General features: G+C 40.9%; 35 protein-coding genes, 3 pseudogenes and 1 other annotated feature. Of the genes and pseudogenes, 24 read left to right on the plus strand and 14 right to left on the minus strand.

What is annotated here, in order from left to right; translation table 11 throughout:
* Positions 1 to 27 precede the first annotated feature (27 nt).
* Positions 28 to 1209: a MalY/PatB family protein gene (locus tag FC85_RS07470; RefSeq protein ID WP_057864911.1), complete on the minus strand. Its 1182-nt coding sequence runs from the start codon at positions 1207 to 1209 to the stop codon at positions 28 to 30.
* 1 nt (position 1210) lies between these two features.
* A complete protein-coding gene (locus tag FC85_RS07475; RefSeq protein ID WP_057864912.1) occupies positions 1211 to 2077 on the minus strand; it encodes a DUF3737 family protein in 867 nt (288 codons plus the stop codon).
* Between the two features lie 200 nt (positions 2078 to 2277).
* Here FC85_RS07475 and FC85_RS07480 point away from each other — a divergent pair, with 200 nt between their 5' ends.
* Together FC85_RS07480 and FC85_RS07485 are read left to right on the plus strand one after the other, a co-directional pair.
* Complete coding sequence (locus tag FC85_RS07480) at positions 2278 to 2511, plus strand: hypothetical protein (RefSeq protein ID WP_083485033.1); 234 nt, start codon at positions 2278 to 2280, stop codon at positions 2509 to 2511.
* Positions 2512 to 2968: 457 nt separating this feature from the next.
* Positions 2969 to 3940: an alcohol dehydrogenase catalytic domain-containing protein gene (locus tag FC85_RS07485; protein WP_057864914.1), complete on the plus strand. Its 972-nt coding sequence runs from the start codon at positions 2969 to 2971 to the stop codon at positions 3938 to 3940.
* A gap of 175 nt (positions 3941 to 4115) precedes the next feature.
* Here the strand turns inward: FC85_RS07485 and FC85_RS07490 are convergent, their stop codons facing one another.
* Positions 4116 to 4376: a hypothetical protein gene (locus FC85_RS07490; RefSeq protein ID WP_057864915.1), complete on the minus strand. Its 261-nt coding sequence runs from the start codon at positions 4374 to 4376 to the stop codon at positions 4116 to 4118.
* A gap of 268 nt (positions 4377 to 4644) precedes the next feature.
* Between FC85_RS07490 and FC85_RS07495 the strand changes: the two genes are divergently transcribed.
* The 6 genes and pseudogenes from FC85_RS07495 (at position 4645) to phnW (ending at position 10017) form a co-directional block, all read left to right on the plus strand.
* Positions 4645 to 5670, plus strand: coding sequence for a phosphate/phosphite/phosphonate ABC transporter substrate-binding protein (locus FC85_RS07495; RefSeq protein ID WP_057864916.1), 1026 nt, complete (start codon positions 4645 to 4647; stop codon positions 5668 to 5670).
* 21 nt (positions 5671 to 5691) lie between these two features.
* Positions 5692 to 6444: pseudogene (phnC, locus tag FC85_RS07500) on the plus strand (phosphonate ABC transporter ATP-binding protein).
* A 2-nt stretch (positions 6445 to 6446) separates the two neighbouring features.
* Positions 6447 to 7241: a phosphate/phosphonate ABC transporter permease gene (locus FC85_RS07505; protein WP_147008600.1), complete on the plus strand. Its 795-nt coding sequence runs from the start codon at positions 6447 to 6449 to the stop codon at positions 7239 to 7241.
* Complete coding sequence (locus FC85_RS07510; protein ID WP_057864917.1) at positions 7238 to 8101, plus strand: PhnE/PtxC family ABC transporter permease; 864 nt, start codon at positions 7238 to 7240, stop codon at positions 8099 to 8101. Before FC85_RS07505 ends, FC85_RS07510 begins: the two co-directional genes overlap by 4 nt.
* 11 nt (positions 8102 to 8112) lie before the next feature.
* Positions 8113 to 8859, plus strand: a pseudogene (phnX, locus tag FC85_RS16125) (phosphonoacetaldehyde hydrolase); the annotation flags it as partial.
* Positions 8860 to 8877: 18 nt separating this feature from the next.
* Positions 8878 to 10017, plus strand: a complete 1140-nt coding sequence (gene phnW, locus FC85_RS16130; protein WP_057864943.1) for a 2-aminoethylphosphonate--pyruvate transaminase — start codon at positions 8878 to 8880, stop codon at positions 10015 to 10017.
* A gap of 275 nt (positions 10018 to 10292) precedes the next feature.
* Here the strand turns inward: phnW and FC85_RS07520 are convergent, their stop codons facing one another.
* The 3 genes from FC85_RS07520 to FC85_RS07530 all read right to left on the minus strand — a co-directional run bounded on the left by FC85_RS07520 (position 10293) and on the right by FC85_RS07530 (position 13459).
* Positions 10293 to 11477 carry a D-alanyl-D-alanine carboxypeptidase family protein gene (locus FC85_RS07520; protein WP_057864918.1) on the minus strand — a complete coding sequence of 395 codons (1185 nt, stop codon included), beginning with the start codon at positions 11475 to 11477 and terminating at the stop codon, positions 10293 to 10295.
* 140 nt (positions 11478 to 11617) lie between these two features.
* Complete coding sequence (locus tag FC85_RS07525; protein ID WP_057864919.1) at positions 11618 to 12304, minus strand: GntR family transcriptional regulator; 687 nt, start codon at positions 12302 to 12304, stop codon at positions 11618 to 11620.
* 135 nt (positions 12305 to 12439) lie between these two features.
* The gene (locus tag FC85_RS07530) at positions 12440 to 13459 is read right to left on the minus strand and encodes a sugar kinase (protein WP_057864920.1); all 1020 of its coding nucleotides are present in this window, start codon (positions 13457 to 13459) and stop codon (positions 12440 to 12442) included.
* A gap of 221 nt (positions 13460 to 13680) precedes the next feature.
* Here FC85_RS07530 and FC85_RS07535 point away from each other — a divergent pair, with 221 nt between their 5' ends.
* Complete coding sequence (locus tag FC85_RS07535; RefSeq protein WP_057864921.1) at positions 13681 to 16116, plus strand: MucBP domain-containing protein; 2436 nt, start codon at positions 13681 to 13683, stop codon at positions 16114 to 16116.
* Positions 16117 to 16361: 245 nt separating this feature from the next.
* On the opposite strand, the gene FC85_RS07540 is transcribed toward FC85_RS07535, so the two are convergent.
* The 4 genes from FC85_RS07540 to FC85_RS07555 form a co-directional block, all read right to left on the minus strand.
* Positions 16362 to 17072 (minus strand): DUF975 family protein, encoded by a 711-nt coding sequence (locus FC85_RS07540; RefSeq protein ID WP_057864922.1) that lies wholly within the window; start codon positions 17070 to 17072, stop codon positions 16362 to 16364.
* 100 nt (positions 17073 to 17172) lie between these two features.
* Positions 17173 to 17544 (minus strand): hypothetical protein, encoded by a 372-nt coding sequence (locus FC85_RS07545; RefSeq protein ID WP_057864923.1) that lies wholly within the window; start codon positions 17542 to 17544, stop codon positions 17173 to 17175.
* Positions 17545 to 17672: 128 nt separating this feature from the next.
* Positions 17673 to 18350 (minus strand): type 1 glutamine amidotransferase, encoded by a 678-nt coding sequence (locus FC85_RS07550; protein ID WP_057864924.1) that lies wholly within the window; start codon positions 18348 to 18350, stop codon positions 17673 to 17675.
* Positions 18351 to 18374: 24 nt separating this feature from the next.
* Positions 18375 to 18854: a DUF1836 domain-containing protein gene (locus tag FC85_RS07555; protein ID WP_057864925.1), complete on the minus strand. Its 480-nt coding sequence runs from the start codon at positions 18852 to 18854 to the stop codon at positions 18375 to 18377.
* Between the two features lie 137 nt (positions 18855 to 18991).
* Here FC85_RS07555 and trhA point away from each other — a divergent pair, with 137 nt between their 5' ends.
* The 7 genes from trhA (at position 18992) to FC85_RS07590 (ending at position 27557) form a co-directional block, all read left to right on the plus strand.
* On the plus strand, positions 18992 to 19642 hold the full coding sequence (gene trhA, locus FC85_RS07560) for a PAQR family membrane homeostasis protein TrhA (RefSeq protein WP_057864926.1): 651 nt from the start codon (positions 18992 to 18994) through the stop codon (positions 19640 to 19642).
* Between the two features lie 526 nt (positions 19643 to 20168).
* Positions 20169 to 21449 carry a histidinol dehydrogenase gene (gene hisD / locus FC85_RS07565; RefSeq protein WP_057864927.1) on the plus strand — a complete coding sequence of 427 codons (1281 nt, stop codon included), beginning with the start codon at positions 20169 to 20171 and terminating at the stop codon, positions 21447 to 21449.
* Between the two features lie 24 nt (positions 21450 to 21473).
* Entirely contained in the window at positions 21474 to 23000 is a 1527-nt protein-coding gene (yjeM, locus tag FC85_RS07570) for a glutamate/gamma-aminobutyrate family transporter YjeM (RefSeq protein ID WP_057864928.1), read from the plus strand.
* A gap of 303 nt (positions 23001 to 23303) precedes the next feature.
* Positions 23304 to 23741 (plus strand): hypothetical protein, encoded by a 438-nt coding sequence (locus FC85_RS07575; RefSeq protein WP_057864929.1) that lies wholly within the window; start codon positions 23304 to 23306, stop codon positions 23739 to 23741.
* A gap of 551 nt (positions 23742 to 24292) precedes the next feature.
* Entirely contained in the window at positions 24293 to 24802 is a 510-nt protein-coding gene (locus tag FC85_RS07580) for a hypothetical protein (protein WP_186825109.1), read from the plus strand.
* Between the two features lie 699 nt (positions 24803 to 25501).
* A complete protein-coding gene (locus FC85_RS07585; protein ID WP_057864930.1) occupies positions 25502 to 26689 on the plus strand; it encodes an MFS transporter in 1188 nt (395 codons plus the stop codon).
* A 121-nt stretch (positions 26690 to 26810) separates the two neighbouring features.
* Positions 26811 to 27557 (plus strand): DUF975 family protein, encoded by a 747-nt coding sequence (locus tag FC85_RS07590; RefSeq protein WP_057864931.1) that lies wholly within the window; start codon positions 26811 to 26813, stop codon positions 27555 to 27557.
* 472 nt (positions 27558 to 28029) lie between these two features.
* Here the strand turns inward: FC85_RS07590 and spxB are convergent.
* Positions 28030 to 29773, minus strand: a pseudogene (gene spxB / locus FC85_RS07595) (pyruvate oxidase).
* Between the two features lie 172 nt (positions 29774 to 29945).
* Between spxB and FC85_RS07600 the strand changes: the two are divergent.
* Positions 29946 to 30371 (plus strand): flavodoxin family protein, encoded by a 426-nt coding sequence (locus tag FC85_RS07600; protein ID WP_057864945.1) that lies wholly within the window; start codon positions 29946 to 29948, stop codon positions 30369 to 30371.
* Between the two features lie 476 nt (positions 30372 to 30847).
* Here the strand turns inward: FC85_RS07600 and FC85_RS07605 are convergent, their stop codons facing one another.
* The gene (locus FC85_RS07605; RefSeq protein WP_057864932.1) at positions 30848 to 31978 is read right to left on the minus strand and encodes a trans-sulfuration enzyme family protein; all 1131 of its coding nucleotides are present in this window, start codon (positions 31976 to 31978) and stop codon (positions 30848 to 30850) included.
* A gap of 687 nt (positions 31979 to 32665) precedes the next feature.
* Between FC85_RS07605 and FC85_RS07610 the strand changes: the two genes are divergently transcribed.
* The 4 genes from FC85_RS07610 to FC85_RS07625 all read left to right on the plus strand — a co-directional run bounded on the left by FC85_RS07610 (position 32666) and on the right by FC85_RS07625 (position 36739).
* Positions 32666 to 33835, plus strand: coding sequence for an iron-containing alcohol dehydrogenase (locus tag FC85_RS07610; RefSeq protein WP_057864933.1), 1170 nt, complete (start codon positions 32666 to 32668; stop codon positions 33833 to 33835).
* Between the two features lie 350 nt (positions 33836 to 34185).
* Positions 34186 to 34686 carry a hypothetical protein gene (locus tag FC85_RS07615; protein ID WP_057864934.1) on the plus strand — a complete coding sequence of 167 codons (501 nt, stop codon included), beginning with the start codon at positions 34186 to 34188 and terminating at the stop codon, positions 34684 to 34686.
* 199 nt (positions 34687 to 34885) lie between these two features.
* Positions 34886 to 35866 (plus strand): dTDP-glucose 4,6-dehydratase, encoded by a 981-nt coding sequence (rfbB, locus tag FC85_RS07620; protein ID WP_057864935.1) that lies wholly within the window; start codon positions 34886 to 34888, stop codon positions 35864 to 35866.
* Between the two features lie 9 nt (positions 35867 to 35875).
* On the plus strand, positions 35876 to 36739 hold the full coding sequence (locus FC85_RS07625) for an NAD(P)-dependent oxidoreductase (protein ID WP_057864936.1): 864 nt from the start codon (positions 35876 to 35878) through the stop codon (positions 36737 to 36739).
* Between the two features lie 323 nt (positions 36740 to 37062).
* On the opposite strand, the gene FC85_RS07630 is transcribed toward FC85_RS07625, so the two are convergent.
* Entirely contained in the window at positions 37063 to 37257 is a 195-nt protein-coding gene (locus tag FC85_RS07630) for a hypothetical protein (protein ID WP_057864937.1), read from the minus strand.
* Positions 37258 to 37433: 176 nt separating this feature from the next.
* Between FC85_RS07630 and FC85_RS07635 the strand changes: the two genes are divergently transcribed.
* Positions 37434 to 37865: a MerR family transcriptional regulator gene (locus FC85_RS07635; RefSeq protein ID WP_057864938.1), complete on the plus strand. Its 432-nt coding sequence runs from the start codon at positions 37434 to 37436 to the stop codon at positions 37863 to 37865.
* 228 nt (positions 37866 to 38093) lie between these two features.
* On the opposite strand, the gene FC85_RS07640 is transcribed toward FC85_RS07635, so the two are convergent.
* On the minus strand, positions 38094 to 38303 hold the full coding sequence (locus FC85_RS07640; RefSeq protein WP_057864939.1) for a hypothetical protein: 210 nt from the start codon (positions 38301 to 38303) through the stop codon (positions 38094 to 38096).
* Between the two features lie 245 nt (positions 38304 to 38548).
* On the opposite strand from FC85_RS07640, the gene FC85_RS07645 reads away from it, so the two are divergent.
* Together FC85_RS07645 and tyrS are read left to right on the plus strand one after the other, a co-directional pair.
* The gene (locus FC85_RS07645; RefSeq protein ID WP_057864940.1) at positions 38549 to 39202 is read left to right on the plus strand and encodes a zinc metalloprotease; all 654 of its coding nucleotides are present in this window, start codon (positions 38549 to 38551) and stop codon (positions 39200 to 39202) included.
* 61 nt (positions 39203 to 39263) lie between these two features.
* Positions 39264 to 39465: a binding site (T-box leader), on the plus strand.
* A 137-nt stretch (positions 39466 to 39602) separates the two neighbouring features.
* The gene (gene tyrS, locus FC85_RS07650) at positions 39603 to 40859 is read left to right on the plus strand and encodes a tyrosine--tRNA ligase (protein WP_057864941.1); all 1257 of its coding nucleotides are present in this window, start codon (positions 39603 to 39605) and stop codon (positions 40857 to 40859) included.
* Positions 40860 to 41144 lie beyond the last annotated feature (285 nt).

The following is a 41144-nucleotide window of genomic DNA, read 5'->3' on the forward strand; positions in this document are numbered from 1 at the left end:
ATTTAACCGCTTGCTGGCCCACTCTGTTTATCTGTTTTGTTTTGCACTGGTAAATGCTTCAATGCCCTGTTTTAATCGATTTAACCCGTCTATAAGCATGGTTTCCGGGCACGCGATATTAATTCTAAGAAATTGATTACCATTACCACCGTAAACAGTTCCGGCGGAAACATACAAACCAGTCCGGTCGCGAATAAACCTTTCTAATTGATCAGAATGGGTTGTGAGTTCGCTGCAGTCAATCCAAACCAGGTAAGTTGCATTAGATGTGACGACATGAATTTGAGGGATATTTTGATTACAGAATTCGGTTAAGATTTGCCGATTTTTAATCAGTTGTTGTTTTAATTCGGCTAACCATTTGTGACCCTTGGTATAAGCAGCGATTGATCCTGGCAGGGCTAATAGATTTGGCTCAGCCAATTCATCGGTATTAAGACCGCGAGATACAATATTTCTTAACCCCTCATTTGGGACAATCACTGTTGCAGCGTGAAGGGCCGCGACGTTAAACGTTTTGCTGGGTGAGACAGCGGCAATTGTCTGTTGAATGAGATTGTCCGGTAACGAAAAAATGGGGGTGTAGGCTGGCTTACCACAAACCAGATCACCATGAATTTCATCGCTGAATAAGGTGACATGATGTTTCATGCAAAGCTGACTAATTCGAAGCAATTCATCCTTAGACCAGACTTTGCCAACCGGATTATGAGGATTGCACAGGATCATCATCGTGCTCAATGGGTCAGCTAATTTTTTCTCCAAGTCATCCCAATCGACAGAATAGGAGTGAGCTTGTTGATCGTATACCAAGTCACTGGACAAAACATGACGGCCATTGTTTAAAATTGAATTGTAAAAGATGTTGTAGACTGGTGCTTGAACCACAACGTTATCACCCACGTTGCTGACGCGGCGAACCGTTGAAGAAATTGATGGGACAACGCCGGTGCAGAAAATCATCCAGTCTGGATCAGGTCGGGTTTGATGTTCGGATTCGTACCAATTAGCGACCGCGTTGAAATAGTCCGTGTGAGGTTCCTCATAACCGAAAATTCCGAATTGAACCTTTTTCTGCATTGCGGTGATAATTTCCGGAGCCGCCTTAAAATCCATATCCGCTACCCACATTGGCAGTTCATTTGGTTTGACGTCCCATTTAACCGAATCGGTATCCCGACGGGGGATAATCGATTTGAAATCATACATGTTAAGCACTCTTTTCCTTGGTTGTTTTAGTGTCAGTGATAATCGTCGTTTTGGCTGGATCAACTTTGGTTGAATCCATGATCAGTTGACCGATTGATTTAGCGTGGATCTTACCGCTGATTGGATTTTTGACGCTGGTGATCTTTGAATCGATTTCCGCGTCAATGTTTTGGCAATATTCAAATGCCAAGTCGGTTTCCAACAGCCGGCAATGACGCATGGTCAAATGATCGATGTAACACAAGCCCTGATCACTTTCGATAGTACAGTTAATTAAAGTGAGATTTTTCGTGTTCCAAGCAAGATATTCACCATTAATGACCGAATCGTAAATCGTCACATTTTCACAATTCCAAAAGGCATCCTTGGTGACAAATGTTGAATGATGCACCTCAACATTTTTGGCACCATCAAACGCATAGTTGCCGATCAAGTCCAAATGGTCAATATAAATATCATGACTGTTCATACCAAAGTAGCTGCCATTTGCCTGAACGTGATCAATTTTAATGTGGTCACAGTTCCAAAGTGTTTCACCGGCATTTGAAAAATGATCATTGGTTAGCGTTAAATGTGAGCTGCGGCGGAAAGTTTTACTAGCTTGAACGGAACAATCCGTCATTTGAAGATCATCAGTGTACCAGATACCGGCATGGGCAATCTTTTCAAAAATGGTGTGATTGACAGTCACGTGTTTACTATACCAAAGCGGATATTTCCATTTAAAAATCGAATGCTCGAGATCGATATTTCGGCTTTCCTTTAATGGTGATTCACCCTTGCCAAAAGTGGTACCCGTAATTTTTGCGTCAGCTTCGGCGAAAAGGGGCCGTTCGCCTTCAAAGTATTGATCTTGGTATTTTTTCATATATTTCGCCTTTCTGATTTTAATGCTTGCCTTCTAAGATCAAGAATAATCGAGAATCAATCTGATTAATCTTATATTATCCATGGTAAACCAACTTTTGTGGATTGCGAGTGAAAAATTAGAAAAGGGTAGGGATAAAAGCCCTTTCATTTTAGCCAGTGAACCATTGCACTGCTATAATGAATGTGGAGGTGAAAAACATGACAACAATTTATGTGGATCCTTCCAAAAAGAAGGAACAAGTTGTTCAGTTGTCGGATGGTAGCCAGGGCTTGATGTATGCCAAGAAGCAAAAGGGTGGCACCGCGTACGAGTTTAAATTTACCGCGCATTTGCATCCCAGTTTCTTAATTACTCATGTACCGGTTGATGGCGATGTTGAAAACGTCGATACAATTGATGGTAAGCAGTCGTTTAAGATTGCCCTTCGTTGATGATTTTATATATTTTTGGATCTTGTGATTGATCTAAGCGTATATAAGCTTGTGAGCAGGAAGGGCAGTTAGTAGGTTAATTCATTTCTACAGGGAAGGCTGAGGCGATCAGAGCGCTTCAGCCTTTTTTGTTGACGATTTTAATTATTTTATGTTTCGTGATCCGGGAGGACTAATTAAAGCTTCCCTGCTTTTAATTGACCTTTGGTTGACATGTATTTAAGAATCAAAAATAGAATTTTGCTGGGCATGATTTTATGGAAAGGATATTTAAATGGGCTTCATTGTGTTTTAATTTAGAATACTGTCAGTTATTGGACGTATTTATTCACAAAAAATAATTTAACCAACATTTTGATTTCTTGATTTCGAGACCTTATTACCAAGCACGAATAGATTTTGGCTTATAATAAGGTCGAAGGGAACTTATAGATTGATTAGAATTGGAGGTAAGGTTATGAAAGCTGCATATATCAATAAAACCGGTGACAGCAAAGAAATTATCGTAGGTGATTTACCGACTCCGAGCATGAATCGTGATGAGGTATTAGTCAAAGTTGAAGCAGTCTCGGTTAACCACGTGGATACTTTTGTTCGCGCCGGTTCGTATAAGACTAAGAAAACCTTCCCGTTTGTGATTGGTCGGGATGCGGTTGGAACGGTTGTCGAAGTTGGGTCGGCGGTGACTAACTTTTCCAAGGGTGTTTCAGTCTGGACCAACAGTATGGGCTATGATGGTCGGCAAGGGGTCACCAGTGAATACGCTGTTATCCCTGCTGATCGACTTTATCATTTACCTGCCGGGGTTGATCCCATTCAAGCAGTTGCTTCGGTTCACTCTTCGGCAACGGCCGCAATCTTAATTAATGATATTTTTGAAGCTCAGCCTGAAAAAACCATTCTAATTGAAGGTGCCGCCGGTCACGTCGGGAAAAAATTGGTTCAAATCGCTCACACGATGAATTTGAGAGTGATCACAACGTCAAATGAAAGAGATTTCGGAACTCTTGATGCATTGGGGAGCGATTATCAGTTAGATTACAAGAAATCGCTGCATAAACAATTGGAAAAGCATGCTATCGATGGGGTTGATTATGCCGTTGATACATCCGGACGGGTTGAACTTGAAGATAATTTGGATGCCTTGAATCAAGGTGGGATTGTCGGGGTGATCACAGCTCCCAAGGATAATAAATTTACACTTTCAGTTCGTCAATTCTATACGCAGGCCAAGCGAATTGAAGGCTTTGTTATCAGCCATGCGACAACAGAGCAACTGTTAAATGCCGCTAAATTATTAAATCAACGGATGGCGGATGGCTTTCTACTTGAAGATCCAGTGCTGACTAAAAAGATTGATGATGCCGCATGGGCACATCGTCAATTGGAAAAGAATGTTGTGAAAGAACGAGTCGTTTTAACCATGTAACAAATGCCACGAGATATTTCTGATCCTTAATATTTGGACAGGTTTCTTATGTGTTCGTAAGTTTTTTTCTCCTAACCATCAAATTTGTCAAAAACCACTTAATCAAAATTCCTACAAACAGGGATTCTGATTAAGTGGTTTTTATTTTTGAGATTAATTGATTGGACTTCACAGACTATCCTAAGGTCAAATGATAAAAGATCTTAATCTTGGCTGCCTGTTCCTTGAAGTTTCTAACCCGTCGAACCGGTTTAATGGGTTGGCGACTTCTTTTTTCTTCCTCACAATCGTGAAGGGTCAGCAGCATTTTTGCTTCGCCATCACCGTTGTTTGCTCGTCGTTCCAGTTCAGTACGAGCGCTTTTGGCGAATAAAGCGCTGGCCCAGTTAGTCGGTGTGAGCCGTTGATATAAATAGTAATTAGTTTCGTTTTGCATAATAATGTTAATTCCCCCGTTATGTTTGATACGCAAATTGTTATTCGTAAATAATCATACCTAAGATTATTATCATTTGTCCCGCCAGTCAAGGCCTTTATGGAACTGATTGTTATTTTGAGGTGGACAATCATCTGCTAAATTGGTTATCATCAGCATTACTTTTACAGTTTTAGTACATCATATTTACCTTAGATTTACAGGATATTTACACCCGTTTCATACAATTGAGTTGTTCAAAAATAATGGGAATATGGGAGTTAATGACATGAATTTACTTAAGAAAGCGGCTTTATTCACCACTTTACTCGGAGTTACTGTGGCTCTTGGGGCTTGTTCAAGTGCCGGGGCGACTGGCAAGTCCGGCCAATCTGGCAAATTAACGGTTGTCTTTTTACCTGGCGATTCTGTTAAAGAAGAGGGGGCCGCTCGGGCAGCATTGAGTAAAGAAGTTGCCAAGGCGACGGGCAAGAAGGTTCAAGTTCAAACAACGACGGATTATAACGTCGCGATTCAGGCAATTTCATCTGGAAAAGCCCAGATTGCTTTAATGGGTCCTGACAGTTATATTCAAGCACATCAACAAAGTAAAAATGTGCAACCGATTGTGACTTACACAGGTAAATCCGGCACGTTAAAAGATGCCTATTACCACAGTTACATTATGGTGCCAAAGGATAAAGCTAGCCAATACAAAGTTAACGGCAAATATAGTTTAAAAAATATCAAGGGTAAGAAGATGTCATTTGTCAGCAATACGTCAACTTCAGGGTATGCGATTCCGGCAGGTGCAATCGCTAAAACTTTCAACATTAAAAATAAAGATGACTTGGCTCAAAGTGGTAAATTTTTCTCTAAAGTTTTGTTTGGGGGGTCTCATCAAGGGTCCACTGTTAACTTGCTAAAGGGAGATGCTGACGTTGCAGCGTTTGATGATATGGATTTAACCCAATATGGGAAATTTCTAAATGATTCAAACAAAGTTGGCGCCATTTTCCAGATTAATAAGAATGCGCCAGCACCATTTAATCAGGTTCGTGGGAAAGAAAGTTTGGCAATCGCAGCCTATAAAGTTCAAAACGAACCAATCGCGGTTAACAATAAGTATGTTAGCAAAAAAGAAATTAAAGAAATTGTGAAGGATTTGACATCTAAGCGGGTTACCAATGACCGGACATTCTTTGCGCCGGCTAATGCTAAGAAACGTGGCTTATTACCTAAGGATGGCAACACCCAATTTAAAGCAGTCAGCGATAGTTGGTATCAACCAACTCATCAAATTTTAGGTGAATAATCTATCAGAAAGGAAGATTGCATGTTAACGATTAAGGATTTATCGAAAAGCTATGACGGCCAAAAGCAATCGCTGCATGATGTTTCGTTCAGTGCCAAACCGGGTGAAGTGACAGTCGTTATTGGACCATCGGGTGCTGGAAAGACGACGCTCTTGCGGAGTATTAATCAGTTAATTCGTGATAATGATGGTGAAATCTGATTTGAGGATGATAATGTCCGCGCCCTTAATAAATATGAGTTGAAATTATTGCGTACCCAAATTGGCATGATCTTTCAAAATTACAATTTGATTGAACCTCTAACAGCACTTGAAAATGTCCTTCATGGCCGTTTGGCTGCTAAATCAACCATTGCCGGGATGTTTTCTTTATACACGAAGGCGGAAAAACAGGAAGCATTTGACCTGTTAAACGAAGTTGGGTTAGCTGAATTCGCTTATAAACGGTGCCGGGATCTTAGCGGCGGCCAAAAGCAGCGGGTTGGGATCGCCAGAGCGTTGATGCAGCATCCTAAGATGATTCTTTGTGATGAACCAATTGCTTCGCTGGATCCGAGATCAACGACAATGGTAATGGACATCCTTCAGCGTTTGGCGAAAAAGAAGCATTTAATCGTGTTGATTAATTTACATCAGGTCGATATTGCCAAAACGTATGCTGATCATGTGGTGGGCATTAATTCTGGTCGATTGGTTTTTGACGGTAAGCCTGATCAGCTGGATGCAATGACGGTTAATGAAATCTATCGGTCAGTTGCGGTTCAGGAGGCCTAGCTATGGAAATGAAGGTCAGTAATAAAACTTTTGCAGCAAAACGGTTAAAGATAACGGGAATCATTGTTTTACTAGCGCTCATTTATCTGGTCTGTTCGCTGATACTGAATTTTCAAACCAGTTCCTTTTTATCAGTCCAAACCGGGCTCATTTGGCTGGCGAAGAATTTTATTCCTAATTCACAGTCAATTCAGTATTGGCAAGATATCGCTTATCAACTGTTTCGAACTTTTTTGGTAGCTGTTTCATCCACCACGGTTGCTGCGGGTGGCGCCTTATTTCTGGCGATTTTAGGGGCAAAAAATACTGCCTTGAATAGAAATGCGAGCTGGATTATTCGTGGCTTTGCGTCATTACTAAGAAACATTCCAATTGTTGGCTGGGCGATGATCTTACTGTTTTCCTTTAAGCAAAATGATTTTACAGGATTTCTAGCATTGTTCTTCTTGTCACTTGGATTTTTGACCCGCGCATTTATGGAAACTATTGAGGACTTTGGTTCAGAAAAAATTCAAGCGTTGCAAGCAACCGGTGCCAATTATTTACAAGTTGTTTTTCAAGCCGTTTTGCCTGAAGTTGCAACGGCATTGATTTCATGGATTCTGTATATGATTGAAAATAATATTCGGGATGCGACGCTGGTTGGGTTATTAACAGGGACCGGCATTGGTTTCTTATTTGATCTGTACTTTAAAAGTCTAAGGTATGGGGCAGCGGGCTTGGTTGTCACGGCAATTATTATTTTGGTTGTCGCCATTGAGCTTGTTTCAAATTACATTGAGAGGTGCATTCAATGATTAACAAACCGGAACGACAATTAACAATAAATCCAGTGGTAGCCTCCGAGCTTCCAAACCCATCAGTTCACCGAATTCATGATTCAAGGCGAACCTTAATGCGGACGATTTTACTAGTCCTTGTTGGTGTGACTGCACTAACGATGCCATCATTAATTCCCCATGGGCTAAACTTGTGGGCGGCTTTTGGCAACTTTGCTGAAAATTTAAAAATTATGTTCGTGACTCCCAGAACCGGCAACGATACCTGGCAAGTACTGTGGGTTGCGTTGGCACAAAGCATCTCATTGGCGTTTTTAACAACGGTAATTGGTTCAATTGTTGCCTTTTTCTTCGCCTTAATGGGATCTCATAAATTATCGCCAAGCTGGTTGGTCTACACTGTTCAAAGTGTGATGGCGTTTATCCGCGCCATTCCCACGATTCTCTGGGTTCTGATTTACAGTGTGGCATTGGGACTAGGCGCTAACGCTGCGGTGATTGGATTAACATTTCACAGTGTGGCTTATCTGACCAAAGTATATGCTGACAGCATCGATGATTTATCCGGTGACAGCTTATCGTCTCTATCAGCCATCGGGGTTGGTTTCTGGCCAATCGTGACTCAGGCGGTAATCCCGGAAACAATGCCTAATTTGCTGAGTTGGACGTTTATCCGTTTTGAAATCAATTTCACTAATGCGGTGGCAGTTGGTGCAGCCGCCGGTGCCGGTGGGATTGGCTATCAATTATATATGGCCAGTGGTTTTTACTTTGATTTTCATGAAGTTGGTTTAATTGTTTACATGCTGCTATTGTTTGCAGTCATTTTGGAAATTATCTCGTATATGCTTCGGAATAAAGTTATTAAACAACATTAGGAGGACACTAAATGATAAAAGCAGTTGTTTTTGATTGGGCAGGTACCACGATTGATTATGGGAGTCGCGCACCATTAGTTGCATTCCAACGGGCCTTTCATAATTTTGGAATTGAGATTAGTGAGTCAACGATTCGCGCCGATATTGGGTTGGATAAATTATCGCACGTTAAAAAGATGATGAAATTAAAACCGTTACAGGATCAATGGCTGGCTCGATATCCCGATGTTTCAATTGAGGAAGCCATTCAAAAGATTTACCAGGAATTTCAAATTGAAATTCGCGCTGTCCTTCAGGATACGGCGAAGCTGAAGCCGGGGATGACTGAGTTACTTCGGTATTTAGATCATAATCGAATTGCGGTTGCCACGACAACCGGATATAACCAGGAAATGTTGAATGAGGTCTCACCGTTAGCAGCTGCTCAAGGTTACGTTCCCAAGTTTAATATTACATCGGAGCAAACCAATTACGTGGGTCGTCCTAATCCGGATATGTTGCTGTTGGCCATGAAAAAGCTTGGAATCGAGGACCCGAGTCAAGTCATCAAAGTTGGTGATACGGTTAATGATATTTTGGAAGGTCGCAATGCTGGGGTCACTTCAGTGGGAGTCATCGAGGGGAGTAACTTGATCGGTCTTTCAAAGGAAGATTATTTAAAACTCGATTATGACGAAAAGATGGCTGTAAAACGACATGCGCATGATCAGTTTATTAAAGCAGGAGCCAATGATGTGATTGACTCAATTGACCAATTGATTGGAGTGATTAAGGACATGGATGAATTAAGTAGTTTTGATCATGAGAATCGGCAGGAAATTCTGTTAACTCCCGGGCCGCTGACAACTTCCGCCAATGTTAAAAAGGCAATGTTAATTGATCACGGGACTTGGGATGATGACTATAAAGGCGTGACTCAAGAAATCCGTGGTGAATTATTAGCGATTGGAAAAGCTTCACCAAAAGCGTATACCAGCGTGTTAATGCAAGGTAGTGGGACATTCTGTGTTGAGGCAACGTTGGGAACTGCGATACCCCAAAATCAGGCTAGTGTCTTAATGATCGCAATTAATGGTGCCTATGGCGAACGGATGGCCCAGATTGCTGATTATTATGGGATTACCCATATTGATTTACAGTTTAATGAGGACCAGCCGGTTGACCCGGCACGCGTATTGGATGAGATTGCGAAACATCCGGAGGTTACTCATTTTGCGGTTGTCCATTGTGAAACGACAACTGGTATCTTGAATCCGATTGAGCGAATTATTCCGATTTTAAATAAAATGGGAATCGTGACAATTGTTGATGCAATGTCTAGTTTTGGTGGTGTTTCAATTGATATTAATCGGCTTGGCGTTGATTATTTAATTTCCAGCGCAAATAAATGTATTCAGGGTGTTCCTGGGTTCGGTTTTGTTATTGCAAAGAAATCAGTTATTGATAAGACGCAAGGCAATGCGCGTTCATTATCACTTGATCTATATGAACAATATCGATGCTTCGAAGATCATGATGGCAAATGGCGGTTTACATCACCGACTCATGTTGTTTATGCATTTCAGGAAGCCATTGAAGAGTTAAAGGATGAGGGTGGTGTGGAAGCCCGAACCCAACGTTATCAAGCAAATGAGCAATTGCTAAGAAATAAAATGATTTTGCTGGATTACGAACCAGTGATTGACGAGCAGGTTCAGTCGCCAATCATTACGACGTTTAAGTATCCATCCGAAAATTTTGATTTTCATCAATTATACGAATTTTTAAAGGATCGTGGCTTCGTCATCTATCCGGGGAAGGTGTCAAAAATCGACAGCTTCCGAATCGGCAATATTGGTGAGGTGTATGAAGCTGATATTGAAAGATTGGTGGCGTTGGTGGGGAAATATGATAAGAGTGTGACTGCAAGCGCATAGATTCCAGAGTCTAAGCCCCAGCACGCAATATTCCAGGCTTTTGGGAATATTGCGTGCTGGGGTTTAGACGGCCGGAATCTGCTTGCAGTCACACGTTTCGGCACGGTAGCAAATGGGATGTACGGCTGCGGTTATTTAGACGGCGGGGATCTGCTATTTATCACAGGTTTTAGATCAATAATGTATCAAAAAAGAGGTTGACCAGTAATAGGCACAACCTCTTCATACATAACTTCAAGTCTACTTCGACGTTTATGAAACAACGAAAAGTTAGCTTAAGCTAATTTATTATTATAAACATAATTCATTAACGAACGAGTTTCTGTAAATTCGTTTTGATCATGAAGCACAACCGTAATAATTCGGTCATGGCCAGCCTTTCGGCCAGTTCCAACGAAGCAGTAACCAGCTGGAACAGTATAGCCAGTCTTTAACCCGTCAACGTTTAGTGATTTTTGGTAATACTTTCGGCCAGGTAGCATATTGTTATAATTGTAAAGCTTTTGACCATCCAAGGTCATTGATTTAATTGAAGCATCGGTTAAGACATCGTTATAATCGGCAATGAAGTGTTTTGCAATTTGAGCAACATCATTGGCTGACACTAAGTTGGCATTTGCGCCACCGATACTGTAACCAAACGGCTTTAAACTATTTTGTTCCATTCCTGATGCGGAAACAAACGAAGCATCGGTTAAGTTCCAAAGTTTAGCCTGGGCATTCATCATATTAATGAATTTCTTATTGTAAGTTGGTGTTGAACCACCAGCAACCCATTGACCAAGAGCGATTGCGGCATTGTTTGAAGATTCAATTAGTCCAGCTAAATATAGGTCGCGAACAGTGTAGGAATTCTTGGTGAATTTGAAACCGCCAAAGTCCTTATCCTTGCCCAACTTTTTTAATCCGGCATTACTGGTATTAACCTTTGAATCCCAAGTGCCATCACCATTGCTAATCTTTTGGCGAACCAGATATAGGGTCATTAATTTAGTGATTGACGCAATTGGGCGGGGGGTATCAGCAGCTTTTGACCAAACGGTGCCGCCAGTGTTCATATCCAGCGCAACAGCTGATTGCGCATACTTTAAGCCAAATGGTGACTTGCCAGGGGTAAGGTAGTTATGCCAAACGTATCCGGAAACTGAACCGCTTCCATTAGATACTTTATAATACAATGCCTTGGAAGCCCCATTCTTTAAAGTGACCTTCTTTGTGGCATACCAAGTCGTGTAAGGGTATGTTTTTAAGTTGGCAATTTTTTTGGTATGGGATAGATTATAAATCGCTCCGGCGGCCGACTTCTTATGATAGGGAGCCTTTTTTATGGTTGTAGTTGAAACAGTTGTATATTTAGGCGTTGTGGCAGCAAATGCGGTTTGAGCACTAACCCCAATTCCAAAACTAAATACAGCCGCACACGTAATTAAAGCCGTGCGCAGCCAACGATTAATTTTCATGATAATTCACATTCCTCCTCTTTAGTTGTTAGTTAAAATTGTAACATGTCTGAGAGAGCCCCCCCAAGGTTTTAACCAAATTGTAACTGAATTGGTGGATGTGCGTAACTATCGAAAAATGATTGACCTATTCGATACAACTAAGCTTGTTGATCGTCTAAATGATCAATATTGGTAAAATAGTCGGGAAATTTATCGATAACTGATTTTTGCTCACTTATCATTAAATTTAAATGATTGTGGATCAGACTTTCGGCTTGTAAAGGTTTGTGACCCGTTAACGCGTCTAAAATTCCCTGGTGTTCTTGAATTAGGGTTGTTCGTGGCAGATTACTGTCATAAACTCGCAGTAACCGGTAGCGGTTCAGGTCAGTGCTAAATGTTTGCAGCCATTGCCAGACATTTTCCGAATCAGCAAACTGATAAAGCTTTTGGTGAAAATCATTGTCTAATGCGAACAATTTCGGAATATCATGAGCTTGAACAGCATGTTTTTGTAAATTTAAGTTGATTGACAATTCTGCAATTTGTTGCTGGGTAATCGTTTCGCCGTCAGCACTGACGACGGCTTTTTCGAGTGTTTGACGAACAAACCGGGCATCAAGTGCTTTTTTTAAATTGATTCGAGTAACGTAAGTGCCGCTTTGTGGCATCGAATAAAGCATGTTATCTCGGCGTAAGCGCAGCATGGCTTCTCTAATTGGGGTTCGGCTGACACCGATTGATTTCTCAAATTCCTTATCAGAAACACGTTGCCCCGGGTACAGTTTCAAATTCATAATTTGTGAATAGATTTGGTTGTAGGCTTTGTCTTGTAAACTTTCCATAATGATTATTCCCCATCTGTGATCGTTCGATTCCTTTTCTTCGAAATTATCTTATCATAGCGGTCAGCTTTTATTTATAAAAAAGGCTTGTGATTGGCGCTCTTAAGGAATCCTTAAAAATGAGGATCACGTTTTTTATCGGCGAATTGATTGGTCACTGTTTTTTAAGACTCGCATGATATCATTGTTAGTTGCTAAATTGAAATCGCCTGGAATGGTTAACTTCCAAGCGGCTGCCGCCATGGCATAATTAAGCTTTTGCGAATCGTTAAAATGATTTAAGAAACCATGAATGATTCCCGCACCAAAGGCATCCCCGGCCGCAACTTCAGGAACTGTTGTCATCTGGTAAACCGGACTTTGATAAAATTGACGGTCGTGCAGAAGAAGCGATGTCCAACTGCTTTTTTGCGGCGAATATTGGTTGCGAAGAATGCTGGCAATCGCTTGGCAATTGGGATATTGGGCCAGGATAGCCGTCATTGCCCGCTTAAAAGTGTCTTTTTGATCGATAGCCAAGCCATGATTGCTGTTGGTCGTTTTTATATTAAATGACGGTAAAAGATCCTCATCATGAACAAGACAGATGGTAACGAAAGGCATAATTCTTTTAGTGAATTGCTGAGCCGCGCCGGGTGACCAGAGTTTACCCCGATAGTTGGCATCGTAAACAACTGGGATATCAGCTTGCCGACAAAATTTGACCGCGTTCAGTAATGTGTCTTGCAGATTGGGTGAAAGTGCCGGGGTAATGCCTGAAATATAGAAATAATCCGTTTGACCAAGCAATTCCGGCCATGGATAATCTTGGTCATCTGACAAGGCAAATGCGCTGTTGGATCGGTCATAAATGACGTTGCTTGGGCGAATACCAGCCCCGCGTTGTAGAAAATAGAGGCCGAGTCGTTCACCGCCGCGGCTGATTTGGTGGGTATCAACCCCGAATCCAGTTAGCTGCCTGATGACACCGTCACCAAGTTCATTTGCTGGAAGCTTGGTGATCAAGGAGGTTTGATCCCCTAGTTGACTGAGCGAGACAGCGACGTTGGCTTCAGCACCACCGTAGTTGGCCTCAAATGAATTGGCCTGAATAAATGTTTGATTTGTCGGCGTTGTCAGTCGTAGCATGATTTCACCAAAAGTTGTTACCCGCATGGTTTAAAACCCCATTTCCCTGATTATTTAAATAACATACTGTCTGATTAGTATTTTACCATGATCTACCAATTGTGGACTTGTTCACAACATTGATATATCGCTCAAATAGTGGATTAATTATTGTGATTCCCGTTTAATAGAGGTAGGGAGTTAGTTGGGGGACTGACTCCAAGTATTATTGTAAGTAAGGGACAATTATAAAAACGGGGGAATTGATCATGGCACCACAAATGGGAGATCCCAAGATTCGCTTTAAAATGTACAAAGCTGGAAAAATTTGGTTATATTCAGCAGTCGTCTTTATTGCGGCAACAATGGGAATGGGAATTGACAATCGTCAAGTGATGGCAGACGTTGCTGAAGGGAACGTTCAGACTGGGCAAGTGACAGAGGCCACCCCAAATCAGAGCGATGCTGATAAGCCGGCAACAACAAGCTCAGCGACTGTAAATGCGACAACCGCGGCCAGCAGTTCAACTGATGTCAGTCAGTCCACTTCCCAAGCAACCCGTCAACCAGTTAGGGCAACAACTGGTGAACAAGTGACTAATCAGATTACTGCAAACAAATCTGTTCCATCAGCTGATCAAACGACTCAAAGTGCTGCAGTTGATCAAACCGTGGCGAAATCTGCCACCGTGGCCAATTTGGATAGCCAAGGGCAGGCACAGGAAGTTTCGGCAAACCGGGTGGCTGATCCAAAGCCGGTTGTCGTCAACTCGACAGCTACCCAGACCTCGGATCAGCAAACAACACCTCAGCAAACAACACCTCAGCAATCAACAGTTGCGAAACAGCCAGCTGCCAAATCGGGTGAGGCAAAACAAGTTGTGTCAGAAGTCAACCAGGCAAAACCAGATCAGCAGCGAGTAGGGGATGTCGTCACACCCACTGAGGTGAAAAAAGCGCCAGATCCCGTGGATACGACCAGTAAGCCAACCGTAGAACCTGAGAAGCGTTCAGATGTCCCACAAACCAACACGTATCCGGGAACCATTTTCCATCAGGTTCCGGTATATGTAGGTGGTCAATTGGCAAACCCACCTGGCAAGGATGCGATTATTAATGGGACGGGTGTTAGTAATAAGATCGGTCAATTACAGGCTGCCGATCTTATTCAACCGCAACATGAAAAAGAAATTATGAGTGGCGGTTATTATGATGGGCAAACTGCTTGGCAAGCGGGATTCCGAACTGATAATCAATTGATGTACCTGTATGAAGTTGATAAGACGGGGAAAATTGTTCAAACTCAAGAAATTCCGACTCCTGATTCGAGCCAGTTTGATGCTAATTGGAAATATACCAAGAACGGGACAGATTTATTTTGGGAGTATGGCTCACTTCAAATTGTGACAAAGACTGGGGCACAAAATATTCGACCACTTCAGTATATTCAGAATATCCCAGTAAAATATGTGGATCCGATGGGCAATGAGATTGCCCCGCAGGCAAAAGTTTCTGGTTATGTCGGAACGTACATTGACGCGCCATACCCTCAAATTCCCGGATATCGCTTAATTCGAGTTCCGTTTCAAAATGATGATCACCAATTTTTAATTAATAACGTGACGGCCACAACACCGACGACTGAATTTAAGCTGGAACAGGTTAATACCTATGTGGATAAATATTTCAAAGTTTTGGATACTCAAAATACCCAGTTAGTTTACGTAGTCGTAAAATATCCACCTGCATATGGTGGTGGCACTGAAACATCACGGACAGTTGAAATGAAAGCGGATCCATACGGCTTCTTCGGTTTTGGTTTTAACCGGGCTTGGGTAACGGCCAGCATGCCAATGCCGGTTGGGAATCCACTCATTTTCACCTATGAGCCGATCGCATCCTACAAACTCCAGATTAACTATTTAAATAAAGAAACAGGAGTAGCGATGGCGGTGCCATATCAAGCTGACGGTGCGGGAACTTATGAAATCATTTCACCGGTTTTTTATGGGTTTACCAGCTCATTAAATGATGTTCAAGGGGTTCTTCAAAGAGATACAATCGTTAATGTGACTTATGAACGAACGCCAGATCCGGTAAAACCGATTGAACCAGGCAAACCTGTGACACCAGAAAGGCCCATAATACCTGTTACGCCAATTGTGCCGGTTGATCCAGTGAAGCCAAGTCGACCGATAGAACCGCTTCGTCCTGATGAACCGACGACACCATTGGTTTCTGTAACACCATATGAACCAGCAGGCCCAGGGCAGCCAATGGTCACAGGTGAATCAACCAAGGTAGTGCCCGTTCCGGTTCCAGACGCACAAAAAGGGATCAAACCAAATCAACCAACGGCTTTAAACCTGCCGAATGATTCTGCAAAGCTGACCGCACCAACTATTGAGGCGTTAAGTCATCCAAATGATGTTGGTGTCAAAGTGTCTAACCCACAGATGCCAAGCCAAAATGAGCGAGTTAATGTTAGCTCTAAGACCGACCAAACAGTTAACCGTTTAAATGATAAGAGTGGTGCTTCGCAAGTAAATGAGCCGAAGCCACAAACAATAAGAAGCGAGAAGCAGGCAGGGATGCTTCCTCAAACTGATGAGAAGAATAATGTGGGGATAAGCATTGCCGGTGGCGTGTTACTTGGATTGGTCGCTGGACTCGTTGGCTGGGTTTACCGTAAGAAACGGATATAGGCGTGATTAGACAACGGTTGAGCCATCTGATACTCGTCAGTTCCTTAGATAATAGTCTTTCAGTGAACCCCTGATTAAAAATCAAATATTTCGTTAATTAAAAGGATGGCTAACATCCCTCCATGTAACTGGAAGAGGGATGTTAGCCATCCTTGGTTTGTGGCAATTTTTACGTTTAACACAGTTATCTAAAAAGTTAAACTTGAAAAATTTTAATTTGATTCTGCAATTCATCCAACTTGATCTTAATCCGTTTTTTCAGAATCACTTGGATTTGAAGTAATATTTTTCGCTTTGGCAGCAATTTCGGCGTTTTGCTGAATTACTAACTCGTTGTAGTAGTTTGCAAAACTTAGGGTCGAATAAGGTAACACCCATATCCCGGCAATCCCGGCAGTGACGACAACCAGGAGTGCCCAACCAAGAAAACTGAGTTGCATCACAAACAATTCCCACTTGTGACCGTCCATAAGTTCACGACTTTGCGTGATGGCTTCCAGAAATCCAATTCGTTCGCCTCGGTCAATTGCGTCCCGGTAAATATAAATGGCTTGTGAATAGGCGAGTGATTTAATCATTCCAGGAATGAATAATAGTAATGACCAAAGAAAAATAAAGATCCACATCAAAATATCAATTAGTAATGTGCCGAGAAAATAATCACCATTTATGAAAATGGTAAATGATTTTTGAAGTGGCTGTTCATATTCAAGCTTCTGGCGCATAGCATCAATGCAGACAAAGGCGATTCCAGCGGCAAGTAACAATAACAAGAGTGACAGCAAACTGTTAAGATTGGTCCAAACGGTTAGAACCATTGGTCGCTCGAAAACACCGTAACCAAACCATCCAATCAGGACTTCAATAATGAAAATTGGTAAAAATAGCAAAAAGAAAAATGAGAAGTGCGCGTTTAAAATGCTCTTTGCGTCTTCCTTGATAGCTGCTCTGTTCATAATAATTCCCCCCTTCAACATAATTATAGAGTTACGGTGGGAATTAGCCAAAGAAAAAGAACGTTGAAAAGGAACTTACGTTAAGGCTTTCAACAGCTTTTTAATTAAATACACCGCGGACTAGTTTGGTTTGTTGAACCCACCCGTGGCCTTGGACATATGAGAACGTTCGATTCTGCTTAGTGGCATCACTCTTTGCTTTAATGATTTTTGTGACGTAATAAGTACTAGCGGGTTTTAATTTACCGTTGGCAGTTAAGTTCATACTTGGATTATCCGCACCAAAGGCCGCCTTATAAACGGTCACAGAGGATTTGGCTGTATGAAAAGTTTGTTTTGCGTTAATAAAGTTAGCGTTGATGATTGAAAACTTATAAGTCTTTGTTTTCGCGGCTACAGCAGGTGTCGGTAATGTGGCTGTAAAGGGAAGCGTTAGGACGAGAGTTGCAATTAAAATAGCAATTTTTTTCAAAATTATGGCGCCTCCATTAATTAATTTAACAAGAGTATACAATATAGCTAAAATGCATGTCAAAACATCATTTTTTGATAAATTAGTTAATGATTGCTTTCACCAAAGTGAGTGTTTCGTAAAGATACTCATTCAATTTGTTCAGTCAGGTGATTCAAAATATTGAACAAAAGGGTTCGACAATTAGGGTCAAAGTTCTTGTTGAGAATATCGTTTTCGTTGCCAGCAAATTTAGAACCTGCAATAAAGGCGGCGTCGGTTGTGACTAATTCTTTCAGCGAGGCCGGCGTTGATTCCAAATGGAACTGAAGACCGATAGCCGATTTGTAACTAAATCCCTGATTGGGCCAATATTGGCTTGAAAAAAGTGGTCGGCCGCCCTGAGGAGTTTCAAAGCCTTCTCCGTGCCAATGAAGGACTTGATAGTGATCCTGGGCATTGAAGAGCAATTGAGCTAGTGGGGATGAAGTGACCGGACCAAAACCAACTTCTTTGGGCGTTGGGATGATTGGTTGGCCAAATACTTTAGCGAGTTGTTGGGCACCAAGGCAAATACCCAACATTGGTTTATTAGCGTTAACCACGGCTTTGATTAATTGGCGTTCTTGAGAAAGCCAGGGTAAGTCATCGTTAGCACTCATTGGGCCGCCAAGAACAATTAAAAACGCGACATCACTGGGATCTGGTAAATGCTGATCATTGTTGAAAAGCTGAACCAGGTCAATTTGATGATGATTCTTAGCAGCCCATTCGCTGATTAGACCAGGAATTTCAAATGGGACGTGTTGCACAATTGTGAGTTTCATGAGTAGGCACCTCGCTATCCTTGATTAAATGTTACGGGTGATTAGATCTTCAACCAATAATTTATATAGTAGCGACTTAATTGCCATTGATTGATATTGTTTAGCAGACAGATTAGGGATGTCAATCTGTTTAAGTTCCGTGTTAAAGAGGGTGACGAATTGATCATAGGCGTTGTCCACAGAATCCAATTTCATCGCAATTCTTAATGCCTGTGTGATGGCATCTAAAGATAAAATTGGCTTCAAGATACTGACGACCAATAGTTTTGCCAATTGAACCCGTGAGTAGCGTTTTTTGGTTGGTCGATCGACAATTCCCTTCTTAACGTAGCTGTTAATCATTGATTTCGTGATTGCCGTTTTGGTGATCGGAATGAGATATTGATTTATCTCATCAATTACCTGATCCATGTATAAATCTAAATTGGGTAAGTCTTGGTATTTGGGCAATGAAATTTTTGATAATTTCTGTTGCAATTTTTCTTCGGATTTTTCAACGGCCATTAATGTGGACTCCTTTGATTTGAATACCCGTATTATCGCATATTCAACGGTAAAAATAAAGAAACGTAGAATTGATATCTACATGTTCTTGATTTATAAACCATTTTATCTTATGATGGTTTCGAGGAGGGATCATGATGAGAAATCAGACTATTAAATTAAGACGTCAACAGGTCGTTTACGAGGTGTTAAATGCTGTTACCCATGGCGTTTCATTTTTTGCCGGCGTTATTTTATCGGTGATGCTTATTTTACGGGCAAGTCATGATCATCTCTCCGGAGTCGCGATTACCAGCTTGGTGGTTTATTCGATTACGGTGCTGTCACTTTATTTGGCGTCAACACTCTTACACTGCTTTGTTTTTACTCGGGCAAAACGGGTCTTTCAAATTTTGGATCATAGTAATATTTTTTTGCTGATCGCGGGGACCTACACACCGTATTGCATCATTTTTGTTCATGATTGGGCTGGGTATGCATTATTGGCAGCTGTCTGGGCATTGGCCATTGGTGGGATTATTAGTCACGTTGTTTTTCATGGCAAATACCAAAAAACCGAAACAACGATCTATGTATTGATGGGCTGGCTGTGCGTATTCTTGGGGAAAGCCTTGTATGATAATTTAAGTATCAGTGGCTTTTGGTTATTGGTTGCCGGTGGGATAATTTTTACTCTTGGAGCGGTTATTTACAGTTTTCCGAAAATTCCGGGTCTCCATTTGATCTGGCATTTCTTCGTCATGGCGGGAACGTTAACGATGTTTTTATCAATATATTTTAATATTTAAAATAAGAGTGGACCAGCAAGCGGTTAGACCCACTCTCCTCCATGATTGTTCACTACCATAAGTTAATAAAAAGGCTTGACATATTTTAAAAACGTGGTAATTTTGAAGCATCAACAAATTAAAAAACAATAACAAATATGAAGTTATGATTAGAAAAGTAATGGTTTGTTTCACATAAAGAGAGCTCCGCTGGTGAGAAGGAGTTGTGGCGAATCACGAAAACACATCTATGAACTGAATGATTGAATCAATCTTTGATTGGGTAGGTTGTTCCGCTAGCGAGCGTTACCACGGCTACTACAACTGTTCTCCATTTTCAATGGACGACTAGTTGTGAGCAGCGTAAGGTCGTTATCGTGAGGTAGCGGCAAAGTAGAGGTGGCACCGCGACAGACTCGTCCTCGGATATTGCATTAGCAATGTCCGGGGGCGAGTCTTTTTTGTTACCGGTAGTGCGTGACTTGATAGATGTTAACGGACTTTAATCTGAATTTTATAGGCGTTAAAGAAATGGAGCGTGGCAGTTATGCAAATTATCGAAGATTCATTAGATCAACTATTAAAACAGGTCGCAATTCGGACAAATCAAGTTGCTAATCGAGAGGCGGTTGAAAAATCAGTTCGCGAAATTATTTTAAATGTGATTAAAAACGGTGACCAGGCCGTTAAGGATTATGAGAAGCAGTTTGACAATGTTGACTTGGATGATTTACGGGTTTCTCAAGAAGAGATTGATGAAGCTTATGGACAAACGGACCAAAAAGTGATTGATGCACTTGAATTGGCTAAAAGAAATATCACATCATTCCAACAAATGGAAGTTGAGGAAAGCTTTATCGATGCGAAAAAGAAGGGCGTGATTCGCGGTGAAAAAGTTGCGCCACTCGCGGCGGTCGGCTTGTATGTTCCTGGTGGGACAGCGGCTTACCCTTCTTCAATTTTAATGAACGTGATTCCTGCTAAAATTGCCGGCGTTTCACGAATCGTCATGGCAACACCTCCGCAAAAAGATGGTTTAAACAAGGCGGTTTTAGCGGCAGCCAAGATTGCCGGCGTTGATGAAATCTATACGGTCGGTGGGGCCCAGGCAATTGCCAGTTTGGCCTATGGCACAGCCACCATCCCCAGAGTTGATAAAATAACGGGTCCCGGGAATGTCTTTGTGGCAACCGCTAAAAAGCAGGTGTTTGGTCAGGTTGACATTGACATGATTGCCGGTCCCTCAGAAATTGGTGTGATTGCCAGTTCACAATCTGTGCCAAGTCAAGTTGCCGCGGATTTGCTTTCCCAAGCTGAGCATGACAAACTGGCACGACCAATATTAGTGACTGATGACCGGAAATTAGCTGACGCAGTTAATCAAGAGTTGGCCCGTCAAGTTGCGTTGCTGCCGCGTCAAGAAATTGCCCAAGCAGCGATGGATAATGAAGGCTTTATTGCGGTGGTTGATGATATTGACGATGCCTTCACGCTAATGAACGCAGTTGCGCCGGAGCATTTAGAGGTTCAACTGCCAAACGCAATTTCTTACTTGAATCAAATTAAAAATGCCGGGTCAGTTTTCTTAGGATTTTCAGCATCCGAGCCGCTTGGCGATTATGTTGCCGGTCCAAATCATATTTTGCCGACTGGTGGAACCGCTCGATTCTTCTCACCGTTGGGCGTTGCCGACTTTGTTAAACGAACGCAATTTGTTTCCTATACTAGAGAAGCCTTGGCAAAGGAAAAAGATGCCATTACGACTTTAGCCCGGGTTGAAGGATTGGAAGCCCACGCCAGAGCAATCGAGAGTCGGTTTAAAGATTAATGATGGACGAAAGGAAGCCTGCATATGGCTAAATTATCTAGTAAAAAATTAACGTTACTTAGTGTCATGTTGATGATCTTTACGTCAACGTTCGCTTTTGATAATACTTCAATTGCTTATTACACCATGGGGTATGGGGGGATTATTTGGTACGTTTTAGCCGCATTACTATTCTTTGTGCCCTCTTCACTGATGTTTTCAGAATATGGCGCGTCATTGCGAAATGAAGCTGGGGGTGTTTTCTCATGGTTATCAAATTCGTTGGGAACCAAGTGGGCGTTTATCGGTGGTTTTGTATGGCTTGCTTCCTGGATTATTTTGATTGTTTCTACTGTGTCTAAAATTTGGATTATGCTATCGACAACCTTGAGCGGTTCAGATCAAACGGGTCGGTGGCAAATTGGTAATTTAAACTCAACCGAAACAATCGGCATCATGAGTATTATTTTCTTCTGTTTAGTGACCTACATTGCAACGAAGGGATTAACCAAAGTTGCTAAATTAGCAGCTGTGGGTGGAATTGCGGCAGTTATTTTGACCATCTTTTTCTGTATCGCCAGTCTGATATTATTGACGAAAAATGGTTTTCAATTAGCTGAACCGGTTAAATTACCAACCAGTTTTCTCAAGTCGCCACGACACAGTTATCAATCAATGAGTCAAATCGTTTCGTTTTTGATCTTTGCAATTTATGCTTATGCCGGGATTGAAGCAATGGGCGGGGTTTCTGATAAGATGAAAAATGCTAAACGGACATTTCCGTTAGCAATGGCATTAGGTGCAGTTCTGATTACCGTGATTTATGGTTTCTTCATTTTTCTATGGGGTGTTTCGGCTAACTGGTCAAATGTCTTCACACGATCAGGTGTCAATTTAGGAAATACGACGTACGTGTTAATGAGCAATTTGGGATACCAACTTGGTCAGCAATTCTCGTTGGGAACCGCTGGAGCGCAAAATCTCAGCTTTTTATTTGCCAGGTTTGGTTCATTTACCATGTTACTGAGTTATCTGGGATCATTTTTCGTGATTGTTTATATGCCGATTAAATCGTTTATTTTAGGAACTCCCAAACAATTGTGGCCCAAAGCGCTGCCAAAATTAAATCGGAATGCGATGCCTGCCAATGCTATGTGGCTGCAAGCCGGGGTCGTAAGTGCTTTAATCGCAATGACGTCATTTGGAGGGAAATCCGCCGTTGATTTTTATAATGTATTAACGTTGATGGATAATTTATCCTCGACACTGCCTTATTTATTCCTGGTAACCGCGTTTCCGTTCTTTAAACGAAATGTTGCATTAGAAAAGCCGTTTGTGATTTTTAAACGTCGATGGGTGTATCTAACCATTGTCACGGTGGTAGATGGTTTACTCATCATTGGCGTGTTATCAACCATTATTTCAGCAATTTCGGCGAATGAGTACTGGGATTTATTGCTAGAGTTGATTGGGCCGTTATTTTTTGGCTTGGTGGGATATTACCTATTCCGACTTTACGAGAAACGACGTCAACTATTTCCAACAACTGCTTCGGATCGTCAATCTTTGTAGTCAAATGGTAATCTTCCTGCAACCTGGCGGCTCAGACCAGTCAAATTCAAATCGTTTTAACTCATGATTAAGATGACAAATCAGCTTATGTTTCAATTACTTTTTATGAGCCTACTTTTTGATTTGTGATCCTACGTGAGCCATGGTATTTCAAGCTTTACCGATGTCCACAGTGATGGAAGAATTGATTCGATTAGGCGCTCATATTGGCTAATTTCCCGATTTTGTAAAGAAATCGTAGTCAGACCTTAAAATTGGTTTCTCCCATGTCATGATATAATTAAATGCATAGGAGGCGTTCAATTGAAGAAATTACGAATTATCATTCTCGCGATGTTAGGTGTGTTTGCAATTGCAATGACAGTAACGACTAATGCCGTTCAAGCACATGCCAGTTCATCCACCACAACTCCCAAAGCCCTCCGTGGAACATGGTATCGGTATCGAAGCAAGGGGCATTATGATTATGTTCGGATAACTCCCCACAGTTTTTCATTTAATGGCACGAAATACACACCTTACAAATCAGGTGCTCATAAGTTAAAAGTTTCTAAGTGGGGTTCTTGGTATTCGTTTAATAAGGGATCATCCGGAGCTAACCTTGGTCAGTTCAAGACTGAGAAACGGTTGATTAAAGATTCATACAAAAAGTCCTTGGTAAGATATCATGGTTTAGGCACTTACAATGTCTATGCTCATGGTAAGTATGGGAAGGATTATTCTTTTAAAATTTTAGATTAGGATGCTGCGTCAAAGCGGTGATCGACTCCGTAGCCATCGCTTTTTCCTAGTTATACTGATGACAAATCAAACAAATAAGGACTGGGACAATAGTCATTCGTCCCAGTCCCTATTCGTGTAAACACGATTGCTATTGAGCGAAAACGCAGGATAAAGGCAACTTCCGGCCGTGTAACCGAACTATTCAAATATTCAAATTCAGAATATCTCGCTGAAACTTGTTACTTAGCTAAAACGTGGATCAGCAAGCAGCCCCCGGCCATATAAGTCCCTTAACTTAATATTCCAAAATCGGGAATATCTCGTTGAACTTTGTACTTAGCCGAAACGTGCGCCAGCAAGCAGCCCCCGGCCATATAAAGCCTCCTAACTTAATACTCCAAAATCAGGAATATTAAGTTAGGAGACTTTATATTCTGGGGGCTAACCGCTTGCTGGTCCACTCTGGTTTTTTCTACTGAATTTAGCTGTCTTATTCGTAATCGGTATGATAATCCTTTATAATATAGGTAAGCATACATTACTGAATGTTTATCCGAGGAGGGCTAACCATGAAAAAAGGATTAACGACCGCTTGCTTACTGGTCTTATTACCATTAGGGTTATTTGGATGTTCTTCAAACGCTGGTGATAAGGGAAGTTCAAGTAGTTCATCATCGTCACAAAGTAGTCAGGCAGCGAGCTCGTCAACGAGTCAGTCATCGTCAACGACAGCAACCAACCGAAATCAAGGTAGTCAAAAAGCAGAAAAGATTAGGTATCAAAATGTCCGCTATACGACCCGGTTAGATAATGAATATCGAGAAGAACAAATTTACAAGTATGTCCCGGGATCAGTTCGCAATAATAAAATATATGATTGGAATACACTCCATGTATCTGATCAGCAAAAAGTTTATGTTAGTGAAAAGGCAGTTGCCACCTTTAAAGATCGCGATGATAACGAACTTGAACATGAAGATTTTTATCGAATTAGATTTTCACGTTCGAATACAGCTCAGAAGTATTGGGTAAATGATGACGTGATTGAAAATGAACGCAACGAAGCACACGACGATTAATTTTGGATTCGTTCAAATCTCTTGCAATTTAATTTAAATGGATGTATATTATGGACAATCAAAAAAGGAGGTGATGCTTTTTGACAAGTGGAATATCTCTTAAAGCATCAGCTGTGGAGAACGAATTAAAATAGTTGATGGCTCTAAGAAAGAACCGGCGAAATATCAATCGCCGGTTTTTTTGTGCTCATTTTTTTAAATTAATTTGAGTGATGATCATTAAAGATGGTAGCTGTTAACTGAAGACGGTCATTTGATTGCCTGGATTGAAACACGCTTAGCCCGGTTCAAGCATCCAAAAAGTTGTCGTTTTAAACGTAAAAAGTAGTCAACCGATATCGGTTGACTACTTTGGCGCGCGACATATTTAAGGTCCTATGCGCTCGAGGACGTTCGAATAATGGCTAAAATGATTTGAGTACCATCGAGATGGCAACTCGCTTGTGAATAGTATACGAAATAATAAATAAAACTGCAACCGTTTTTAACGATTTGACCCCTAAATAGGTTGTCCTTTTTGATGAAGCAGAGACAAGATAAGCGTTATCGTAAATATTTGAAAACTGTTTTTGTTACAGACTGATTAAATTAATTATGTTAACTGTTTTTTCTTTGCAAATGGCTAGATTACTTTTAGTAAACCTTGTAAGATATGGAAGGTTTGGGAAAAGCCAATTAATAAAAGGAGATGAGAAACACATGAAACAGTTTAAGGTTCAGAGCTTTGTGTTGGTGTTGGTTGCATTTATTTTAGGATTCAGTGAATTCTTAATCGTTGGGATCTTGGATGATTTGTCTAATCAGTTCAATGTTCCCGTGGCAACAGTTGGTTATTTGGTCACCATTTTTGCAATGGTCTATGCAATCAGCACACCATTTATTACGGTTTTGATTGGGAAGTACAATTTGTTTTGGAGTTTGCTGGTTATGATGGGCGTTTTTACGTTTGGAAATGGATTAAGCTTGGTGGCACCCAGCTTTATTTTTCTGGCAATTTCACGAATTGTAACGGCTTTGGTTTCTGGTGCCGCCATTTCAATTGCATTAACATTTGCTGGCCATATTGCGCCAATGTCAAAGCGAGCCTGGCTGCTTTCATGGGTTTTCGCCGGCTTCAGTATTGCTTCGGTGTTTGGAGTACCACTGGGAACTTGGATATCGACAAATTTTGGGTGGCGGATGGCTTTCCTAACGATTATTGTGATTAGCCTTATCACGTTAGGCTTGGTGTTCTTGAGTCTTCCCCGTGATTTCAAACAAAAAGGCAGTAGCATTCTCGGCCAACTAGCTTTATTTAAGGATCGGCGAATTCAAATCGGAATGCTGTTACCCATGTTCAATTTAGCAGCCATTTATGTCTTTTATACGTATTTGCGCCCAATTGTAACGCACCAATTGCATTTTTCAACCCAATTATTGACGGTCCTGTTATTTGTTTTCGGAATTGCCAGTATTTTTGGTAATCGGGCGAGTGGGAAACTAACTGAAGGTTGGGGACTGCACGCAATGCCCACGGTGTACATCATTCAATTTATACTATTGATCATGATGCCGATTCTCTTTAATAGTCGTTGGCTGGGGGTCGGCGTATTAATGATCTTAATTTTAGGGATGCCATTATTAAATTCACCCATTCAGATTCATTTTTTGCAAGTAGCGGAACAAAACTATCCACAATCGATTGTTTTGGCATCCTCTCTGAATTCGATCTTTTCTAATTTTGGCATTGCACTGGGTTCTGCAACCGGCGGGGTGATTGTCAGCAGCCTTGGGATGCATGCGGTCGGTCCTGGTGGTGCGGTCTACACGATTGTCACTCTTGGGCTGGTAATCTGGCTAAATCAGATCAATCGAAATTGGCAAAGAAATGGGATAGTGACAGAATAGTTGCTTTATTCAATTGGAAATGCGGTGTTTATCCTGATGGCGACAATGTTGACACAACTTGTCAGTGTAATATACTGCTTGTAACTGCTTTATCCAATATTGAATTTTAAAGGAGGATTTTATGGATCGTCCAGCACTAAAACTTGAAGCACAACGGATGCTCTCGAGTCATTTTCCATTTTTTTTGGTATTATTCTTACCCGTGTTACTTTTAGATTTTGCCAGTGCGGCTGCCTATTATTTAGCTAGTCAGAACGGTGCGTTTCGAAATCAACTGACACAGTCCGGCACGGTGGTTTCAATTAATCAGGACATGCTTGTTAAGTACCTTATCTTTTCAACTGTTTTGACAATTTTAGTTAGTTTATTAACCGCAGGAATGATGTTTCGATCAATTGATTTGTTAAGAAACAAAGCTAAATTTGACCAACCGGTGAACAAATCGTTCACAATTTTCAATAACTGGCAATATTTTAAAGGTGCCGTAATTATCGGAATTTTAACCTCGATTCTAGCAATTCTGTGGAGTATCTTATTCTTAATTCCTGGAATCATTAAGTCTTTTTCGTATGTGCAGTCCATCAATATTTATCGTGATGCTCTTGATGCGGGTAAACCGATTGGGTACCTAGAAGCCATTACACAAAGCCGGCAAATGATGAATGGTCATAAATGGGAATACTTTGTGATGGACTTGAGCTTTATTGGTTGGGAAATTGTTGAAGGATTGACGTTTGGAATTGCTTCCCTGTGGGTCGAACCTTATATTACCTTATCATTCTCGAATTTCTACATTAAATTGGCTGACCGACCAGACCAAGATGATCTCTCAACTATTTTCAAAAAACAGCATGATCAGAATGATTAATCACAAATAGCAGAAAATCAAAATAAAAAATAGGGTCGATTAAAGCAATAAAAGCGGGGCTGGGACAAAAGTAATTTTGTCCCAGCCCCGCTTGCGTAATCACGATTATTACCGAGTGGAAAGACATGCGCCAAAAGGCAACTTCCTGCCGCGTAACCGAATTGTCCAAACATTCAACCCCGGAAATATCTCGTTGAACTTTGTACTTAGCCGAAATGTGCGCCAGCAAGCAGCCCCGGCCATATAAGTCTCCTAACTTAATATTCCAAAATCGGGAATATCTCGTTGAACTTTGTACTTAGCCAAAACGTGCGCCAGCAAGCAGCCCCCGGCCATATAAGCCCCCTGACTTAATATTCCAAAATCGGGAATATTAAGTCAGGGGGCTTATATTCTGGGGTCTAACCGCTTGCTGGCCCACTCTGGTCTTTATTGCGATTCCGAGAGCTGGTAATTTAAATAAACGAGCAGACTATTTTTCAGCTTCTTTCAAAAAATAGCTAAATGGTTTCAGATCTTGTGCCTGATACTTTTTAACGAATTCATTGACTTTCTTCTGATCCTGCCATGCTGGATCGATCGTCATATGCTCAGTTGTAAATGGCATCTTTTGAGTAAATTTAACATCGATCACAGCTGGTCTGTCAGTCTTTTTGGCGTCATCGACTGCCTTTTGAAATTCTTCTTTGGTGTGAACCGTGTAACCGAGGGCACCCATTCCTTTAGCAACCATTGCCCAATCAGTATCTGGTAAATCAACACCGGATAATGGTTGATGGGTATCATCAGTTTGCTCTGCCTCAATAAAGCCCAGGGTTTCATTACTGAAGACGACATTGATGATGTGTAGACCATATTTGACTTGGGTCATAATTTCTTCATTTAACATGGCAAAGGCACCATCACCACTCAAACTGTAAACATCGCGATCCGGGTAATTAACCTTTGCTGAGATAGCGGCAGGGAGGCCAAAGCCCATTGTGGCGTATTTACCAGAAGTTGCCCACTTTTGATCACCATGCATATCAAGTAATCGTTCAAAGTTAATGTTGACGTTACCAACATCAATACCAAAGACGGCCTTATCGCTGGCAGCATGATTTAAGACGTCAAAGATTGGTTCCGGACGAACCGGCATTTCTTTGGAATCTTTGAAACTGTCTTGCCAAGCTTCCCAGTTCTTTTTATCAGCTAAAGCAGCGTCATAAAATGCAGATGGTTTCTTTTCCTTGCCGGCATCCAAAATGGCTTGTAAAGCCTTCTTGGAATCGGCAACCATTGAAACATCGTTGTGGCGTCGTTTGCCTAATTTTTCGCTGGCGATATCAATTTGAATCACCTTGGCATTCTTGTTAAATAGGAAGATACTGAATGGCACATCGTTACCAACCCAGAGGATCAAATCAGTACTAAAACCAACTTCCACGCCAGGTTTAGATGCAACCCGGCCAGTTGAGCCCAAGTAAGCCGGGTAGGCGTCTTCAAGGATTCCTTTTGCGAGGACGGAAGATACTAACGGCATCTTGAATTTTTCAGAAACTCTCTTTAACACTTCGGCAGCATCTTTAGCGCCCAGACCAAAGTAAATCATTGGTGACTTAGCATCCTTGATTAAAGCAACTGCCTGTTTTACGGATTCTGGATTAGGTTCTGGATAAACAGGAGTTTGATGGGTATTGGCATTTGAAATGTAGGTATCGTCAATCTCAGCCCAGCCGAGATCCTTTGGAATGGTTAAAACGGCAACGCCTTTTTTAGCATATGCCTGACGAATGGCTTCATCGGTCATTCGAGGCAAGCTGTCAGCAGTCATTGCAGTTCGATTCCAAACCGCTACGTCATCAAAAATGGGTTCTTCATCCATGGCTTGGAAAAAGTCCATGTTCATGCGACTGGTTGGGACTTGGGCCACAATTGCAAGAACTGGAACGCCATCAGTTTTGGCATCATACAGTCCGTTGAGTAGGTGAACAGCACCAGGGCCAGCAGAACCAAAGCAAACACCAATTTTGCCAGTTAATTTTGCGTCGGCAGAAGCCGCAATCGCACCTGCTTCTTCATGACGAACTTGGATATATTTGATTTTGCTTTTTTTGATTATGAATTGCATTCATACTTGAATCAAACGAGCCACCTGGTAAGCCATAAAGATGCTTAATTCCCCAATCCTCAAGCACCTTTAATACAGCATCTGAACCACTAATCTTTTGAACCATAGCACAAGCCTCCTAAAAATATCAATTAAATGAAAGATGTGAAATCCCCTTCACTTAATTTAGTATAGTAGCCTGCTTGTGAAATGTAAACGCTTTACAAAGAAAAGATATTTTTGAAAGAAAGCGGATACAGTATTATACTCAATGTGTATCAATCTATATGAAAAAGGGGATGTTCTTTGTGAATGCAATTAGATATTATTCAAGAACCGGAAATACTGAAAAAATGGCTAAGCTGTTGGGTGAACAATTGAACCTGACGCCGGAAACGATTGACAAGCCATTGGAAGGAGTGGTTGATAAACTTTTCATTGGTGGCGGTATTTACAATACGAATGTTGATAAAAATTTAAAGGAGTTTACGACTAATCTTGACCCAACGAAAGTTAAAGAAGTCGTTTTGTTTGGGACTTCCGGCAGTGTCTTCACAGTGGGGAAACAACTTGGTAAGATATTGAAGAAAAACGGCATTCCAGAATCAAATGAGCATTTGTATCTTCATGGGTTAATGCCTAAGCTGGGGAACTTTAATGAGCATCAAAAGAAAGAAATTCAAGAATTTGCCGACAAAGCGGATAAAGAATCGCTGAAGAGTTAGACCATTAATCTAAATAAGAGCTCACTCAATGAGACTTTGCTGCTATAAAGTTTGGCTAGGATTGTTATGCTGTGGATAAATTATCCAAGGGTTAATGCCAATAAAATTGATGTAGATCAGTGGGGTGTGCTTTTCCTTTCTGAAAGGTCGCCGTTCTTTTAATGTTCACTTGAGATGGCGAAACAAGAAATAATTCATCTGAACTATATTAATAACAAAGAAGTCCAGACAGTTTTACCGCCTGGGCTCCTTTGTTGTACTTATGAGTATTGTTGAATTAACAAATGTAGCGAGGGGCAGTACTATGACAAATTAATTGATACGGTGATTGTGATCATAATTTTAACCAGACTAAATATGTAAAGGAGCCGCAGCCTCCGGCCATATAAACTCAATCAACCAATATTCCAAATTCAGGAATATTGGTTGATTGAGTTTATATTCTGGAAGCTAACCGCGGCTCTTTGCACTCTCTTTTAATCCGCCAACGCCTGCTTTAAATCGTTTGCCAAATCTTTGGCACTTTCAAGTCCGGTTGACAATCGTAATAGTTCATCAGTAATTCCCAATCTTAACCGGGCTTCCTTCGTCATATCACTGTGTGTCTGCAGGGAAGGAATGGTCAGTAGGCTTTCCACACCACCCAAACTTTCCGCGAATGAAATAATTTTAAGTCGTTTGAATAAGCGATCAACCTGGTCGCGATTTTGAACATAAAAGCTAATCATGCCACCTTCGCCAGGATAGAGAACCTTTTCTACCTGGGGCAACTTAGCCAAACACGCTGCGACATATTTTGCGTTTTGAGTGTGTCGTTGCATCCGGACAGATAACGTTTTAAGGCTTCGCAACAGTAACCATGAATCAAATGGATCAAGTGTTACACCGGTGGTATTGAAGTTAAATTCGAGTTCTTCACCAATTTCTTCGGATTTTGCAATGACCGCACCAGCCAGCATATCATTATGGCCTGATAAATATTTTGTTGCACTGTGAACCACAATGTCAGCCCCTTGACGAATGGGTTGTTGGTAAACCGGAGTGAGAAAGGTATTGTCAACACAAACCAAAATTTGTGGGTTGGCTTTATGGATAATATCAGCGACCTTTTTAATGCTAATAATTTTCATGGTTGGATTAGAAGGCGTTTCCAGCCAAACCGCTTTTGTCTTTGGCGTCACAAGGGATGCTAATTTTTCGTAATCTTTGCCGTTCCATTTACTGAATTTAACCCCATAGTGATCTGCTAAATAATCAAAATACCGGAATGAGCCACCGTATAAATCGTCTGATGTAATAATGTGGTCACCGGATTTAAATAATGAAAAAACCAATTGAATCGCAGCCATTCCAGAACTTAGTGCAAATCCACGGGCGCCATCTTCTAATTGAGCCAGTGTTTTTTCCAGGACACTGCGAGTGGGTGTTGAAAGTCGAGAGTATGAATACTGTTTAGTTGGGTCAAAGTTTTCAACGTCTTCCAAATCACGATGACGAAAATTAGACGTTAAATAAATCGGGGTTGAAACTGAATGGTATTGATCGTTATTATCGCGATTCCCTGCCTGTGCCAATAAAGTATCGATGTCAAAAGGTTCTTGAGTCATGTGTGAATTCCTCCAAAAATTTTAATCATTTAATTTACCAAAAAAGCCTTCACCCTGAACAACAAATATTCGTTGTTCAGGGTGAAGGCTTAGTCACGTTACCACCTGAGTTTACTGAAATCTCACAATCTCAGTCTCAATAAGTACGCCATTTTTAAGAATGGTTATACTTTTGCAAGGTAACGGTTGCTAACGATGTGCAGGCCCAAGGACCGACACGTAGCTCCGAGCTCATCTTCACATCTTCTCACTGGTTTCTTTTCAGCAACTGAAACTCTCTATCACAGTGAAAATAATGCTACTCATCTCATCAAAGCTTAAGTAAATTAAAATTTCCTATATTGTAGACTAATTTGGATGAGTGGTCAACGTTCATTTAGAAATCCTTTCGTGATTTGTTCACAATTGGTAAAGATAAGACAAACTCTGTCCTTATGGTAAGTGATCGTCCAACCTGATGCAGACATGAAAATACTGTTTTAGTGGCACATCAATCATTTTCATATTTTTGAAACATTCTGGCAAATGATTGTGAAAATGTTTACAATAGTTTGGGTTTATGATAGCATGAAACTGCTTAAAAATGATAATAGGGTCAGATCACCAGAGAGAGCGGCTTGTGGATGACATGGGCCAATCATTGGTTCCAACCTAATCTAGCGACCTGTTTTAGGAGGAAGATTATTGATGAAAGAGAATTTTGATTTCTTAATGCCAAGCGTCAATTTTTTTGGTAAGGGGGTTATTAAAAAAATTGGTGACCGAGCTAAAATGTTAAACATGAAGAAGCCACTCATTGTGACCGGTAAGATCTTAAGGGGATTGGAAAATGGTCCGGTAACTCAAACTTTGGCATCTTTAGATAAAGTTGGGATTAGTTACGCGATTTATGATTCAGTTGAGGCCAATCCCAAGATTCATAATATTAAGGAAGCTAAAGCTGTTTATTTAGATAATCACTGTGACAGCATTATTACAGTTGGTGGTGGTTCAGCTCATGATTGTGGGAAAGGTGTCGGCATCATTTTGACAAATGGTGATGATATTACCAAGTTAGCCGGCATTGAAACCTTAGACAATCCATTACCTCCATTAATGGCTGTTAATACAACCGCTGGGACAGCTTCAGAATTAACTCGGCATTGTGTCATTACCAATGAAGAAACGAAATTGAAGTTTGTGGTTGTCTCTTGGCGAAATATTCCATTAGTATCATTTAACGACCCAATGTTAATGCTGGATATTCCAGCTTCAATGACCGCCGCTACGGGGATGGATACCTTTGTTCAAGCGATTGAGCCTTATGTTTCAACCAACCGGAATGAAATTACTGATGGCCAGTGTATCCAAGCCATCAAACTAGTGGAAGAAAGTTTACGGGAAGCAGTTGCCAACGGGCATAATATTGAAGCCCGAACGAAAATGGTTGAAGCTGAAATGTTGGGCGGCATGGCGTTCAACAATGCGGACCTGGGCTATGTTCACGCAATGGCTCATCAGCTTGGCGGACAATATGATGCGCCACACGGTGTTTGCTGTGCCATGCTATTGCCAATCGTTGAGAAATATAATATTGTTGCTGCTCCTGAGCGATTTGCCGAATTGGCTAAGATCATGGGAGAAAACACCGAGGGTCTTTCAACACGGGATGCTGCCGATTTGTCAATTAAAGCAATGCGCCAAATGTGCGATGATGTTAATATTCCACGTAGTATCAAATCCATTGGCGCTAAACCAGCCGATTTTGAAATGATGGCTGAAAATGCATTGAAGGATGGCAACGCCTTTTCAAACCCACGCAAGGGAACTAAAGAAGAAATTGTCCGATTGTTCCAGGAAGCATATGATCAGAAATAGACTAATAGTGAGATACCGTATTTTTTGAATTCAAGTGAAATTACCAATTGTTTAGCTTGGAACGTCAATCATTAAATGTAAATAAACCATCTCAGTACGCCTAAATCATAGGATATTGTGATGGTTTATTTTTATTTTATGTAGAGTGATTGTTTGGGTTTGATATTAGGTTTGCGAAAGATTGATATTGGTGCTCAAATCAATTTTCGATATTGTTCATTCTAAATGTCTTAAAAAGGTCGATAAAAAGTCATATTTTAGACATGACTTTTTTCTCCTATTAGGTTATGATTATGGCATAAATAAGAATAATATATAAATATCATTTAAATAATTGGAGGCAGATGATTATGAAAAAGCGACGTTTAGCTGACGCAGCAATGCTAATGTTAATTCCAATTAGTATTGTTGGTTTCTCACTAAGTACGACCCATGATGCCATCTTTAAACCAACGACTGAAACTGCCAGAGTTAACAACATTGCCGAAACAACTGATACTGAGTACCAACTCAAGGGCACCAATGCCGAGATTCAACCCTTGGATTTTCGGCCATCACGGGTTTACCGTGTCCGTTACGCAAAAACTAATTTTAAGGCAACTCTTGACGAAGATTACCGTGAAGAAAAATTATATCGATATGTTCCAGGCGCTAAAAAGAATAATCGGGCGTATTCTTGGAGCCGCATTAAAGCCCGAACTGGCAAACGGGTGTTTGTTGACATGAAAGCTAAAGCCTATTATCGGGATGATGATGGCGAACGCGAATCGGAAGACTTTTACCGGATTCGCATTTCTAACAGCAGCAAAGCTCAAAAATACTGGGTAAACGAAGATGCAATTGAAGACTAACCGCAGCGGTTATCTTTCCCCAAATTTTGAAGGCTGAGGCAAATGTAAATTTGTTTTGGCCTTTTTGTGATTTAATCTTAATTGATGGCGCGAATATGGTAAATTAAGACTAGATTAATATTGTGCTTATTTCTTTGTTTTTTAGGTTTCGGGTAAATTGATATTGGACATGATTAGGTTAACGAAGGGGGGTAAGGAGTTGAACCTTTTAGTGACAGGTGGCGCTGGATTTATTGGCTCGAATTTTATTCATTACCTAATGGCAAGTCAATCGCATGATTCGCTCGTAAATTACGATCTGTTAACCTATGCGGGAAATTTGGCGAATTTGGCCGATATTAATGATGACTCTCGGTATACCTTTGTTCAAGGCGATATTACCGATGAAGCTCATGTTAATGCGATCATTAAAGATTACCGAATTGATGGCATCGTGAATTTTGCAGCGGAATCACATGTTGATCGTTCAATTTTAAATCCAAATGCTTTTGTCAGCAGCAATTTTGTTGGCCTGAGTGTTTTGTTAAATGCAGCGAGAAAATTCAATATTCGTTTGGTCCAAATTTCGACTGATGAAGTTTATGGAACCGCTAAGTTTCACCAGGCATTTGATGAAAATGGGGCATTAAAGCCCAGTTCCCCTTATTCAGCCACAAAGGCATCCGCCGATTTATTAGCTTTGGCGTATTTTAAAACCTATGGAACTGATATTTGTATTACCCGTTCGGCCAATAACTATGGTAGATTTCAATTCCCAGAGAAGTTGATTCCCCTTATGGTGGTTAACGGATTGCTTGGGAAAAAATTACCGATTTACGGCAAGGGTGAAAATAGTCGCGATTGGCTTAATGTGGTAGATAATTGTGCCGCAATTGATGCGGTCCTTCGTAGTGGTAAATCAGGTCAGATTTATAATATTGCCGGCCATTATTATCGGACAAATCTTGAAGTGGTTAACCAAATTGTTCAGGAGCTGGGGCTTTCTAAATCGCAGATTGAATTTGTTTCCGATCGGCCTGCCAATGATTTACAATATATGATTGATGATTCGAAAATTCGAAGTGAACTGGGGTGGCATCCTCAAGTGAGCTTTTCACAGGGATTGCGGGCAACGATTAAGTGGTATGTTAATCATGCTGCTTGGTGGCGGCCACTTTTGAAACAAGTCAAGAATCGATGAGGTGATAATATGAAAATTGGTTTTATTGGTACCGGCGTTATGGGTACGGGGATGATCAATAATTTATTGAAAGCGAACTTTGAGGTGACTGTTTATAATCGAACCAAACAACACGCGCAAACAGTATTGGCAAATGGTGCCCAGTGGCAGGATACACCGGCAAAGGTAGCTGAGGTTAGTGATGTTGTGATTACAATTGTTGGTTTTCCAAAAGATGTTGAAAAGGTTTATTTTGGAAGTAACGGGATTTTTGAAGGTGCCACGTCTGATGAAACGTTAATTGATATGACGACCAGTTCCCCTATCTTAGCTAAAAAGATTGCTGATTATGGTTATCAAAAGGGCATCCATGTGCTGGATGCACCCGTTTCTGGTGGTGATATTGGTGCTAAAAATGGGACGTTGACCATTATGGTTGGCGGTGATGCCAAAACATTTGATCAGATTCGGCCAATTCTTAAGGCAATGGGAACAGCGATAACGCGATTTGGTGACGCCGGTCAGGGGCAAAACGCCAAGATGGCCAACCAGATTATGATTGCCGGAACGATGACTGGGATGATCGAGTCATTGATGTATGCGACTAAAGCCGGCCTGGATCCTGATCAAATGATTCAAACGATTAATGGTGGTGCGGCTGAAAATTGGAGCATGGCAAACTATGGGCCAAGAATTTTACACGGTGATTTAAAGCCTGGATTTGCTGCCAAGCATTTTCTCAAAGATCTCCGGATTGCATTGGCGGTTGCTGATCAAATGAAGTTAAGTTTACCTGGTACCCAACAAGCCCGTGAGTTATACGAAAAGATGGTCGATCAGGATCATTGGGGAGACTTAGGGACGCAAGGCTTAATTAAATTGTATGAGAAGTGAGATTGGTTATAGGATTCGACTGCAGGTGCCCATTTAAGTTATTGAAAGATATGAGTCTTAAAGGGTCTAAAAACGGAGGGGTGGGACAATAGTCGTTTGACCCGGTCTCTGTTAGTATAAACACGATTATTACCAAGCAAAAATGCGGGACAAAAGGGCAACTTCCGGCCGTGTAATCCGATTACACGGCCGGAAGTTGCCTTTTTGTCCCGCGCTGTCCGTTTTTGATGATGATTATTGAAAAGTTGGAAAATGATTCAGTGTTTTGAAGTTAAGGTCGTTTTAACTGATCTTTACTTTATTTTTGACACGCAAGCCGCACCCTATTTTTTCTTTCGACGTCGTTCTCTAGCTGAAACCAGGTTAATGACCACTGAAATCATTAAAAAAATGCCGGCTAGAATAATCAACCCAATTTTGACATCATCCTGTAACGACGTATATTTAATAAAAAATGCGAGGGCAATTGAAATAATCAAGGATACATCTGCGACAATTAGCTTTGGCGAAAATCCCATTTGATTCAGTCCTTTCGAAAGCATTATATCAAAAACAAGTGTGCCAACCAAGAATCTTTTGGCAATCGTCGTGGGTGCTAATTTGAAGGCCTTTGATTTTTGTGATCGGTTTTAATAAAGCATTGATGTTTGATATAATGTTGTAAGCGTTAAAATACGAATCTAGGTGAAAACTTTTGGAAGAACAAAATCCAACATTTATTGATAGCACAAAGTTAATATTTGGAATTGGCCAGGTTGAAAAAATTACTGAGGTTTCAGGTCGTCAATTGCGATATTGGGAAAAGCAGGGTTACATTCAGCCCCTTGAGCAGAAAAAAGGGGCGTCACGTCAGTATAATTTGCACACACTATTTATGATTTTTCACATTCAACGTTTTCTTAACCAAGGGTTTACACTCCAAACAGCTGTCGATAAAGCTCGAAAGTTTGATGAACAGATTCCCGTTCTTCGAGAGTTCTTGAGTAATCAATTAAAGGGAATTATTGTGAAAGATGATCAAAAGCTACTGGACTTCGGCTACTTGGATGCCTCACATCAACAACGAATATATGGTGTAATTAAGGATGGCAAAACGTCCTTCAAAATTGATCCGGTTTCGCACTAAAAAGAATGTTTATATGTGTAGAACCCCTGTTTGGAGTAAAATTGAATTTAGACTTGAAACGATTTCACTTTGCAGCATGATCATAGTAAGAAAGAAAAAAATAGGTTAAAGAACTGATCTTAACTGCATCAGCTACCCCCCCAATATAAACATTGGAACAGGCGGCTGATGTACTGAGATCAAATCGTTCTTTGACCTATTTTTATTAACTCTGACTTGCTGAAAGGCTTACTTTCCTTCGCTGTCAAAATGTTTATAAAGGCCAATAATCGTTTTATCCGAGAGTGTAATCGGGGTTCCATCAAGGGTAACACGCTTGATCTTGTAATAATCTTCGAGGTCGGGAACTTCCAAACGTTGATTTGCCATAAAGTCAGCAGCCGATTTGTAATCAATACTTTCTTGTTCGCCACCATTTTCATACTCAATTTTTAACACGAGATGTCACTTTCTTTCTATAAATAATAGTGATCAGATTATTTTAGTAACAAATTAATTTTAAAATGAAAGCCCTTAAAAAACAACTATCTCAGTCTTTGAATTTTTTGTGAAGAAAGAATGAAAAAACATAGGCGTTAGATTTGTCATTGCATCGGCCGACTTGTTATATTGTTTTCAGGGGATGAGTCGGGATAAGTTTCATTAACAAACCGGCTCAATGCTTTTTTGATAGGGGGATTTGAGTGGGGGCTAAACAAGTACTTGTTAGCGTGTTGGTGGCTATCGGTCTTGGCATAACGGGGATGTTTGCAACTCAAAGCGATCGGGCTTTAGGTGCCGCGGTTAAATTTGATAATACAATGGTTGCCAACAAGAATTTGACTGATAGGGGGAAAATCAGTTATTTCGTTAATGACAGTGCGAAAAAATACCAAGCCGATATTCGATTCGCAGCGCACACATGGAATCACGCACTTGGAAGAAGACTATTTAAACCAACGAGTCTGATCAACAAGTCGCGATTGACGGTTACCGTGAGTGGGCAGATGAGTAATCAGTTTGCTGGAATGGCAGAAATCAACAGTGGTGTGATTGCTCTAAACGATAACTGGATGACTCGATATGATCGATCGAAACGCCGGGCGTTAATTATTCATGAGTTGGGTCATACGTTTGGGACTAAAGATTTGTATCAGTATCCTAATCTCGCTTTGCAACGTCAGTTTAGACAAGCAACCATTATGGGCGGAAACTATTCAACGACGATTGGTGAGTTTGACCGCCGGTTGGCAGATTGGAGTTTGGCTCATACACGTGTGATGGGTTCTGCTGAATTCTATCACTATCGAGTGATGGACAATTTATATTTTCAACGGATGCTTCGTGGAAAACTTTGAGATGGTGGTGGCAGGCGCCATTGACATCGTGATGTGGACCAACTATTATTAACTTATCGATTTATGAGCGTTGAGGCAGAAAAGTAATTTATTGATCCGTGAATTCAGAAACTTGGCGGCTGATGCGAGCCAAGCGGGTAATAAATGAACTTACATCTGTGGAGCTTTTGTTTAACGAGTCATTTCGTTATCAATGATATGAGAGATTGTTGGATCTTGTCCGGCAATAACTTGGGTGGTAACGCGGAAAATTCGTCCCTGGCAATTTAGTTTGTCAGGGATTTTTTAGTTCTCGGTCATACTATCATCACCCATGTATTCATTGAACAGCGAAATTCGTAACAGACATGGCGCTTAATTAGGATTGGTGATTCAACAGATAATTTAGGAGGATGCATTAATGAACATTTTAGATGATTTAAAGTGGCGCGGCGCGATTAATCAGGAAACCGATCACGATGGGATGTATGAACTCGTTGGCAAAAAGTCGGTGGGGCTATATGTGGGAATTGATCCTACTGGGGATAGCATGCATATTGGTCATTTGATTCCGTTTATGATCTTAAAACGATTTCAGTTGGCGGGTCATCATCCCGTTATTCTTATCGGTGGTGGAACAGGTTCAATTGGTGACCCAAGTGGCAAGAAATCTGAACGGGTTCTTCAAACAATGGATCAAGTTCGTCATAACGTGAAAGGGCTGACTCGGCAAGCAGAAAAGTTGTTTGGTCAAGATGGCAAGTTTGAAATCGTTAATAACTATGACTGGCTGTCCCAACTGTCCCTATTAGATTTTCTTCGTGACTATGGCAAGTTGTTCAATGTTAATACAATGTTGAATAAGGAAATTGTCGCTAGTCGGTTGGAAGTTGGTATTTCGTTCACTGAATTCACGTATCAGATCCTTCAAGGTGTTGATTTTCTCCACCTGTATCGGCATAATGATGTCCAAGTTCAACTAGGTGGTGCTGATCAATGGGGGAATATTACTTCAGGAATTGATTTGATTCATAAAGTTGAAGGACAGGATGCCAAGGCATATGGCATGACAATTCCGTTGATGCTAAAAGCGGATGGTACCAAATTTGGGAAAACTGCTGGTGGGGCAGTTTGGCTTGATCCTGAAAAGACGTCACCATATGAATTTTATCAATTTTGGATTAATCAGGACGATAAGGATGTTGTTCGTTATTTGAAGTACTTTACGTTTTTAAGTCGCGAAGAAATTGATGACTTGGCTAAAAAAGTTGAGACACAGCCTGAGAAGCGTGAAGCGCAACGGCGATTGGCTGAAGAAGTTACTAAATTTGTTCATGGCCAAGATGCAGTGGATCAAGCCGAGCATATCTCCAAGGCCCTATTTTCTGGCGATGTCTCGCAACTAACAACAGCTGAAATTGAACAAGGTTTTAAGAAGATGCCTTCTGTTGAAGTGTCGTCAGAACCACTCGATATCGTTCAGTGGTTGGTCGATGTAACTAAGTTTGAGCCATCCCGACGTCAGGCACGGGAAGATATCAATAATGGTGCGATTCGAATTAATGGTGAAAAAGTCCAGGATGTTGATTTTGAAATTGATCCGTCAAAGAAATTTGATGGTAAGTTTGTTATTGTTCGCCGCGGCAAAAAGCATTACTTCTTGGCACGAATTAAATAAGCAAAGCGAATTTCGTCTAGGGTTCTTATAGGAATTAAGCTGGTCTTAGAGACAAATCAAATTGATTTGTCTTTTTTTGTTGACATTGAGTCGAAAAGTCGGTATATTATTTATTGCGGCTTTCAGGAGAACACAGTTTTCCGAAGTCAAGAAATTTAAAAAAGTCATTGACACAAGTTGCTCGTCATGATAATATTAAATAGTTGTCAAAAGCGATGAACAAGCGCTCCGATGACGATGGTAGACCTTTGAAAACTGAACAAAATTTTCGACAAACGAATGTGT

Source organism: Lentilactobacillus diolivorans DSM 14421, assembly GCF_001434255.1.
GTDB classification, from domain to species: domain Bacteria; phylum Bacillota; class Bacilli; order Lactobacillales; family Lactobacillaceae; genus Lentilactobacillus; species Lentilactobacillus diolivorans.

Excerpts from the sequence above, each read along its gene's own strand:
- FC85_RS07470 (WP_057864911.1), bottom strand. The coding sequence starts at position 1,209 with ATGTATGATTTCAAATCGATTATCCCCCGTCGGGATACCGATTCGGTT.
- FC85_RS07475 (WP_057864912.1), bottom strand. The coding sequence starts at position 2,077 with ATGAAAAAATACCAAGATCAATACTTTGAAGGCGAACGGCCCCTTTTC.
- FC85_RS07480 (WP_083485033.1), top strand. The coding sequence starts at position 2,278 with ATGACAACAATTTATGTGGATCCTTCCAAAAAGAAGGAACAAGTTGTT.
- FC85_RS07485 (WP_057864914.1), top strand. The coding sequence starts at position 2,969 with ATGAAAGCTGCATATATCAATAAAACCGGTGACAGCAAAGAAATTATC.
- FC85_RS07490 (WP_057864915.1), bottom strand. The coding sequence starts at position 4,376 with ATGCAAAACGAAACTAATTACTATTTATATCAACGGCTCACACCGACT.
- FC85_RS07495 (WP_057864916.1), top strand. The coding sequence starts at position 4,645 with ATGAATTTACTTAAGAAAGCGGCTTTATTCACCACTTTACTCGGAGTT.
- FC85_RS07505 (WP_147008600.1), top strand. The coding sequence starts at position 6,447 with ATGGAAATGAAGGTCAGTAATAAAACTTTTGCAGCAAAACGGTTAAAG.
- FC85_RS07510 (WP_057864917.1), top strand. The coding sequence starts at position 7,238 with ATGATTAACAAACCGGAACGACAATTAACAATAAATCCAGTGGTAGCC.
- phnW (WP_057864943.1), top strand. The coding sequence starts at position 8,878 with ATGGATGAATTAAGTAGTTTTGATCATGAGAATCGGCAGGAAATTCTG.
- FC85_RS07520 (WP_057864918.1), bottom strand. The coding sequence starts at position 11,477 with ATGAAAATTAATCGTTGGCTGCGCACGGCTTTAATTACGTGTGCGGCT.
- FC85_RS07525 (WP_057864919.1), bottom strand. The coding sequence starts at position 12,304 with ATGGAAAGTTTACAAGACAAAGCCTACAACCAAATCTATTCACAAATT.
- FC85_RS07530 (WP_057864920.1), bottom strand. The coding sequence starts at position 13,459 with ATGCGGGTAACAACTTTTGGTGAAATCATGCTACGACTGACAACGCCG.
- FC85_RS07535 (WP_057864921.1), top strand. The coding sequence starts at position 13,681 with ATGGCACCACAAATGGGAGATCCCAAGATTCGCTTTAAAATGTACAAA.
- FC85_RS07540 (WP_057864922.1), bottom strand. The coding sequence starts at position 17,072 with ATGAACAGAGCAGCTATCAAGGAAGACGCAAAGAGCATTTTAAACGCG.
- FC85_RS07550 (WP_057864924.1), bottom strand. The coding sequence starts at position 18,350 with ATGAAACTCACAATTGTGCAACACGTCCCATTTGAAATTCCTGGTCTA.
- FC85_RS07555 (WP_057864925.1), bottom strand. The coding sequence starts at position 18,854 with ATGGCCGTTGAAAAATCCGAAGAAAAATTGCAACAGAAATTATCAAAA.
- trhA (WP_057864926.1), top strand. The coding sequence starts at position 18,992 with ATGAGAAATCAGACTATTAAATTAAGACGTCAACAGGTCGTTTACGAG.
- hisD (WP_057864927.1), top strand. The coding sequence starts at position 20,169 with ATGCAAATTATCGAAGATTCATTAGATCAACTATTAAAACAGGTCGCA.
- yjeM (WP_057864928.1), top strand. The coding sequence starts at position 21,474 with ATGGCTAAATTATCTAGTAAAAAATTAACGTTACTTAGTGTCATGTTG.
- FC85_RS07580 (WP_186825109.1), top strand. The coding sequence starts at position 24,293 with ATGAAAAAAGGATTAACGACCGCTTGCTTACTGGTCTTATTACCATTA.
- FC85_RS07585 (WP_057864930.1), top strand. The coding sequence starts at position 25,502 with ATGAAACAGTTTAAGGTTCAGAGCTTTGTGTTGGTGTTGGTTGCATTT.
- FC85_RS07590 (WP_057864931.1), top strand. The coding sequence starts at position 26,811 with ATGGATCGTCCAGCACTAAAACTTGAAGCACAACGGATGCTCTCGAGT.
- FC85_RS07600 (WP_057864945.1), top strand. The coding sequence starts at position 29,946 with ATGTTCTTTGTGAATGCAATTAGATATTATTCAAGAACCGGAAATACT.
- FC85_RS07605 (WP_057864932.1), bottom strand. The coding sequence starts at position 31,978 with ATGACTCAAGAACCTTTTGACATCGATACTTTATTGGCACAGGCAGGG.
- FC85_RS07610 (WP_057864933.1), top strand. The coding sequence starts at position 32,666 with ATGAAAGAGAATTTTGATTTCTTAATGCCAAGCGTCAATTTTTTTGGT.
- FC85_RS07615 (WP_057864934.1), top strand. The coding sequence starts at position 34,186 with ATGAAAAAGCGACGTTTAGCTGACGCAGCAATGCTAATGTTAATTCCA.
- FC85_RS07625 (WP_057864936.1), top strand. The coding sequence starts at position 35,876 with ATGAAAATTGGTTTTATTGGTACCGGCGTTATGGGTACGGGGATGATC.
- FC85_RS07630 (WP_057864937.1), bottom strand. The coding sequence starts at position 37,257 with ATGGGATTTTCGCCAAAGCTAATTGTCGCAGATGTATCCTTGATTATT.
- tyrS (WP_057864941.1), top strand. The coding sequence starts at position 39,603 with ATGAACATTTTAGATGATTTAAAGTGGCGCGGCGCGATTAATCAGGAA.